This window comes from Bacillus sp. RO1 (genome assembly GCF_012524115.1).
In the GTDB taxonomy this organism is placed as follows: Bacteria; Bacillota; Bacilli; order Bacillales; family Bacillaceae_I; genus Sutcliffiella_A.
On the sequence record NZ_JAAZWB010000054.1, the window covers coordinates 1 to 57671 of the forward strand.

The following is a 57671-nucleotide window of genomic DNA, read 5'->3' on the forward strand; positions in this document are numbered from 1 at the left end:
ATCAAACTCTCCAATAAAGAGTCTGAGCTTTTGCTCAAAATTTGCTAGCTTGTGTTACTTAAAATCATTTTGTCGTGTTCCGTAGAACCGACGTTATGACGCTGTTGTTTTGTTTAGTTTTCAAAGAACTCTTTTGTGTTGCCGCCTTTCAAAAGCGACTTCATTAATATATCATTTATTTCGTTTTGAGTCAACATCTTTTTATTATCTTTTTTCGATAGTTATGTAAGACGCAACTCAATGTCGTTGCTGACTTGATTGATTATAGCATGGGTCGATTAGGAATGCAATTACTTTTTTAATATATTTTTATTTTCTTGTTTGAAACATAAAAAAAGGAAGGAAACCTAACAGATTTCCTTCTTTTTTTCTAATGAGACATATAGCAATGAGGTCATTTTAAAACTTCTTCTATATGAATATCTAATTCTTGATTTAAGGTGAGGAATTGATCGGAGTCGATTTCTCTCACCATTGGCCTAGACGGATGTTGCGGATCGATAAAGGCAACCTCTGCAATTTTATTATTAGAAAGCTTTATCTTGTCACCTATGCTGAAACTGCAAACATTTGATATGAGAGCTTGAACGATAGAAAGATCATATTTCCCAAAGGTTTCATGTTTCAGCTGTTCAACCACTTTAAATGGTGATTGTTTGCTGCGGTACTTCCTTGGTGACGTCATTGCATGAAAAACGTCTGCGACTGCAAGTATTTTTGTATAGGTGTGTATTTTGTCTTCTGATAGTCCAAAAGGATAGCCAGTTTTATCGTAGCGTTCATGATGCTGCAATACAGCAAGCTTTATTTCATCCTGAATCACTGGTTGTTTGCTTACCATCTGATAGCTGAAGATAGGGTGTTCTTTTATTTGCGCAAATTCCTCTTTTCTTAAGGCCGCAACATTTTTTAAGATTTTCTGATCGATGCGGGACATACCGCAATCCATTAAGAAGCCAGCTATGCCGACTTGAATGATATCTTTCTTTTTATAGCCAAGTGACTTCGCTATCGCGGAAGCAATGATGGCCACTGCTACAGAATGATGATAGATATAGTCTTCTTCGTTTGTGTAATGGTAGACGGTAAAAACTTCTTCTTGATATTGAAGGGATTTTTCGATTAAAGGGATAATTGTCTTGCGAACGGCACTATAATCAATTGGGGCACCTGATCCCCATGCCTCGTACATTTTTTTGTAAGATTGCGTTGCTTTTAAGTACATCTGTAAGAAGGAATCCTCTTTTGGTTTATCTTCAATCATGGTTAGCAATTGAGGGTTGAAAGGTTGCCCGTTTGAAAGGAATGCTTCTATTTCGACTTTTTCTACCAAAAAAGACTCTAAAATTTCAATGTGTTGATTTGTCAGAACGGTTCTCTTTGGCATAATCGGTTTTGATGTGAGTGCCTTTATTTCTTGTGCCAGAATACATCCTTCCACTAGCTGTTCGGTTTTCACTAACATGAACGCTCTCTCCTTATAAACAAAGAGGAACACATAAAAGTGCTCCTCTCTTAGAGTTGATCATTTACTCTTCTTATTCTTCGACCTCTTCTGTGGAAATTCCTTCTTCCATTTCTGTATCTTCCGTACCATCTTCTGGCTCATCTTCTTTGTCTACTCTTGCGACTGTTGTCACAAATTCGTTCTCTGCAAGACGAATGAGCTTCACTCCCTGGGTGTTTCGGCCCATTTGTGAGATTCCGTCGACGGACATACGGATTAGGACGCCACTTGCTGTGATCAGCATTAGGTCTTCCTCAGTGGTTACGGTTTTAACAGATACCAGCTCACCATTACGTTCGGTAATATTACATGTTTTAATCCCTTTTCCTCCACGGCTTTGGACACGGTACTCTTCCGCTGGAGTTCGTTTTCCATAACCGTTTTTGGTCACAACTAACACATCCAAGCCTTCATCAAGCAGTTCCATTCCTACTACTTCATCATTTTCGGCAATGGAGATTCCTTTTACGCCCGTTGCCGTTCTGCCCATGGAACGTACGTCTGTTTCATGGAAGCGTATGAGCATACCGTTTTTCGTTCCAATGATCATTTCTTTTGTGCCATCTGTTAATTTTACAGAAATTAATTCATCACTTTCTCGCAATCCAAGGGCAATTAGGCCACCCTTACGGATATTGGCAAATTGAGACAATGGAGAACGCTTGGATATTCCATGCTTTGTTGTAAAGAATAGATACCAGTCATCCACAAAGTCTTCCACCGGGATAATGGCGTTGACCCATTCTCCTTTTTCCACCTCAAGCAAGTTGATGATTGGAATGCCTTTTGCTGTACGGCTGAATTCTGGGATTTCGTACCCTTTTGCACGATACACTTTCCCTTTGTTTGTAAAGAATAATAGCGTATCGTGTGTGGACGTGGTCAAAAGATGTTCAACAAAGTCATTCTCGTTGGTTCCCATCCCTTGAATTCCACGACCTCCTCTTCGCTGGCTACGGTATGTGGAAAGAGGCAGACGTTTAATATAGCCATTATGTGTAAGGGTGATCACGACATTTTGACGTGGAATTAAATCCTCATCTTCAATATTTTCAAAACCGCCAACCATGATCTCCGTACGTCGAGTGTCGTTGAAGCGTTCTTTTACTTCTGTTAGTTCCTCACGGATAATCTCAAGTACTTTTTCTTCATCTGCAAGGATTGCTTTTAGTTCAGCAATAAGCTGCATGAGTCCTTGATACTCTTCTTCTATCTTTTCGCGCTCTAAGCCTGTTAGACGTTGTAGACGCATGTCTAGGATTGCTTGTGCTTGTTTCTCAGATAGAGAGAATTCAGTCATTAAGCCTTCACGGGCTATATCAGCCGTTTGGGAACTACGGATTAAGGTAATTACCGCATCTAAGTGGTCTAGGGCAATCCGTAGACCTTCTAAGATGTGTGCTCTTGCTTCCGCTTTACGAAGTTCAAATGCCGTACGACGCTTGATTACGACTTTTTGATGTTCTAGGTAGTGATACAGACATTGTTTCAGGTTTAATACTTTTGGTTCCCCATTTACTAGCGCAAGGAGGTTGATACCAAAGCTTGTTTGAAGGGAAGTCTGTTTATATAAGTTATTTAAAAGGACATTAGCATTCGCATCTTTTTTAACTTCCATGACGATACGCATTCCATTGCGGTCGGATTCATCACGCAAGTCAGATATGCCTTCTATTTTCTTATCACGAACAAGGTCCGCGATTTTTTCAATAAGTTTTGCTTTATTCACCTGGTATGGAAGTTCATGAACAAGGATGACTTCTCTGCCATTTGGTTTTGTTTCGATTTCGACTTTAGCACGAACAGTGATGGAGCCACGACCCGTTTCATAGGCCCTTCTAATACCACTTCTGCCTAAGATTTGTCCCGCTGTCGGGAAGTCTGGCCCTGGAATGATTTCCATCAACTCAGGAATGGTAATGTCAGGATCCTTACTTACAGCAAGTACTCCGTCAATGATCTCTCCCAGCTGATGAGGTGGGATATTGGTTGCCATCCCTACCGCGATACCAGAAGCACCGTTTACAAGCAAGTTTGGAAAACGTGCAGGCAGTACAATCGGCTCTCTTTCGGACCCATCATAGTTATCCTGGTAATCAATCGTGTCTTTATTGATATCGCGAAGTATCTCCATGGAGATCTTCGACATTCTTGCTTCCGTATAACGCATGGCAGCTGCTGCGTCACCATCGACAGATCCAAAGTTTCCGTGACCATCGATTAGCATGTATCGGAAGTTAAAGTCCTGTGCCATACGTACCATTGTGTCGTAAACCGCAGAATCACCATGTGGATGGTACTTACCTATTACTTCCCCTACGATACGGGCAGACTTTTTATAGGCTTTATCAGCTGTCATTCCTAAATCATTCATCGCATACAAGATACGTCGGTGTACAGGTTTCAAGCCGTCCCTTACATCCGGCAAGGCACGGGATACGATAACACTCATGGCATAGTCCAGGAAGGATGTTCTCATTTCCTGACTGATATTTATTTCTTTAACTGAGGACCTCTCAGACATAATAACGAACCTCCTTGCGAAATGTGAGTTCAAGACTACATTCGCTTTCGCTCTTCTCTATGTAAAAGACAGGATAGCATGACACGGCGCCAGTGAATTATCACTAAATTCTTGGTCTTTGTTAAAAACCGCTCTTGATTTTCACCAATGGCTTCGCTTTCCGCGGGGCGGCCTTGAGCCTCCTCGGGCTTTGCCCTGCGGGGTTTCAACATTGCCGCTATTCTCCCGCTGGAGTCTTCGCCGTTTGCTCCAATCACCAGCTAGAAACCATTAGAACTTTAGTCTTCATTTTTAGTGGCTCGGCATAGCTATCCCGCTTTTTTATGGATTCTTAGGTTAGATATCCAGATTTTTTACATAACGGGCATTATCCTGGATAAAGTTTCTTCGCGGTTCTACTTTATCGCCCATTAGAATCTCAAATGTTTCATCCGCTTCAATCGCGTCTTGCAGGCTTACCTGTAACAATGTTCTACTCATAGGATCCATTGTTGTTTCCCAAAGCTGCTCAGGGTTCATCTCCCCTAATCCTTTATAGCGCTGGATGCCGGCTTTTGGTTGATCAGACATGGTCGCAAGGACTTCTTCAAGCTGGCGTTCATTGTACGCATACTCAATCTTTTTACCCTGTTGAACCTTGTAAAGAGGCGGCTGGGCAATGTAGATGTACCCATGTTCGATAATCTGGCGCATGTAACGGTAGAAGAATGTCAGCAAAAGGGTTCTGATATGAGCACCGTCGACATCTGCATCCGTCATGATAACAATCTTATGGTAACGGGCACGCGAAATGTCAAAGTCTTCGCCGATTCCAGTACCAAGAGCTGTGATGATAGCACGTACCTCGTTATTGGATAAGATTTTATCCAAACGTGCTTTTTCTACATTGATGATCTTTCCACGCAAAGGCAGAATCGCTTGGAAGTGACGATCACGACCTTGTTTTGCCGATCCTCCCGCAGAATCTCCCTCTACCACATATAATTCGCTGATCGACGGATCTTTAGAGGAGCAGTCCGCCAACTTTCCAGGAAGACTGGATATTTCCAAGGCGCTCTTTCTTCTGGTGAGTTCTCTTGCTTTCTTGGCTGCCATTCTTGCTCTGGAAGCCATTAAACCTTTTTCCACAATTTTTCTGGCTGCAGAAGGGTTTTCAAGAAGGAAACCTTCAAATTTTTCCGTGAAAACAGAATCAGTAACCGTTCTTGCTTCACTGTTTCCTAATTTTGTTTTCGTCTGGCCTTCAAACTGTGGGTCTGGGTGTTTAATAGAAACGATAGCCGTCAAACCTTCTCGAACATCTTCCCCTGTTAGGTTGCTGTCCGCATCTTTGAAAATATTGTTCTTTCGTGCATAGTCATTGATTACTCTAGTCAATGCCGTCTTAAAGCCAGATTCATGGGTTCCACCCTCATAGGTGTTGATGTTGTTGGCAAAAGAGTACAAATTGCTTGTGTAGCTGTCATTGTACTGCAGTGCTACTTCTATAGAGATACCGTCCTTTTCTCCCTCTACAAACACAACTTCCTCATGAATGACTTCCTTTGTACGGTTTAGATGTTCTACATAAGAAGCGATACCACCCTCGTAGTGGTATTCATTCTTTTTCGATGCCTCTTCACGTTTATCTTCAATGGTGATGCGTATTCCTTTATTTAAGAACGCAAGCTCACGAAGACGGTGAGCAAGTGTATCGTAGTCATAAACTTTTGTTTCTGTAAAAATTTCTTCATCGGGAACAAAGTGAATGATCGTCCCTGTGATATCTGTTTCGCCGATCACTTTTAGATCTTCATTTGGTACCCCTTTGTTGTATTTTTGGTAATGGATATTCCCATCACGATGGACATAGATCTCAAGCTCGGAGGAAAGGGCATTAACAACGGATGCACCAACCCCGTGCAAACCTCCGGATACTTTGTAACCGCCACCGCCAAATTTTCCACCTGCATGAAGAACGGTCATAATTACTTCTACTGCCGGACGACCCATTTTTTCATGAATTCCGACTGGAATACCACGGCCATTATCTTTTACGGTGATGCTGTTGTCTTTTTCGACGATAACATTGATCTCAGAGCAATACCCTGCCAATGCTTCATCGATACTGTTATCGACAATCTCCCACACTAAATGATGCAGTCCTTTGGCACTGGTGGAACCGATGTACATACCTGGTCGCTTTCTAACGGCTTCAAGGCCTTCAAGCACCTGTATATTACTTTCATCATAGCTGTTTTCTTGCAATTCTTTTTGGTCCATCGTCATATCTATCACCTTCACTTTTTATTTCTACACAATAGACTGGCTGTCCTTTTGGGCAACAAACGCATCTATAATAGGCAGTTTCTCTAATAAAGGAACTCCTCCATCGAGGTATCCATTCTTTTTTTCAGGGTTGTTGAGGCTAGCGGAGAAAGGTATATGTTTTCTTCGGTAATCACGATTGATTTGATGTCATGTTTACTGATATTTTTAATGGATTTGTCTGCTACTTCCGGGAGAGTACTTTTCCAGTCAGATTGCAGAAGCCTGCGATCTAAAATAGCGATAATTTTAGAAGCGCGCACCATTACTTCTTCTCCAATATGCAAATACATGATCCTTCACCTCAATTTCGTTTCTTGATCGTACCGGAGACCACCTCATATGTAGCCGCTTGTTTCAGGGTATGATGGTCGATTCCATCTACACTTGTTGTTGTCACGAAGGTTTGAACCTTCCCCTGAATGGTGTTTAAAAGATGGGACTGTCTATAATCATCCAACTCAGATAATACGTCATCGAGGAGCAGTATTGGATATTCCCCTACTACCGAGTGAATGAGATCTATCTCTGCAAGCTTCAGCGACAGAGCTGTCGTACGCTGTTGTCCTTGTGATCCGAATGTCTGGACATCTTTTCCGTTCACTTGAAAGAGCAGGTCATCACGATGGGGACCAAATAGTGTCACGCCTCTTTCAATTTCTCTATCTTTTATTTTATCAAACTTTTCGTTATATGCTTCTATCATTTTCGACAAGTTTGTTGTTTCTGATACATAATCAATGGATGGTTTGTAGATAATAGTCAATTCTTCCAAATCACGGCTGATGCTTTTATGAATTGGCTGAGCCCAGCTTTGCAGCAATTGAACGAATTCCTGCCTCTTTTCCGTCACGCTCGCAGCCAATTCTATAAGCTGCTCTGTTAATACAAATAGCATAGTTTCGTCTTTTTGCTTTCTCGTCTGTAACTGCTTCAAGTAATGATTGCGCTGTTGAAGTACTTTTTGATACCTCGACAGATCATGCATATACCGTGGTGATACTTGCCCAAGTTCCATATCTATAAAACGTCGTCTCACCTGAGGACTACCTTTTACAAGGGTTAAATCCTCAGGTGCAAACATGACGATATTCATATTTCCGATATACTGACTTAATTTGGTTTGTTCGATATGATTGATCTTTGCTTTTTTCCCTTTTTTACTTATGACCAGTTGCAGCGGCAACTCTCCATTCCGTTTATGTATCCTGCCTTCTATTTTACCATATTCTTCGTCCCATCTGATAAGATCTTTATCATTGGACGTCCTATGTGATTTTGCCATTGCCAATACATAGATAGATTCCATCACATTTGTCTTTCCTTGTGCGTTTTCTCCTAATATGACATTCACACCATTTTCAAATACGGCATGCAAGCTTTCATAATTGCGATAGTGTCTTAAGGTCAATTCTTCAATATACAATCTATATCACCAACTCATCCGGAAACAACGACATATTTTCCATGACCATCTATTTCGATTACATCTTGTACTTTCAGCTTTCTTCCTCTTCTATCTTCAAGCTCTCCGTTCACTTTCACTTCGTATTCTGAAAGAAACCATTTTGCCATCCCGCCTGATTGAATGACGTCGGCCAGCTTTAAGAATTGTCCAAGTGTAATCATTTCTGTTGAAATTTGAATTTCTGTCATTAGTTCGCGCTCACTTTCTTATTAGGGATAAGTATTTCTTATACTATTCCCTTATTGTCTACTTCCTATTGTACTAGAACTTCTCCATATAGAAAAGAAAGCCACTAGGAATGGTCACTAGCAGCTTTCTAAGACTATATTCATTAGTACGTTCTCACTGGCAGGATCAGTTGAAGCATGGAATCATCATGTAATGTTTTGATGACAAACGGCCTCATCGCACCGGTGAAATTTATTAGTATCTCGTTTCCTTCAAGCGCTTTTAAAGCATCCATCATATATTTTGCGCTAAAAGAAATTTTGAGTTCTTCTCCCTCAATGGAGTTGCTTTGTACTTGTTCCACTACTTTTCCGACTTCTGGAGAATTAGAGGATACTTCAAGTGTATCAGACTCTAAAGTGGCAAGCTTTACTACATTGTTTCGTCCCTCTCTTGCAAGTAAGCTCGCACGATCAATCGCCTGAAGGAACTCTTTCGTTGTTACCGTGATATCTGTTTTACTTTCAGCAGGAATTAATCGGGAAGTATCCGGATAGTTTCCATCAAGCAGACGGGAGAAGAAAAGAATATTTTTTGCTTTGAAAAGTACTTGGTTCTCCGTCATGACGATATCAAGCAATTCGTTTGTATCATCTAAGATTTTATTTAATTCATTCAAACTCTTACCAGGAATGACTACATTGCACGTAATGTCATTTTCCGCTTCTACCTTTGCTTTGCGTAAAGCCAAGCGATGGCTATCTGTTGCAATACAGGTAAGCTCGTGATTTTCAAGCTTCCAGTTTACACCTGTCAAGATAGGGCGTGTTTCTGAGGTGGACACTGCAAAGACAGTTTGTCGAATAATGTTTTTTAGTAGATCAGTTGGAACACGAAATACGTTTTGTTCCTCTACTTGTGGCAAATGCGGATATTCAGCAGCATCTTGTCCATTTAGGTTAAATTCCGATTTTCCAGAACGAATGGTTGTTACATATTGGTTTTGGACCTCGATTTCGACGGTATCCATTGGAAGTTTTTTAATAATTTCACTAAAGAATCGGGCTTGCAGTACAACACTTCCAGCAGTTTTCACTTCGACATTTTCCGATCCATCTTCTTCACAAGGAATGAAGGATTCAATGGAGATATCAGAATCACTTCCAGTAAGGGTAACTCCTTCTTCTGTAGCGACAATCTTTATTCCAGTCAGAATTGGAATGGTTGTTCGGGAAGAGACCGCTTTTAGTACATCTTGAACGCTTTGAACTAACTTGTCGCGTTGGATAATAAATTTCATTGTAATCCTCCTTAATGGGCAGGTCTATTTATATATTTTATTAATAAAAAACTAGTAGAAGTAATAGTAGGGGCTGTGATTATGTGGATAACTCGCATTTTTGTTACGAAGAGTAGATATCCACATGTGAATAACCTGTGTTTAACCAAGTACCACTTATGCACAGTTTCCACTATTGTTCTATTAAACATCGCAGAAGATCTCCGCACTTGGCTTCGCTTTCCGCAGGGCAGTGCTTGAGCCTCCTCACTTCGTTGCGGGGTCTCAACCTACCGCTACCTCCCGCCGGAGTCTTCGCCCTGTGCTCCAATCTACTGCTAAGGTTAACTATTAACTTTTAAGGGAGTTGGCAATTGATTGTATTTGTTTTTGCAATGTTGTATCTGTTTTTACGAGATTAGAGATCTTTTCATGGGCATGAATAACGGTCGTATGATCTCGCCCTCCGAATTCTTCTCCAATTTTCGGCAAGGAATAATCTGTGAGTTCCCTTGATAGGTACATGGCAATTTGTCGAGGGAAAGCCACCGATTTCGTTCGTTTCTTTGCTTTGAAATCTTCTAATTTGACATTGTATTCTTCTCCAACGGTTCGTTGTATGTCATGAATGGTCACTACTCTAGGCTTAGAGCTTGGAATGATATCTTTAAGTGCTTCTGCTGCCAAGTCAGCATTAATATCCTTATTGATCAGGGAGGAATAGGCAACCACTCGGATAAGTGCTCCCTCAAGTTCGCGGATATTAGAATCAATTTGATTAGCGATGTAGAGCATCACTTCATTTGGGATATCTAACCCTTCTGCTTTTGCTTTCTTACGCAAGATAGCGATACGGGTTTCTAAATCTGGTGGTGTGATATCTGTAATCAAGCCCCACTCAAAACGGGATCTCAGGCGGTCTTCCAATGTCGGAATTTCTTTTGGAGGCCGGTCACTAGAGATGACAATCTGTTTGCTTTCTTCGTGCAATGTATTGAATGTATGGAAAAATTCCTCTTGCGTTTGTTCTTTTCCGGCAAGGAATTGAATATCATCAATAAGCAACACATCGACATTTCGATATTTATTGCGAAAATCGACAGCCTTGTTGTCACGAATAGAATTAATGAATTCATTGGTGAATTTCTCAGATGATAAATAGACCACCTTTGCAGCAGGATTATGCTCAATAACATAATGGCCGATGGCATGCATTAAGTGGGTTTTTCCTAATCCTACTCCCCCGTAAATAAAAAGAGGATTATAGGCTTTAGCTGGAGCTTCAGCTACTGCCAAAGAGGCAGCATGGGCAAACCTGTTTCCAGAACCGATGACGAATGTGTCGAATGTGTATTTTGGATTCAGCATATTTTGAGGAATTTCGATCATATCATCGTCTTTTTTCACTTTTGCAGGAGGAGTATTTATCTCTATCTCTTCATCTGCTTGGTTTTGAGGAATAATAAATTTAATGGATAATTCTTCACCAGTGATTTCAGAGATGGTTTCTCCGATCAGACCGGAATACCTGGATTCGAGCCAGTCACGTGCAAATTCATTTGGTGCAGTGATTACGAGATTATCTCCCTGCAAAGAATGAGCTTTTGTGCTCTTCAACCATGTTTCAAAGCTGGGCTTACTTATTTTTTTCTCTATCTGATTTAATGCTTTGACCCATAGATCAGAAATATTTTTCATCATGAATCCCCCTTTCGTTTGTGTCTGGCACCTTATTGACAATAGAAAAAGGTGCTTATCTGTACAAGTTTTGTTCAACAAACACTCTGCTAGAAAAACACCCGTTGTATGTTTATTCATTCATATACTGTGAAAAAGATATTATATAGTAGAAAAGTAGTTTTCGACAAAAAACCGCACCTGTGGACAAATACTTACACACACCCTTGGATAACTATCCACACCTTATCCACAATCTGTGGAAAACTATTTTCTGTTAATCATTTATTAAGAGTGAAAACACAATAATAATATCAAAAAAAACCTTATGTTGCAATTGCTTTTTGTGATTATCCACAACTACCACAAATTGTGGAGAAAAGTTTTCCACAACACAAGATACTGTGTAAACCTTGTCGATAAGTGTTGTGGATGACGAAAAATAGCGAAAAAAGTTATTCACAGGTTGAAAAAAGTTAGATGCATAAAAGGGGTCAGACCCTTTATTGCGATTTTAAAATTAGTGTGGAAGGTTGAGTGTTTGTTTTCGAGAGGTTCCAGATCCCGACATTGAAATAGCTTAGCAAGATTAAAGTTTGTTTTCGGGGTCAGGCACCTATGGCACCTTTTGTTTGATTTTTGTTGTTGGTTTGATGAAATGAATTGGGTTGTTAGTTTTTACTATATAAAAAGAAAGGGTTGCTTTGTCGGGCTGGGGAATTTATACTTACATTTGGGAAGTTGACATTCCGATGGTATATTCTCTATAATTATTAAGACTGTCTGTAAAGAAATTTTATATTATAGGAAAGCAAGACTTTCCAGTAGTGTTGAAAAACGGCTTATAAATGTCTATCGATCATATAGAGGTGTTTTTCCACTTAGATTTTGAAGTATCCTCAGGGAGGTGTCATAGTAATGAAAAGAACGTTTCAACCAAATAATCGTAAACGTAGTAAAGTACACGGTTTCCGTGAGCGTATGAGTTCTGCAAATGGACGTAAAGTTCTTGCACGTCGTCGTCGCAAAGGAAGAAAAGTATTATCAGCATAAGACCACTGACTGTCAGTGGTCTTTTTTACTATTTCGGGCATATTCCTGTTATTTTTTCATGATATTTGAGAAAGAATGTTGAAATAGGACCGAATTAGAGGATTTGTGTAAGGCAGGAGGAGACACATTGAGGAAAGAACAAAGAATCAAAAAAAATAAAGAGTTCCAACATGTGTTCCAAAAAGGAAAGTCGATGGCTAATCGGCAATTTGTCATATATGCTGTGCAAAAAGAGGACCAGCCCTTATTCCGGATTGGTTTATCTGTCAGCAAGAAAATTGGAAACGCTGTAACAAGGAATCGAATAAAGCGGCTAGTCAGACAAGCCATTCACGAAATGAAAGAGCAGCTACCTGGTGGCGTGGACATCGTCGTGATCGCCCGAAAACCAGCTGCGGACATGTCATTTGAAGAAGTAAAGAAAAGCCTACAACACGTAATAAGAAAACTCCCGACACTTTCTGCTAAGAAATAAACTATAAGATAACTATAAAAATTCTATTAAGTTTATAGCTTTTGATTGTAGCAAAAGGCGAAGACTCCTGAGGGATATTGCGCTAGGTGGAGACCCCGCAGGCGTAGCCGAGGAGGCTCACGTCAGCCCCTAGGAAAGCGAAGCCGTTTGCGGAAATCAAAAGCGGTGTTAATGGGACTTAAAAAAATGTGTTGGAAGTGTGACATATATTCAATTTGTCAGATAAAAATGATAGGATGTAAAAGGAATCATTTTTTTGTGTAAAAAGGAGGAAAAAGAGGTTGAAAAATCGAATATGGCTACTAACGGCCCTAATCGGACTTGTAGTCTTACTATCAGGCTGTACAGAAATCAACCAGCCAATCACCAATGAAAGCGAAGGCTTCTGGAATGAGTTTGTGGTTTATCCATTATCTTGGTTGATTACGTATTTTGCTGAACTAATGAACAATGACTACGGTCTATCCATTATTATTGTAACGTTATTAATCCGATTTGCTATCTTACCGTTGATGATTAAACAAACAAAGAATGCAAAAGCGATGCAAGCTTTACAACCGGAAATGAAAGCACTTCGTGAAAAATATAGTTCCAAAGATCAAAAAACACAACAGAAATTACAACAAGAGACAATGGGTCTTTTCCAAAAGCATGGTGTAAACCCGCTTGCTGGATGTTTCCCGTTATTGGTTCAAATGCCGATCCTTATTGGATTTTTCCATGCGATTACTCGTACGACGGAAATTGCAAACCATAACTTCTTATGGTTTGACTTGGGAGATCCAGACCCATTCTTCATCCTACCTGTTGTTGCTGGAATCACGACATTCATCCAGCAAAAAATCATGATGGCTGGTATGGACAACAACCCGCAGATGGTGATGATGCTTTGGATCATGCCAATTATGATCGTTGTTTTTGCGATCAATTTCCCTGCTGCACTATCCCTATACTGGGTAGTGGGTAACATCTTTATGATTGTTCAAACTTACTTTATTAAAGGACCAGAGCTGAGAAAAGCAAAAGAAACAGCTGCTGGAACTGCAGGAGGAACGAAAAAGTGAAAGAAATAACTGCAACTGGTCCAACAGTCGAGGAAGCTGTCCAATCTGCTTTAGCTCAACTAAACACATCAAAAGACCGTGCAGAAATTACAATCGTTGACGAAGGCAAGAAAGGTCTCTTCGGATTGTTTGGCTCTAAACCTAGTGTTGTAACCGTCAAATTGAAGCAGGACCCAATCGAAGAATCAACGAATTTCTTGAAAAAAGTTCTTACTGAAATGAACATTGTCGCAGAGCTCGATGTCAAAGTAGAAGGTAGAAATATCTTCATCAGCATCAGTGGCGAGAAAACCGCACTAATTATCGGGAAAAGGGGACAAACCCTTAATTCCCTTCAATATTTGACGCAAATTGTCGCAAACCGCTTTTCCAATCAGTATCTAAATGTCGTCATAGATGCAGAAGGATACCGCGAGAAACGCCGGGAAACCCTGGAGCAGCTTGCAGAACGGCTTGCACAAAAAGCAATGAAAACAAAACAGGATGTACATCTTGAGCCGATGCCTTCTTTTGAACGCAAAGTGATGCACTCGATTATCTCTGCCTACCCGGAAGTAGAAACCTACTCCGTAGGAAAAGAACCGAACCGATCCCTTGTCATCACAGCAAAAAAGAACAAAGTCGCAAAAAGATAATCCAACCATAAAACGGCTGACCCTACAATTAAGGGACAGCCGTTTTTTTGATTAAGAAATTATAAATTAATTAAATAGCGGAATAGTTCAAGTAGTGCATCAACGTTGTGATGAAGACGTCACTGGCAAGGAAAAAGTAGAAGAGAGGTCCTCATGGATGGGATGAAGACCTGAGTGACGAGGAAAAAGTAGAAGAGAGGTCCTCATGGACGGGATGAAGACGTCAGTCACGAAGAAAAAGGAGAAAAGAGGTCCTCATGGACGGGATGAAGACCTGAGTGGCAAGGAAAAAGGAGAAGAGAGGTCCTCATGGACGTAATGAAGACCTGAGTGACGAGGAAAAAGGAGAAGAGGGTGTCCTCATCACCGGGATGAAGACCTGAGTGCCAAGGGAAAAACGATGAGCGACGTCTTCAACGGAAAGAATTAACTATAGAAACAGCAAGTCCTAAAATCTATGGAGTTGTTTTAGCTAATACAAACTTCGGCAAAACTGATGAAATAACTGTGCGAGATTTGTTTATTGTTATTCACATGTGGATAAGTTAAAATGATTGATGACAAATGAAGCGTTCGGGAAATTTTTGTGGATAACTGTCGAACAGGAATACTTTAAAAGACACAAAAATTATGCTAACCTTAGTAAGTTAAAGGACGAACAATTTTACATTGATATAGAAGATACAAAAAGAAAAAGAAATGAGGTGAATGATATGTATGAGTTTGACACGATTGCAGCTATTTCGACGCCAATGGGCGAAGGTGCGATTGCCATTGTCCGCCTGAGCGGTGATGAAGCGTTCCGAATCATTGATGAAATTTTTGTCACCCCGTCATCCAAGAAAATGAAAGACGTTGCCTCTCATACCATTCACTACGGACATATCGTAGATCCAAAAACGGAAAAGACAATAGAAGAAGTAATGGTGTCAGTTATGCGAGGACCTAAAACTTTTACAAGGGAAGATGTAGTGGAAATTAACTGCCATGGCGGGCTTGTTTCCGTTAATAAACTCCTTCAACTTGTATTAAGCAGAGGAGCGAGGCTTGCAGAACCTGGAGAATTTACTAAACGTGCCTTTTTAAACGGGCGAATTGATCTTTCGCAGGCAGAAGCAGTGATGGACTTGATCCGTGCCAAAACAGATCGTGCAATGAATGTGGCTTTAGGTCAGATGGAAGGTCGATTATCCAAACTAATTCAGAAACTTCGTCAAGAAATCTTAGAAACACTGGCGCATGTCGAAGTAAATATCGACTATCCAGAATATGATGATGTAGAAGAAATGACTCATCAGTTATTGCTCGAAAAGTCGACATATGTAAAAGAAGAATTGGAAAAGCTGTTACAAACTTCCCAACAGGGTAAGATATTAAGAGAAGGTCTTTCCACTGTTATTATCGGACGGCCGAATGTCGGGAAGTCATCTTTGCTTAACAGTCTTGTACATGAAAATAAGGCGATTGTAACAGATATTCCTGGGACCACACGCGATGTCATTGAGGAATATGTAAGTGTCCGTGGTGTACCATTACGCCTGGTGGATACTGCCGGGATTCGGGAAACAGAAGATATAGTTGAACGCATTGGTGTGGAGAGATCAAGAGAAGTTTTGAAAAAGGCTGATCTGATCTTGCTTGTTTTAAATAATAATGATGACCTGACAGATGAGGACAAGCAGTTATTTGAAGCGGTAAAAGGCATGGATGTCATTGTTATTGTAAATAAAACCGATCTACCTACGAAAATTGATGTAGAGCAAGTGAGAGAACTTGCTGAAAAACACACCGTCATTTCAACCTCTTTAAAAGAGGAACAAGGAATCGACGAACTAGAAGAGGCCATTTCTTCAATGTTCTTCCAGGGTGACTTAGAAGCAGGTGATATGACATATGTCTCAAACTCTCGTCATATCGGTCTCATCACCCAAGCCCAACAAGCATTGGAAGATGCGATAGTTGGGATGGAAAGTGGTGTGCCAATAGACATTGTTCAAATAGATTTAACTAGAACGTGGGAAATACTTGGTGAAATTATCGGCGATGCAGTACATGAAAGCCTAATTGATCAATTGTTCTCCCAATTTTGTTTAGGGAAATAGTGGCTACTATCGTAATTTTTTGTGAAAAGAGCCTAGAATAGGAGGGAACACACATGGAATATCATGCAGGTTCCTATGATGTAATTGTAATTGGAGCCGGTCATGCTGGTGTAGAAGCAGGATTGGCAGCAGCTCGTCAGGGAGCGAAAACGTTAATGGTGACCATCAACCTGGATATGGTTGCTTTTATGCCATGTAATCCATCAGTCGGCGGTCCTGCTAAAGGAATCGTTGTGCGTGAAATTGATGCGCTTGGTGGAGAAATGGGAAGAAATATCGATAAGACGCATATTCAAATGCGTATGTTGAATACGGGTAAAGGTCCTGCGGTACGCGCATTGCGTGCACAGGCTGATAAGTTCCTTTACCAGCATGAAATGAAAAAAACCATCGAAAATGAAGAAAATATTACCTTGCTACAAGGAATGGTGGAAAAGTTAATCGTCGAGGACGGAGTTTGTAAGGGTGTAATCACTCAAACAGGTGCCATTTATGAGTCCAAGACAGTCGTTATCACCACAGGGACATTCCTACGCGGAAAAATTATACTGGGAGAACTACAATATTTAAGCGGTCCAAATAACCAACAACCTTCTATCACGCTTTCAGAGCATTTGGAGGAACTTGGGTTTGATTTGGTACGTTTTAAAACAGGAACCCCTCCTCGTGTAAATAGTGCTTCCATTGACTACAGCAAGACGGAAATCCAGCCAGGCGATGATGTGCCGCGCGCGTTTTCCTATGAAACAACGGAATACATTACAGATCAGCTACCTTGCTGGTTAACGTATACTAGTGCCGAAACACACCAACTAATCGATGACAACCTTCACCGTTCTCCGATGTACTCTGGGATGATCAAAGGGACCGGGCCAAGGTATTGCCCGTCTATTGAGGATAAAGTGGTGCGTTTCAACGATAAGCCTAGACACCAAATTTTCTTAGAACCAGAAGGAAGAAATACGCAAGAAGTTTATGTGCAGGGACTTTCCACAAGTCTTCCGGAAGATGTGCAGCGTAAGATTCTTTCCACTATTCCAGGTCTAGAAAATGTCCGCATGATGCGAGCGGGGTATGCCATTGAATACGATGCCATCGTCCCAACGCAATTATGGCCGACACTTGAAACAAAAAGAGTTCAAAACCTTTATACAGCAGGGCAAATTAACGGGACCTCGGGGTATGAGGAAGCGGCCGGGCAAGGGATCATGGCAGGTATCAATGCCGGAAGACGTGCGCTAGGTGAGGAAGATCTAATCTTAAGCCGTTCCGATGCTTATATCGGGGTACTGATTGACGACTTGGTGACAAAAGGAACGAATGAACCATATCGCTTGCTTACTTCCCGTGCGGAATATCGTTTGCTTTTGCGTCATGACAATGCAGACCTGCGTTTAACGGAAATCGGTCATAAAATCGGGCTTATTTCCCCGGAACGATTTGCAAAATTTGAAGCGAAAAAACAAGAAATTGAAGCAGAAAAAGAACGTCTGCAATCTATCATCATTAAACCGAATGAACAGGTTCAGACCATCATCAGAGAAGCTGGCGGAAGCGAGCTGAAAGATGGCATCAGGGCAGCAGACCTTTTGAAGCGTCCTGAAATGACTTATGAACATATTTACCAGATGGTACCTGCAGACAAGGAGATTGCTCCTGATGTAGCAGAACAAGTGGAAATCCAGGTGAAATATGAAGGATATATTCAAAAATCCCTTCAACAAGTGGACCGCCTGAAGAAAATGGAAAATAAGAAAATACCAGAAAACATCGATTATGATGACATCCACGGACTTGCGAACGAAGCAAGGCAGAAGCTAAAAGAAGTGCGTCCTTTATCCGTTGCCCAGGCTTCCAGAATTTCAGGGGTGAATCCAGCGGACGTTTCCATCTTACTTGTTTATTTGGAACAAGGTCGTATCGCCAAAGTATCCAACGAGTAAATCCAACGATAGAAAGGATACGAACACATGAATAAAGAACAATTCATTTCCCTGTTGGAGGAGAAGGGGATCTCCCTTTCTCCTCAACAGCTTTCTCAATTTGATACATACTACAAGCTGCTGGTGGAATGGAATGAAAAGATGAATCTTACTGCCATCACGGATGAAGAAGAGGTTTATCTTAAACATTTCTATGATTCCATTACCGCATCTTTCTATGTTGATCTAAATCAAGAGTTATCTCTATGTGATGTGGGGGCAGGTGCTGGTTTCCCAAGCATTCCTCTGAAAATATGTTTTCCAAATCTAAAGGTTACCATCGTGGACTCGCTTAATAAGCGAATAACTTTTTTACAGAACCTTGCAAGTGAGCTAGGTTTGAAGAATGTTCATTTTGTTCATGACAGGGCTGAAACTTTCGGAAAAAATACTGACTATCGCGAGAAATTTGACCTGGTTACAGCAAGAGCTGTAGCACGTTTATCTGTGTTAAGCGAACTATGCCTGCCATTAGTTAAAGAAGGCGGTATGTTTGTGCCAATGAAAGCTGCCGCTGCAAGCGAGGAGCTTGAAAAAGGGAAAAAAGCCCTGCAAATATTAGGTGGGAAGCTAGAAAAAGTACATTCCTTCTCCTTACCGTTAGAGGAAAGTGAAAGAAATATTCTGATCATCAATAAGATTAAATCTACACCTAAGAAGTACCCACGCAAACCAGGTACACCTAATAAACAACCATTAGAATAAAATGTTATAGTGCATATTAAACCTCGTTTCATGTGAAACATTTTGATCGGAAAAACAGGACTTATTAGCGTGAAAAGCGAATTACGTTAATAGGGATTCTATCCATAAGGTGGTGGAACTATGAAGTCTCCGTTCTCTCGTTTTTTTGGAATTGGCGAAAAAGAAGAACAGGAAATAGTAGAAAAGACTGATCATGAAAAAATTATGCAGGTAGCTGTAAAGGACATTGTTCCGAATAGATACCAACCACGTACTGTTTTTGTAGATGAAAGAATAGAAGAGTTATCTCTTACCATTCGGACGCATGGAATTATTCAACCTATTGTCGTCCGACAATTTGATGAGGGGAAATATGAAATCATTGCTGGAGAACGCCGATGGAGAGCGGTTCAGAAGCTAGGTTGGGAGACAATACCTGCGATTGTGAAAGAATTTAACGACGCAGAAACAGCCTCTGTAGCCCTTATCGAAAACCTTCAACGTGAAGAGTTATCAGCCATTGAGGAAGCAATCGCTTATTCCAAGCTGCTGGAATTGCACAGTTTGACACAAGAAGCGTTAGCCCAGCGTTTAGGTAAAGGGCAATCTACCGTGGCAAATAAGCTACGCCTTTTAAAGCTACCTTCTGAAATTCAAGATGCCCTGCTTCAGAAAAAAATTACCGAGCGTCATGCTCGTGCCCTTATTCCGTTAAAGCTACCGGAAAAACAAGTGGCCGTTCTTGCTGAAATTCTAGAAAAGCAACTAAATGTAAAGCAAACAGAAGAACGCGTTGTAAAACTGCTAGAAGCTGCTAATCCAAAACCAAAAGCTAAGCGAAAAGCCTTCAGTAAAGATATGCGTATTGCGATGAACACGATCCGCCAGTCACTTACGATGGTAAACGACAGCGGAATTAAGCTGGATTCGCAAGAAGAAGAAACCGATGAATATTACCAATTCACGATCCGCATACCGAAAAAGTAATACATCTATCAGGATGGCCCTCGCCGTTATTTATCAAAAACCTAGCAATCTAGTAATATCACTAGGCGCTACGACACGATAAGTAATAAGCGAAGCCATCTTTTTCTTGTCTTTACATTCAATTATTTCCCGAGAAACATTCTTCGACAAATTCCCACAACCCCACTCCCCTAATAATTATTCTCAAAAACAAGTTAAATTTCTGTCAATTCATGATAAAATATATGAGATACTTAAAGTCCTGTTTAATTGAATCACCAACAATAAAGTAGTCTCTAGCTGTTGATTGGAGCAAATGGCGAAGACTCCAGCGGGAGAGTAGCGGCAATGTTGAGACCCCGCAACGAAGTGAGGAGGCTCAAGGTCGCCCCGCGGAAAGCGAAGCCATTTGCGGAAATTACCAGCGGTGTTTTAAAGACCAACAAATAAAAAGTATGTTCTTTTCTGAAGGCAGGTGACAGCATGGGCAGAATTATTGCTATTGCTAACCAAAAAGGTGGAGTTGGAAAAACGACTACATCTGTTAATTTAGGTGCTTGTTTAGCCTACATTGGTAAAAGAGTGCTTTTAGTAGATGTGGACCCACAAGGAAACGCCACTAGTGGAGTGGGAATAGAAAAAGCAGAAGTCCATCAATGTATTTATGATATTTTAGTAGAAGATGTGGAAGCAAAAAAGGCAATTCTATCAACAAAGGTAGAGAACCTTTCCATCATCCCCGCAACGATACAACTCGCAGGTGCTGAAATTGAGTTAGTTCCCACTATTTCAAGAGAAGTACGTTTAAAGAGAGCATTAGATGATGTGAAGCATCTTTTTGACTACATAATCATCGATTGTCCCCCATCTTTGGGCTTATTAACCATCAATGCTTTAACAGCTTCTGATGCAGTTGTGATTCCGGTACAATGCGAATATTATGCACTCGAAGGATTAAGTCAGCTATTAAATACGGTAAGGTTAGTTCAGAAACATTTAAATAAAGAACTTATGATTGATGGTGTCTTGCTGACGATGCTCGATGCCAGAACAAATTTGGGTATTCAAGTGATTGAAGAAGTGAAGAAGTATTTCCAAGATAAAGTGTACAGAACCATCATTCCTCGTAATGTTCGTTTGAGTGAAGCGCCAAGCCATGGAGAGCCCATCATTATTTATGATCCAAAGTCACGTGGAGCGGAAGTTTACTTAGATCTAGCAAAGGAAGTGGTGACACATGGGTAAAGGATTAGGTAAAGGCATAAATGCGCTGTTTCCTTCTATGGAAGCTTCCAAAGAAGAAGCTGTTCAAGAAATAAGTATCAAAGAAGTGCGACCAAACCCCTACCAGCCGCGTAAATACTTTGAGCCTGAAGCAATTGAAGAATTGAAAGAATCCATCCTGCAACACGGAATTCTTCAGCCGATTATTGTTCGTAAAAGCATTAAGGGGTACGAAATTGTCGTTGGGGAACGCCGTTTTCGTGCCGCAAAAGAGGCGAAGCTGTCCAAAGTTCCTGTAGTAGTCCGTACGTTATCAGAGCAACAAATGATGGAACTTGCGCTTCTGGAGAATTTGCAACGTGAGGATCTTACACCTATTGAAGAGGCTGCAGCCTATCAATCTTTAATGGTTAAGCTGGAGTTGACACAAGAACAGTTAGCAAGCAGACTTGGGAAAAGCAGACCACATATCGCAAACCATATTCGTCTATTATCTCTTCCTAAATCTGTCCATGAGCTGATGAATGATGGAAAACTTTCCATGGGACACGGCCGTGCACTATTAGGTCTCAAAAGGAAAGAAAAATTAAAAGCGGTCATTGACAAAGTGTTGCAAGAGCACTTAAATGTGCGTCAGTTGGAACAGTTGATTCAGCAGTTGAATGAAAGTGTTCCACGTGAAACGAAAAAGGACACAGAGGAAAAGGATATTTTCCTTAAGGATCAAGAATCAGTGTTACGAGAGCGTTTTGGAACGTCTGTCTTTATAAAGCGTTCTAAAAACAAGGGGAAAATTGAAATTGAATTCTTCTCTGATGATGACCTGAACAGATTATTAGAATTGTTAGCTCAGACAGAAGAATAAAAAGCAGATCACTTCAAAGGTGGTTTGCTTTTTTGGATAGGCGTTACTTTAATAGAAATGGGGCTTTAGAGTGGTTTTATTAGGAACCATTGTAAATGGTATATGTATTGTTCTCGGTACATTAATAGGGAAAATCTTCACCCGCATCCCGGAAAATACGAAAGAAACAGTAATGAAAATCATTGGTCTTGCCGTATTTTTACTTGGAGCACAGATGGGTTTTAAGAGTAATGAATTTCTAATTGTCATTATTAGTCTAGTAGTAGGTGCTGTAATTGGAGAATGGATTAATTTGGACCGAAAGCTGAACAATGTCGGCAATTGGCTGGAACGTAAGATGGGGTCAAAACAGCAGGGCTCCGTATCAAAGGGTTTTGTCACGGCAACGCTCATCTTTGTTATCGGAGCAATGTCGGTTGTCGGTTCTTTAGATAGTGGACTTAGAGGCGATCATCAAGTACTGTACACAAAATCCATCATTGACGGCTTCACTAGTATTGTTCTGACGACGACTTTAGGGATTGGGGTACTGTTTTCTGCTATCCCAGTCATGATCTATCAAGGTAGTATTGCTTTGTTTGCTACTCAAATTGACCTGTTTGTCCCACCAGATTTACTGGAGTTGCTCATATTTGAGATCACCGCTACTGGCGGGGTCATGATTATGGCAATTGGAATGAATATCATAGGTGTGACCGCTATCCGAGTGGCCAATCTACTTCCAGGAATTTTAGTAGCAGCTGTACTTGTGCTTATACAATACTTTTTTAGCATGTAAACTATTTTTTCTAACAAGGTCGACTTTTAAAGGGTCGGCCTTTTTTCTATTCTTGGCTTTGAATGAATGGTGGTTCAGAGTCCCTCACAGCAGATGCAAGGATATTCTTATGCTCGATAGACCGATCTAATTCTTGGATAGATTGCGCTATGACGGTCGCCATTTTCATAACCAAGCTCAATCTCGTATTCTGTAAAACAAAAAATTCCATAAATCCACTAACATTAACAATTCCTGTAATATGAATATCCCCAACTGGCGGCAAGTCTTTCTTTACTCCAGCCCCCGGCATCACTGGACCTTCCCCTATGGTAATTTGTCCGACACTCTTCAACCTCCCAAGACAGGCATCGATCGCAATGATAAAAGGTGTAAGATGCTTTGCTTGGATATGTGCAAGCTTCTCTTCTAGGTTAACGGCATGAATAGGATCATCTAATGTGCCATATACATGAACATGGTCAAGCTTTATATCATGGAGCTTTGTACCGACTAGTGGTCCCAAGGAATCTCCGGTTGACCGGTCTGTGCCAATGCATACAATGACGATGGGGCGGTACACCAGGCTCGTTGGAAGGTTGGATTGTAAAGTAAGTGCAAGTTCCTTATAAGCATTTACTTCATCATTAGCAATACGAATATTGCCTCCCTTCTTCTCAAAAAAATTAGATTTAAGATTCATAGGTTCCACTCCTTCTTAATAGTAGTAACAGTATACGACTATTGATGGGAAACTATACGTCCACTTTTTTATTTTCGGATATTTTAGGGGGTTACATGTATGTGGAAAAGCGGGTTTCGCTGGATGTTTTTAATATTGGGTACAGTAATTGGTGCAGGGTATGCATCCGGCAGGGAACTCTGGCAATTTTTCGGTTCGGAAAGCGGACTAGCCATTCTTTTATTTACTTTGTTTTTTATCATTTCGTGCTATGTCATCCTGCAAATCAGCAGCAAGGAGCAGACGGAGCATTTCTCCCCCGTATTACGAAAACTTGTCGGGGCGAGGGCATCTTATTTTTACAATATCGTAATGGTCGTTTACTTATTCACCACCACAGTCGTAATGCTGGCAGGTGGTGGGGCGGCGTTACAGGTCTTTTCCATTCCTTATTGGGGAGGGATTGCGATCATATGCTTCTTATTAATTTTGTTGTTTGTTTACGACGTCAAAGGAATGATAACGGTGAACGTCGTGATTATCCCAATAATTGTTTTGACCTTAGCCTATGTGCTGATAGATGCGGTATTTCATAGCCCGGATGTTATCCCTACTTCCGTACTTAAACAAAGCAATTGGCCCGCTGGATTTACCTTTACAGCATTGAATATCCTTCCACTTGTTGCTGTTTTATCTGCGATCGGAAAAGAAGTGAAAGGTAAAGGGGAAATTATCATCGCAAGTGTAGGAAGTGGGGTCATTTTGGGAGTCATCTCGCTTTTTTATAATCAAACTCTTATTCTCGTACAAAGTAAGCTGGGTCTATTTGAAATCCCGCTCTTTGCTATCATTCAGAGTTATCCTTTTTATATGTTGTTCTTTATGACCATCTTACTCTGGGTGGCGATCTATACTACGGCGGCCTCCGGGTTGCTCGGATTAGTCACGAGATTTCGAAATGTCGTGCCAATTCCACTTTGGCTCATGTGTTTATTATTCATTTTATTAATGGTTCCCTTCACTGCAGTGGGCTTTTCCGTCCTCGTAGCAATACTTTACCCACTATTCGGCTTAATCAATCTCTATCTGCTCGTTTGTATTCTGCTTTATCCAATCAAAAACCGTGAAAGCTCATAAGTGAACGCTGTGTATGTTTTAGTAAAATAGCAATTTGTGGGGATTCTAGATGTAAACAAATTTATATTGAGGTAGAGCGATTATGGAATGGACAAACCGAGTACTAGTACAAATGAAAAATTCCTTACTAAATGAAGATCTCTGGGTTTCAATCGGAGAAGGATTTCTCAAGATCATTTTGATTATCCTTGTTGCAGCCATGATAATCAAAATAGGAAAAAAAATCATTCAAAACTTTGTGAAACTAAGAGAAAAAGGGCCAATACGCATATCGGAACGAAGAGAGAACACCCTCCTGAAGCTTTTACAAAACGTGTTAACTTATGTGGTCTATTTTATTGCCTTCATTATGATTCTTGAAATTGTTCATATTGATGTTAGAGCACTTTTAGCCGGGGCGGGAATCGTTGGACTTGCTGTTGGCTTTGGAGCGCAAAACCTGGTGAAAGATATCATTACAGGTTTTTTTATTATATTTGAAGACCAATTTTCTGTCGGTGATTATATTCGAACCGGCACATTTGAAGGGTATGTGGAAGAGATTGGCCTTCGGACCACGAAAATAAAAAGTTGGACAGGGGAATTGCATATATTGCCCAATGGCAGTATTGTAGAATTAACGAATTTCTCCATTCATAACAGTGTTGCCATAGTGGATGTTAGCATCGCATATGAAGGGAAAATAGATGAAGCGGAGCGAGTGATTCAAGAATTACTTGCAGAAATGCCGGCAAGATATGTGGAAATGACAAAAGCACCAGAGCTGCTTGGAATTCAAACGTTGGGCAATTCCGAGGTTGTACTCAGGATCACATGTGAAACAGTGCCAATGAAGCATTGGTTTATCGGGCGTTCAATCAGAAAGGAAGTCAAAAACCGTTTAGACGAAGCAGGGATAGAAATTCCATTTCCGCGCCTGGTCCTCTATAACCGGGAACTAAAGCAAGATGGGCATGCTTCCAAGTAGATAAATAGGGAGTGTAGAAACATGACAGATAAAGAATTCGGTTTAAATGATGTAGTAGAAATGAAAAAAGCACACCCATGCGGGACAAACCGATGGAAAGTAGTGCGAATGGGAATGGACATCCGCATTAAATGCGAAGGATGCGACCACACCGTCCTCATGCCACGAAAAGAATTTACAAGGAAAATTAAGAAGATATTGGTTAGAAATGAAGAATAGCCTTTACCTTAGGATTGGAATTGTGATTAGCGGAAAACTAGAAAACAGTTTATTTGACACACACAGAAAACTTGCAAGAATTGACCTCGAAAATGGGTATTTTAATGATAATATTACTTCTAAAAAAACATTCGGACAATTCTAAGGATGGTTTGGACATTTAGTCCCAAAAAAAGACGTATGTTCGGACAATTATTGCTTCATTTGGCCAACAATTAACGAGTTTCGGTCATTTGGAAATTTTGTTCGGTCAACTTATTCAAAACTTTGGACAAAAATGTGGAATCTTCGGCCAACTTCGCTGAAACTTTGGACAAAAACCTGAAAACTTCGGACATTTGCAATCAGCAACGTACAAATCCCCCTTCTAGATTAATAAACCACCAACTTCTGTGGTGTGATGACATAGAGCAACTGGAATTCAAATAAACTTGTCTTTTCCTCCCATTCTATCTATAATTGTGGGAGGTTTAAATATGTGTTAACGGAAGTTAGGAGTGGATAAAATGGCTTTAACAGCAGGTATCGTTGGTCTTCCAAACGTAGGGAAATCAACGCTTTTTAATGCAATCACACAAGCGGGGGCAGAATCTGCCAACTACCCGTTCTGTACCATAGATCCGAACGTAGGTATCGTAGATGTTCCAGATGAGCGTCTTCAAAAATTAACAGAACTTGTAAATCCGAAGAAAACAGTACCAACACACTTCGAGTTTACCGACATTGCCGGTATCGTTAAAGGCGCAAGCAAAGGAGAAGGACTTGGAAACAAATTCTTATCCCACATCCGTCAAGTAGACGCAATTTGTCATGTTGTTCGTTGCTTCGCTGACGACAATATCACCCACGTTTCAGGTGGAGTGAACCCGATCAATGACATCGAAACCATCAACCTTGAGCTAATTTTGGCTGATTTAGAATCTGTCGATAAGCGTCTAGAGCGTGTTGCAAAATTAGCGAAGCAAAAAGATAAAGAAGCGGTATATGAGCATGAAGTACTTGTACTAGTAAAAGAAGCGCTTGAAAACGAGCTTCCGGCACGTACGGTAGAAGTGACAGACGAGCAGGTAAAATACCTAAAGGGTATGCACCTATTAACAAGCAAGCCTGTCCTTTATGTAGCAAACGTTGGAGAAGAAGATGTAGCGGACACTTCCGATAACGAATACGTGCAACAGGTTCGTGAATTTGCAGCTAAAGACAATGCAGAAGTAATTACGGTTTGTGCGAAAATCGAGTCTGAAATTGTGGAACTAGATGCAGATGAAAAAGCGATGTTCCTTGAGGAGCTTGGCATTAAAGAATCCGGCCTAGATCAATTGATTCGTGCAGCATATAACTTGCTTGGACTTGCTACTTACTTTACTGCAGGAGTACAAGAAGTTCGTGCATGGACATTCCGAACAGGCATGAAAGCACCGCAATGCGCGGGAGTCATTCATACCGACTTTGAACGTGGATTCATCCGTGCAGAAACGGTATCCTATGAAGATTTACTAGCAGCAGGCTCTCACTCAGCTGCCAAAGAAGCAGGAAAAGTCCGCCTAGAAGGAAAAGAATACATTGTAAAAGACGGAGACGTTATTCACTTCCGCTTTAACGTATAAGATTTGTTACGATGAGAGGGGGATTTTCCCTCTCTTTTTTATTTATGATTAATGCAGAAACCGAGTCGTTTGTAGTGGAAGGTGCGCAGACTTCTGCGGGAGGAAGGGACAGGGAAGACCCGCAAGCGTTGTGAGGAGGCTTCCGGACCGCCCGCGAAAAGCGAAGTGCCTGCAACAAAGATCAACTATATTATCAAACAACTAGGACATGTTGCAAAAATCCGGCCCCTCTGGTATAATCTTAATTTGTGAGTAATGATTATTTATAATTGATTGCTCCTTGCCCACCAAGGGCCGCTTAGACCAAAAGGAGGTGACTGTGATGAACAAGTACGAAATCATGTATATCATCCGTCCAAACATTGAGGAAGACGCTAAAAAAGCTCTTACAGAACGTTTCAATACGATCCTAACTGACAACGGTGCAGATCTTTCTGAAGCAAAAGAGTGGGGCAAACGCCGCTTAGCTTACGAAATCAATGATTTCCGTGACGGCTACTATATGCTAGTAAACGTAGCTGCTGAGCCAGCTGCAGTTCAAGAGTTTGATCGTCTTGCTAAAATCAGCGAAGACATCATCCGTCATATCGTTGTGAAAAAAGAAGAAAAATAATAGTTGTCCTCTTTATGGACGTCGTCTCAAGGAGGAGTGGTTCTGATGTTAAATCGCGTAGTATTGGTCGGTCGTTTGACCAAAGATCCTGAATTGCGCTATACCCCAAGTGGAGTGGCGGTTGCTACTTTTACATTGGCAGTCAATCGTACGTTCCAGAATCAGCAGGGCGAACGCGAAGCTGATTTTATTAACTGTGTTGTCTGGAGAAAGCAAGCTGAAAACGCAGCAAACTTCCTGAAAAAAGGAAGCCTCGCTGGTGTGGATGGCCGTGTGCAGACACGCAATTATGAAGGCCAAGATGGAAAACGTGTATACGTAACGGAAATAGTGGCAGAAAGTGTTCAGTTCCTGGAGCCTAAAGGATCCGGTGGTGCTGGAAATGCTTCTCGACCTAATCCAAATCAAAATCAAGGCTATGGTTCATCACCTAACTTTGGGTATGATCAGAACCAACAGCGCAGCAATAACAACAACCAAGGTTATACTCGTGTTGATGACGACCCATTTAAGAATGATGGCCAACCGATTGATATATCCGATGACGATTTGCCGTTCTAATTCTAGAAGGAATCGTTTTATAAAAATGGCTCTATAAGCCGAAAAATCCAAAAAAGAAGAGGTGAATAAAATGGCAGGAGGACGCAGAGGTGGACGTAACAAACGTCGTAAGGTTTGTTATTTCACAGCTAACGGTATCACTCACATCGACTACAAAGACATCGATGTATTGAAAAAGTTCGTTTCTGAGCGTGGTAAAATTTTACCTCGTCGTGTAACAGGAACTAGCGCAAAATACCAACGTAAATTAACGATTGCAATCAAACGCGCTCGTCAAATGGCATTACTACCATACGTATCTGGTGAGTAATAGAGCCGAATAAATAAAAGGAAGGCAGTGAGAGAATATCTTGCTGCCTTCCTTTTTGCTAGTAAAACATTAATTATAATTAAAATTCTACCCTGTTGTCCGAAGTGCAGGGTGTGAGACTCCTGCGGGGGATAACGGTAGCTTGAGACCCCACAGGCAAAGCCGAGGAGGCTCAAACATCGTCCCGCGGAAAGCGAACACCCGGAACGGAGGATAACAGGGAGTTTAAGCTATCATCAACATAACATTTGATTGTAATAGAATCTTAAGGATAAACTATACATATTGTAACTAAGCGTTCTTGGAGGTTTATACTTATGAAGGAAACAAAACATATAACAGAAGGTGCAGCATTGCTCGGTATATACGTCCTGCTCCTTCTCATGACACTCTTCATCCCTCTCTTAGGCCTAATCGCCTTTCTCGCACTCGTAGTTCCATTTGTAATCTATACAGCAAGAAACGGGTGGAAGGCAGGAATTTGGCTCATTGTGGTCGCCGGAGTGCTTAGTGTTCTGATTGGATCGCCGGTTGCTTTAACATTCAGCATTCCAGCTAGTACCGTCGGGTTGGCAATGGGCCATCTTATCCAAAAGAATGCCAGTCGCTATGCCATTTTAGGCGCTTCTACAGGGGTATTTTTGCTGAATTATATTTTGGCATATGTGGTGGCAATCGTCCTTTTTAATATTGATTTTATAGAAGTCCTGCAAGAGATGATCAAGGAGTCCATGCGGGCATCAGAAGCAATTGCTACCTCCCTTGGTCAAGAGAATGCAAAGGAATCCTTGGAAGTGTTTGAGAATGCCTTAGGCTATATGGGCTACCTATTACCCACCATGTTGGTATTGACCTCCTTTGTTCATGCATTTTTCTCGCAGCTAATAACAGTATTTATTTTAAAAAGACTGAAGATGAAGGTTAGTCCCTTCCCGCCATTTCGGGAATTGGTGCTTCCAAAGAGCCTGTTGTGGTACTACTTGATTGTCCTCATTTTATCGCTTATGGCCCCAAAAGAAGGGACAACTTTATTTATGGTAGTACTTAATCTTTCCTTCATTTTAATGCTATTAATGACGGTTCAAGGGTTCTCATTCATTTTCTTCTTTTGTTATATAAAGAAAATCTCAAAAGCGATACCGATTACGTTGGTCATTTTATCCTTCCTAATCACTCCTTTGGTCTATATAATAAGAATGATAGGAATAATAGATATCGGTTTTCAATTAAGAGAAAGAATACAGAGAAATAATCAAGGAAAATAAAGAGCTAAACTATTAATTAGGAGCTGAACAAACATGCCTAATTATTTCGAAAAACTGAATCTGCGTTATCCCGTCTATTTATTGTTTATCATCGCACTGATACAACTCGGGATAATTGTGTTTTTCCAATGGCAAATAGGGATTGTCAGCTTTCTGCTTCTGGGCTTGGTTGTATATCTTTACATCAAAGTGGAACAAAAGGCTAAAAAAGAAATGGAAACGTACATCTCCACCCTTTCATACCGGTTAAAAAAGGTCGGAGAAGAAGCGTTAATGGAGATGCCGATTGGTATCATGCTGTATAATGACGATTATCAAATTGAATGGACAAATCCTTTTCTCGCTTCCTGTTTTCATGAGGAAACCCTCGTAGGCAGGTCGTTATATGATGTCGGGGAAAACTTGATTCCTCTTTTAAAGCAGGATATTGAAACGGAAACGATTGCTTTACATGATCGGAAATATAAAGTGGTCATCAAGAAAGCGGAACGGCTCATTTACTTTTTTGACATTACGGAACAGACTCATATTGAAAAATTATATGAAGACGAGCGAACGGTGCTTGGTATCATTTTCTTAGACAATTATGATGAAGTGACACAGGGAATGGATGATCAGACGAAAAGCGCGATAAACAGCCAGGTGACCTCCATCATCAACAAATGGTCTACAGAAAACGGTGTATTCTTAAAAAGAACATCCATGGAGCGTTTTATTGTGGTTTTAAATGAGCATATCCTAGTGCAATTGGAAAAGAACAAGTTTTCCATTTTGGACGAAGTCCGTGAACAGACATCCAAGCAAAGCATGCCACTTACATTAAGCGTTGGTATTGGTACAGGAGTCCCTTCTCTACCTGAGCTTGGTCACCTCGCCCAATCAAGTTTGGACCTTGCTTTGGGCCGCGGGGGCGATCAGGTAGCCATCAAGCAGACCAACGGAAAGGTCCGCTTCTATGGCGGAAAAACAAATCCAATGGAAAAGCGGACACGAGTCCGTGCACGCGTCATTTCCCATGCATTGAAGGAACTGATTCATGAAAGTGATAAAGTAATCATCATGGGTCATCGCTACCCGGATATGGACGCGCTTGGAGCGGCCATTGGAATTGCCAAAGTGGCAGAACTCAATCATAAGGATGCGTATATTGTTTTAAATCAGCAGGAAATCGATGCAGGAATACACCGTTTGTTGGAGGAATTGAAAGTCCATAGTGAGCTATGGGAAAAGTTCATCTCTCCAGAAGATGCTCTCGAAATAGCGACGAACGACACATTATTGGTCGTTGTAGATACACATAAGCCTTCTCTAGTAATCGAGGAAAAGTTGTTAAATAAAATTGATAATGTGGTTGTAATTGATCACCACAGACGTGGAGAGGACTTTATTGAGGATCCGTTGCTTGTTTATATGGAGCCTTATGCCTCCTCCACAGCGGAGCTTGTTACAGAGCTCCTACAATACCAGCCAAAACGCATCAAAATCACAATGCTTGAAGCGACCGCCCTGTTAGCTGGTATAATAGTAGATACGAAAAGCTTCACGGTCCGTACAGGTTCGCGTACATTTGATGCAGCATCTTACTTGCGTTCACAAGGAGCAGATACAATCCTTGTGCAAAAACTGTTAAAAGAAAATCTAGACCGTTTCGTAAAACGTGCCAAATTAATAGAGAGTGCTTATCTGTATCAAGAAGGCATTGTTATTGCCAAAGGTGTACCTGAAGAATCGTTCGACCAGGTGATGATTGCCCAGGCTGCAGACACACTACTTGCGATGAGCGACATCAATACTTCCTTTGTCATCGCCCATCGGAACGGGGACCAGGTAAGCATCAGTGCAAGATCGCTTGGGGATGTCAACGTACAGGTTGTCATGGAGAATCTGGGTGGCGGTGGACATCTGACAAATGCAGCCACACAAATGAATATGACCATTGATGAAGCAGAAGAAAAACTGAAACAAGCATTAATAGAGTACTTAGAAGGAGGTTCCAAGGAATGAGGGTAATATTTTTAAAAGATGTAAAAGGTAAAGGCAAAAAAGGCGAAGTGAAAAACGTGGCAGATGGTTATGCCCATAATTTTCTACTAAAACAAGGGTTGGCGATGGAGGCTTCTAATGGTAACCTTAAATCATTGGAAGCTCAAAAGAACAAAGAAGCCAAAGAAGCAGAACAAGAGCTAGAAAACGCGAAGAAACTTAAAGAGACGTTGGAAAAGCTTACGCTTGAGTTCCAAACAAAAGCAGGTGAAGGCGGCCGTTTATTCGGCAGCATCACGACGAAACAAATCGCAGAAGAGCTTCAAAAGAAGCATAAAATAAAGATCGACAAGCGCAAAATGGAGCTAAATGATGCTATTCGCGCTTTAGGCTATACAAACGTACCTGTAAAGCTGCATACAGACGTTACAGCGACCTTGAAGGTGCATGTAACAGAACAGAAGTAAGAAAAGTGCTCGGCAATCTCGCCGAGTTTTCTTTATGAGAGGCTATAAAGGTTTCGTTTTCTGGGAGGAGGAACAAGGATGAGCGATATTTTTGAAGATAGAATACCACCGCAAAATATAGAAGCGGAACAGGCCGTCATCGGGGCCATTTTTCTAGAACCGTCTGCCCTGACATTGGCGTCCGAGCTTGTCATGCCAGATGACTTTTACCGCGCAGCCCATCAAAAGATATATGACTGCATGCTGAATCTTTCCGACCGGGGCGAACCGGTCGATCTCGTCACAGTCACATCCGAGCTTGCAAACTTGAAGCTTTTAGAAGAAGTTGGAGGGGTATCTTACCTTAGTGATATAGCAGGTTCGGTGCCAACTGCAGCCAATATAGAGTATTACGCAAAGATTGTAGAAGAAAAGTCCATTCTTCGCCGACTTATCCGTACCGCGACCAACATCGCCCAAGAAGGCTACAGCAGGGAAGATGAAGTGGCGGGCTTATTGAACGAAGCGGAAAAACAGATCCTAGAAGTTTCTCAACGGAAAAACTCCGGTGTGTTCCAAAACATCAAGGATGTACTCGTTAAAACCTATGATAATATTGAAACCCTCCACAACCGTAAAGGGGAAGTCACAGGGATTGAGACAGGCTTTACAGAATTGGACAGAATGACGGCGGGTTTCCAACGAAACGATTTAATCATCATCGCAGCCCGTCCTTCCGTTGGTAAAACGGCATTCGCCTTGAATATTGCGCAAAACGTAGCTACAAAAGCTCGAGAAAATGTCGCGATTTTCAGTTTGGAGATGGGTGCTGAGCAGCTGGTCATGAGGATGCTTTGTGCAGAAGGTAACATCAATGCGCAGAACCTAAGGACAGGCCAATTGACTGCTGAGGATTGGAGCAAGCTGACAATGGCAATGGGAAGCTTGTCCAATGCCGGTATCTACATTGATGATACGCCAGGTATCCGTGTCAGTGAAATACGTTCCAAATGCCGTCGTCTAAGACAAGAGAGCGGCCTTGGAATGATTCTGATTGACTACCTGCAATTAATCCAAGGTAGCGGGCGTGGCGGCGGAGAAAACCGTCAGCAGGAAGTTTCCGAGATTTCCCGTTCCCTAAAAGCATTAGCGAGGGAACTAGAGGTCCCTGTTATCGCCTTGTCTCAGCTCTCACGTGGCGTGGAGCAGCGTCAAGACAAGCGTCCAATGATGTCCGATATCCGTGAATCCGGAAGTATCGAGCAGGATGCCGATATCGTTGGTTTCCTATATCGTGATGACTATTATGACAAAGAAAGTGAAAACAAGAACATCATCGAGATCATTCTGGCTAAACAACGTAACGGTCCTGTTGGGACGGTCTCCTTGGCTTTCGTAAAAGAATATAATAAATTTGTTAATTTGGAGCGGCGATTTGATGATGAATCCGTCCCTCCAGGGGCATAATAAAAGGCATCTACGTCATGTAGGTGCCTTTTTAAACTTAATGGACCATTATTAGAAGTTTTACGTCTTAATTACGAACAAATATAATATTAAATTTCTGTAACGTTCGTGTTTAGGTTGACTTTCTAGTGAGCAGCTGATAAACTTACTTTGGTTCAATAAGAATAAAAAGTTACATATTTAGTGGAGGTGTACGGACTATGGCATCAGTAGTCGTAGTAGGAACACAATGGGGAGACGAAGGAAAAGGGAAAATTACCGATTTTCTTTCTGAGAATGCCGAGCTGATTGCACGTTACCAAGGTGGTAACAACGCAGGACACACAATTAAATTTAACGGTGAAACTTATAAATTACATCTAATACCTTCTGGAATTTTTTATAACGACAAGATCTGCGTCATTGGTAACGGAATGGTTGTAGATCCGAAAGCATTAATCAAAGAGTTAAAATATTTACATGACCGCGGTGTGAGCACAGATAACCTGCGCATCTCAGACCGTGCACACGTTATTCTTCCTTACCACTTGAAGTTGGACGAAGTGGAAGAAGAACGCAAAGGGGCTAACAAAATCGGTACAACGAAAAAAGGTATCGGACCAGCTTACATGGACAAAGCTGCTCGTGTTGGTATTCGTATTGCCGACTTGCTTGACCGCGAACTTTTTGAAGCGAAGCTTGCACACAACTTAGCGGAAAAGAACCGTTTGTTAGAAAGAATGTACGAAACAGAAGGCTTCCAATTAGAAGATATTCTTGATGAGTACTACGAATACGGACAGCAATTCGCAAAATACGTAACAGATACTTCCGTTGTATTAAACGATGCGCTTGATGATGGCCGCCGCGTCCTTTTTGAAGGAGCTCAAGGGGTTATGCTGGATATTGACCAAGGAACATACCCATTCGTAACATCTTCTAACCCTGTAGCGGGTGGTGTTACCATCGGTTCTGGAGTTGGTCCATCAAAAATAGATCACGTTGTTGGGGTAGCAAAAGCATATACGACACGTGTTGGAGACGGTCCATTCCCAACAGAACTAGACAATGAGATCGGTCACCAAATTCGTGAAGTAGGTAGAGAGTACGGAACTACTACAGGCCGCCCACGCCGCGTTGGTTGGTTTGACAGTGTAGTTGTACGCCATGCACGCCGCGTAAGTGGTATGACGGACCTTTCCTTAAACTCTATCGACGTATTAACAGGTATTGAAACGCTAAAAATTTGCGTAGCTTACAAATACAAAGGCGAAGTGATGGAAGCATTCCCTGCAAGCTTGAAAGTACTTGCTGAATGTGAGCCAGTATATGAAGAAATGCCAGGATGGACAGAAGACATCACAGGCGTTAGAAGCTTAAGTGAGCTTCCAGAGAACGCTCGACACTACATTGAGCGCGTATCCCAGCTGACAGGCATTCCATTGTCTATCTTCTCTGTAGGCCCAGATCGCTCACAGACGAACGTGGTACGAAGTGTGTATGCGAAGTAATTGATTATTGTTTGGAGCCCTCCTTAGTGGGGGCTTTTTACTCTTTATATGGCTTGATGCTTGTTGAGCTAAATGATTTCTAGGCTTGATAGGGTTATGATGACACTTTCATAGGGAAAATTCATGTCAAAGTGTCTTCAATAAGTGTATGAAGAGACTTAAGACAAAAATATCTCCCCCAAAGTGTCTTCATGCCCCAGATGAAGTCATTATTAGCGGAGTTTACGGCTCCAAAGTGTCTTCATTACATTTAGTGAGCTCTTTTTTATAGACGACAATTAGTAAATTTTATAGAAGTTAATATTTTTTAAAAAAAGTTATTGCAAGATATGTTAATAGTATGCTATTATTAAAAACGTCGCCAAAAGAGATTTAAAGTTACATAAGGCGAAGTTATCAATAGGTGCCATTAGCTCAGTCGGTAGAGCATCTGACTTTTAATCAGAGGGTCGAAGGTTCGAGTCCTTCATGGCACACCATTTTCTTTCAAAAAGTAAGGCCCATTGGTCAAGCGGTTAAGACACCGCCCTTTCACGGCGGTAACACGGGTTCGAATCCCGTATGGGTCACCATTTTTAGTTTTAGGTCCCGTGGTGTAGCGGTTAACATGCCTGCCTGTCACGCAGGAGATCGCCGGTTCGATCCCGGTCGGGACCGCCATTTACATATTTAAAGTTATGTTAGGCTCGGTAGCTCAGTTGGTAGAGCACGATCGAGTAAGCTTCGAAGCATTGCTACAGCGCACAAATTTTTGAACTTTAAAATTTGGGTGATGATGCGAGTGCATTTCATATTGTTAAGACAACCAAATATACGGCTCGGTAGCTCAGTTGGTAGAGCAATGGACTGAAAATCCATGTGTCGGCGGTTCGATTCCGTCCCGAGCCATCTCAAAGCAGTACGTTCATTTCGTTAATGAACGTGCTGCTTTTTTGCAGTAAAGAATTGCTTATTGAGGAGTGTAATTTACTCCAGAAGATTTTTGTAAGCCCAAACCGGCAGCAATCTCCCGTCAAGTGTCTAATAGAAACCCTCTATAAGCCCAAACCCGGCAGCAACCCCCCATCAGCTGTCTAATAAAAGCCCAAAAAACCCATCAAAAGCCCAACAAAACGCTCCACCACCACAACGCACAACACGCCTTGTTACTCCACTGTAACAAAACAGGGTAAATTCTCCTCTACTTCCAGACCAAACGTCAAAACTATGTAAAATTACCCATGTTTTATTCCTAAATAAGGAAAAACCCCTATAAATCGCCTAAATATGACAACAATAATACAGTTATATTACATCTTTTGTTCTAGTATTCTATTTGTTTATGAACCTATGGTATGGTAAAGTAGTCGGAAATTTTAAATGGGTATCAATAGTCCTAATACGAGAAAACTAGGTTACCTAAATAAAACTGTTTACAGAACGGGGAAGAAATCAGGGGGTAAGAAAGACCATGATGAACCGATTAAAGCGTATATATAGTACATACACCGAAAAACAAAATAGTAAACATAAATCTCAAAAAAATTGCCTTTCTACTTTTACAAAGAGAGTGTTGGTAACAACTATTGCTGCTTCTACTATCACACTTGGCGCAGTTGCTGTTCATGCTAGTGAGAATTCTCTGCTAGGAACGGTATATCACGTGTATTTAAATGGTGAGCGTGTGGGTGCAGTCGATGATAAGGCGCAGCTAGATAAGGCGTTAGAAGCTAAAGTAGAGTCTGTTCAGAAAGATCATAAGGACCTAGAGCTTTCAGTAGGGAAACAAGTATCCGTTATTCCTGAGAAAGTATTTAGACCTTCTGCTCAGAATAAAGAGACAATCGAAACAGTAGTAGAACAAGTAGAAGTTAAAGCTAGCGCTTCTGCACTGACGATTAATGGAGAAGAAGTGGTACTTGTAAAAGACAAGGAAGAAGCGGAAAAGGTTGTTGAGTTGTTAAAGTTAGAGTTTGTTTCCGAAGAAGACTTGAAAGCTTTAGAAAAACGACAAGAGAACCAAGAGTCCAAGCTTCCTGAGCTGAAAGAAAACGAGTCTCGTGTCTTAGACGTAACGATTTCTGAAAAAGTTTCATTTAGTGATAAAAATGTAGATCCTAAACATGTTGTTTCTGTAAAAGAAGCAGTGAAATTGATTAAAAAAGGCAAAAAGCAAGCGGAGAAGTATGAAGTACAAGCAGGAGATTCTTTAGGAGATATCGCGGAGAAACATGAGCTTTCTTCAGAAGAACTTCTGGAGATGAATCCTGATATCGCAATGGATACTTTACTAAAAGTCGGTAAGGTGCTAAATGTTTCAGCGAAAAAACCTTATCTGAATATACAAGTAAAAGAAGAAGCTTCTAAAAATGAAGAAATTCCTTACGAGCAGGAAGTGGTGGAAGATAAAGAGCTTCCTAAGGGAGAATCGAAAGTGAAGCAACAAGGTGAAAACGGACAGAAAAACGTTCGCACCATTACTACGAAAGAAAACGGTATGACTATCAAGACGGAAGTAACTCATGAAGAAACATTGAAGGAACCTGTGAAGCATATTGTTGTAAAAGGAACGAAAGTGATTCCTTCCCGTGGCAGCGGATCACTTGCATGGCCAGCGGTTGGCGGTTATATTTCCAGTAAAATGGGTCACCGTTGGGGTAAAATGCATAAAGGTATCGACATTGCTCGCCCAAGCGACCGTACTATTAAAGCAGCGGACAATGGAGTAATCGAATCAGCTGGCTGGGACGGCGGTTACGGGAACAAAGTGGTCATCAACCACCAAAATGGGATGAAGACAACATATGCCCACCTTGATTCCATTAGCGTTTCAGTTGGACAAACTGTTTCTCGCGGTGCAAAGATTGGTGTCATGGGTACGACAGGTCAATCTACAGGAGTTCATTTACACTTTGAAGTCTACCAAGATGGCAAGTTAAAAGATCCAATGCAGTATCTAAATAACTAAACACATACATGGAACCTCTAGCAACTTGATAAGTGAGCTAGAGGTTTTTATGTTTATTATGTACTTTTTGGGGCTTTCTCTTAATAGATGCGCTCCCTCGCTGTACATGGTAAAGTAAGTAGTAGAATGTTTTTTTATCATTACGGTTAGTTGTCAATTTATCACATGCAAAATGGCAACAATCTTCGGAAAAGAGCCATACTAAAGGATAAGAATAGATAGATGCTGAGAAGGAGCGAAATCATATGGAAAAGAAAATACTTGTAGTAGACGACGAAAAACCAATCGCAGATATATTGAAGTTCAATCTTCAAAAAGAGGGATACGAGGTGTATTGTGCCTATGATGGTGAAGAGGCGGTCAATAAGGTAGAGGAAGTGCGCCCTGACTTGATCCTTTTAGATATTATGTTGCCACAGCGTGACGGGATGGAAGTTTGCAGGGAAGTACGTAAGAAGTATGAAATGCCGATTATCATGCTGACTGCAAAGGATTCGGAGATAGATAAGGTGCTTGGATTAGAACTTGGGGCGGATGACTATGTTACAAAGCCCTTCAGCACCCGTGAACTAATTGCGAGGGTAAAGGCTAATTTGCGACGTCACCAACAGAAAGCTGCGGATACAGAAGAACCATCGGAGATTGCCATTGGTTCCCTTGTGATCCACCCTGATGCTTACATGGTAACCAAAAGGGGAGATATGATCGAGCTGACGCACCGCGAGTTTGAATTGTTACATTATCTAGCTAAACATATCGGCCAGGTAATGACACGTGAGCATCTCCTTCAGACCGTTTGGGGCTATGATTATTATGGAGATGTACGTACAGTGGACGTAACGGTTCGTCGCCTGCGTGAAAAAATTGAAGATAACCCAAGTCACCCGACATGGATAGTGACAAGAAGAGGAGTTGGCTATTACCTGCGACAAACGGAGCAGGAATAATTTAGATGAAAAAGGTAGGTTTTTTTCGTTCCATCCATTTAAAATTTGTACTGATTTACGTATTGCTCATCCTTATTGCGATGCAGATTATTGGCGTCTATTTTGTAAGCAAACTGGAGAGTCAACTCACGAGTAATTTTAATGAATCATTAGAAGAGAGAATTCATTTACTTGCTTATAGCATTGAGCAAGAAATTAAAAAACAGCGTGATGATACAACACCAACTATTGAAGAGGATATCAGGACGGTGTTGCAGGACGTCACGATGGAAGATATAGAAGAGATTCGCATAACCAATAATCAAAGCAAGGTCCTTGGAACATCAAATCCCTACAAGCAGTCAAGTGTAGGGAAAAGAACGACTGAGTTGCTGGTGAAACGTGCATTGGTAGTCGGACAGTTTTCAAGAAAGACGGTCATTGATCCGCAAACTCAGAATCGTATGAGGCTAATTGCAGCACCTGTCAAATCGAACAATCAAGATATTATCGGTGCCATTTACCTGGAAGCGTCCATGGAAAAGGTCTATGCCCAAATGCGTCAAATCAATAGTATCTTTGCAACCGGGACGACCATTGCGCTTGCCGTAACAGCAGTTCTTGGTGTGCTGCTTGCCCAAACCATTACAAGGCCGATGTCTGATATGAGAAAACAAGCGCTTGAAATGGCAAGAGGTAACTTCTCGAGGAAAGTTAATATTTATGGTAATGACGAAATTGGTCAATTAGCTTTGTCCTTTAATAACCTGACGAAGAAGCTTCAGGAAGCACAGGCAACTACGGAAGGGGAGAGAAGGAAATTGAGCTCTGTCTTGTCCCATATGACGGATGGAGTTCTTGCGACAGACAGGAAAGGCAGGATAATTTTAATCAATGAACCTGCCCTTGGGATGTTGAACGTTTCACGTGAAACAGTACTGAATAAACCAATAGTAGAAGTTCTTGGAATTGAAGAAACGCACTCCTTTGATCATCTAGTATCTGAACAAGAATCACTCATTCTGGACTTCAGTACGGTAAAAGAGCGTTATATCTTGCGTGCGACTAACTCTATCATTCAAAAAGAAACAGGATTCATCAATGGTTTAATAACCGTCTTACACGATATTACCGAGCAAGAGAAAATAGATCTTGAACGAAGAGAGTTTGTAGCAAATGTGTCCCATGAGCTCAGAACGCCATTGACCACGATGAGAAGCTATTTAGAAGCGTTGGCAGACGGCGCGTGGCAGGATGATGAAATCGCTCCAAGGTTTCTAGATGTTACACAAACGGAGACGGAGCGAATGATCCGATTGGTGAATGATCTGTTACAACTATCCAAAATGGATTCAAGAGACTATAACTTTTATAAAAACGCCGTCGATTTTGTGGAGTTTTTCAATAAAATTATTGATCGTTTCGAAATGTCTAAGTCTCAAAAAGTAGATTTCGTCAGAAGTATGCCAAACCAAGAAATTTTTGTCTCCATTGATACAGATAAAATAACGCAGGTGTTAGATAATATCATTTCCAATGCGATGAAGTATTCGCCTGAAGGTGGGACGATCACGTTTACTGTGGATATTGAAGAGGCCGCCAATCAAATTTTGGTGAGTATCAGTGACCAAGGGGTAGGAATACCGAAATCGGATATTAATAAGATTTTTGAACGTTTTTACCGAGTAGATAAAGCAAGAACAAGGATGCTTGGGGGAACCGGTCTGGGCTTAGCGATAGCAAAAGAAATGATTCAAGCACATGATGGAGACATCTGGGCCTCTAGTGTGGAAGGGAAAGGCACGACTATTTACTTTACACTTCCAATTTCAGAGGAAGAACAAGAAGGTGACTGGGAATGAAATATGAAAATATTAAATCGCTTGTATTAACCATTCTTGTCCTGACAAGCTTGATTCTCACCTGGAATTTATGGACCTATCAACCCGATTTTGATTATTTAGACAAACGGGATAGTACCATTAGTGAAGTGGCAATTAATGAAAAGCAGGAAATAGGACAGCTTATACAGCCTAGCAAACTGCTATATCATTTTGATGGCGTCCATCATGGAACAGAGGAACTGGGAGATCTTAATTTATTTATGGAAGAACTAAGAAGATGGAGCCTTTTTGATATACAGGTAGCAACGAGTTATTCCGAAGAAGATTTCTTTTCTTTCATGCATGGCAGTGGAAAAATGGAGGTTGTGTTTCCTACAACCATCCCATTACAAACTTTTAGATATATAACTGGTTTTAGTGATAATGAAATCCCCCCGAGTATTTCTATCAACCGGATCCTGATTGATTTTTCAGGAGAAACGGTTGGAAGTGAACCAATTATTTACTTGGTCCATTATGATGACCAGAAAGTGTATCAAGCAAGGGTCCGTAATCTGTCTACCAATGAGTTGTCTCGAACGTTCTATCAGACGGCAAAAATCTTACCGACATTTATTTATGAAGAAGTGGATAAAAATCAGTATGTATTTTTCCCGGAACAATCACCAAAAGTACGAACAGGTTACTACTACGCTAAACAATTAAATCCAGAAGATTTCAAGAATGCCTTATTCAGCAATCCGAGTATCGTGACTCGAGATCAAGTAACAGATGGGATAGTGTACCGTGATGATTCCAGTCTGATGAGTGTATCTCGTCCAAGTAACAACCTGCATTACGTTAATCCAGGAAATACAGGGCTCGGGAATTCCCTGGACTTTAATGTAATCGAACGGGGAATTGAATTTGTGAATGAGCATAGCGGTTGGACAGGACAACCGGAGCGCTTCAAACTTGATAATTGGACAAGCAGCACCATAGAGCATAACGTTGTTTACAGAATGTTTATTGGGGATTATCCAATCTACTATTTTGCAGAAAAAGGTGTTGCGGATATCTCACAGTCATGGAGAAATAATGAGATCTATGAATACGTTAGGCCTGTTTTTGAATTTCTCTCATGGAAATCGATAGCGACAAACATCCCGTCTGGAAGGGATGTTAAGCGGGAGCTCGACAATTTCAATGATCTAAGAAATATTCAGGACATACGTGTCGGATATGAATTGAGAAGAGAATCCGATGTTTATATCATCGAGCCTATTTGGGTGTACAAGGAAAATAATGCTTGGAACAAATTAAACTTTACCGCTAGCGATGATTTGGAAGGAGGAATATAAAATGGATTGGAGAAGAACCAAAACCATTTTCATCATCACCTTCCTCATCCTGAATATATTCCTTGTTTTTCAAATTCTTGAAAAAAGGGAGAGCAATCAGCTAGAAATCTTGGCGGAAGCTTCAATGGAAGAGCAGTTCAAGGTAGATGAAATATCCTATGGCCAATTGCCAAAGGCGCCAGACAAAGCGAGTTATATAAGTGGAAACAGCTATGTATTTACAGAAGAGGATACAAAGAAATTGACGGAAAAAGGGCAAAAGGCGGAGATTGTAGACGACATCAACCTTATTGCAACATGGGAAGAGCCCATCCCTTTACCTGAGATGAATATGATTACGAGATTAGAGACCATCTTTAAAGAAGATTTACTGTTTGGGGAGAAATATGAGTTCTGGGGTTTTAATCCACAAAACAGGAGCCTTGTTTTCTTCCAACAGTATGATGGGAAAAATATTTATAGCAATGATAGTGCGATGGTGATAGCTTATCTCAACGAATTGAACGAGTTAATATCTTATGAACAAACCTATATTGTGGATACGGAAAAGATGGACGTAGAACAGGATGTCATTTCCGTCCTAGATGCTTTATATAATCTATATAACACAGGGGATTTAAAGCCGGGGAGCGAAGTTGGAAATGTCAAGCTTGGATATTATACCCTTGTAGACTATACGAATTCCCATGTGCTAATTCCGACGTGGCATATTGTAGTTAATGAAGAAGAGGATTTTTACGTTAACGCGTTTGAAGGATCTGTTATAAAAAAAGATAAACGAACATTGGAGTGAAGTGACATGAGCCTGCATTTTAGCGTGCTTGCTAGCGGCAGCACAGGAAATGCAATTTATGTCGCAACAGAGGAGCATTCTTTATTAATCGATGCTGGTTTGAGCGGCAAAAAAATGCAAGAACTGTTTAACGGGATAGGCAAAAAAATAGAAGACCTATCTGGAATTCTGGTTACACATGAGCATAGCGATCACATTAAGGGGCTTGGTGTACTTGCAAGAAAGTACAAGCTCCCGATCTATGCCAATGAAAAGACATGGAAGGCGATGGACGGACTGGTTGGCGTCATCCCGATAGAGCAAAAATTCAATTTTGAAATTGAACAGGTGAAATCATTCGGTGGACTTGATGTTCAGTCTTTTGGAGTTTCCCACGATGCGGCAGAGCCGATGTTCTATTCCTTCCATGATGGCGATAAAAAGGTCGTGGTCATCACCGACACAGGCTATGTCAGCGATAGGATGAAAGGCATCATTTCAAATGCTGACGCCTATGTTTTTGAGAGTAATCATGACGTGCAGATGCTGCAGATGGGACACTATCCATGGAGCATAAAACGCCGCATCCTAAGTGATGTCGGCCACGTTTCCAATGAGGATGCGGCCCTTGCCATGGCAGATGTCATGGGAGACAAAACGAAGCGTATTTATTTGGCGCATTTAAGTAAAGATAATAACATGAAAGATTTAGCGAGGATGTCTGTCCAGCAAACTCTTGCCACACGAGGAGTCATCGTGGGAGAACAAGTAGAGCTGTATGACACAGACCCGAACAAACCAACCGCGCTTGCTTTCGTGTAAAAATCTTAGGCTTAAGCGCCTTTCTTTTTGCCTTTTTTACACGGAGCAGCAGACAAACGTTGGTTGTGACGTGAAAGAAAGGAAGGACAACATGGGATATTACGACAAACAAGATCCATCGGATTACTCTAAACAAAAAGGAAACAGAGGGAAGTATTTTCTCCCTGGTATTGTAGCATTGTCTCTTGGTGTTTTATTACTAGTTGTAGCGTTCCCTGGGCTAACAGGACGTGTGATGCCAGAGGGGAATGAAAGGCAAGCGGTAGAGGAGCGAGAACAGCTCCCAGAACAGCCTGAATCTGGAGGGACGGCAGCAGAAATCCGCAATGTCTCCGTTAATGTAACCTCAGGTGTCACCGAAGCGGTCGATAATGTCGCAGAAGCGGTCGTCGGTGTTATCAACTTGCAAAACGCCTCCTTTTGGAACGATACAGAAGTTGAAACAGACGAGGAAGGAGAAGCGGGAACAGGCTCTGGTGTTATATATAAAAAAGAGAACGGAAAAGCCTATGTGGTAACGAACTATCACGTTATTGAAGGGGCAACCCAGGTGGAGCTGAGCTTAATTGACGGGACAAGGGTACCAGCAGAGGTACTCGGAGAAGACCCCCTCACAGACCTTGCCGTGTTGTCCATGGCAGATGAAATGGTCACAAAAGTGGCAGACTTCGGCAACTCCGACAGCGTCCGCACAGGCGAACCTGTTATCGCGATAGGAAACCCTCTCGGTTTGCAATTTTCCGGTTCGGTTACACAAGGAATCATCTCGGGGACAGACCGAAGCATTCCGGTGGATGTTAACAGGGACGGCACACCAGATTGGCATGCGGACGTTATGCAGACGGATGCAGCCATCAACCCCGGGAACAGCGGAGGAGCTTTGATTAACATCCAAGGAAAAGTCATCGGTATCAACTCGATGAAAATTGCCCAATCTGCAGTGGAAGGGATCGGCTTGGCCATTCCGGTTAATTCGGCGATACCAATCATCAATGATTTGGAGCAATACGGTCAGGTAAAACGTCCATATTTTGGTGTTAGCATTGGCTCTTTATCGGATGTATCCAGCTATCACTGGCAGCAGACGTTGAAGCTTCCGAAAGATGTTAGTGCAGGCGTATATATTACGGGAGTAGCACCTAATTCACCTGCAGCGAATGCTGGATTGAAGGAATATGATGTGATTGTGGAGCTCGACGGGGAACAAGTGCGAGATGTAATTGAGCTGCGAAAGCACCTTTATAATGAAAAGCAGGTAGGAGATAAGATGGAGGTAACATTTTATCGAGGCCAGGATCAGAAAACAACGTCAGTCGATTTGACTGAGGATACTACCGGCGAATAGCAGAAATGGGGAGGGATTATAGAAATCTCTCCTCTTTCTGTTTCCACACATGTGGATAAATGGTATTCTAGTGAAGCTAATGAAGGAATGGAAAGGATTGTGGATAAAATGAAATGCTGTTTAGAGCATATTGAATTAGCGATGGAAATGTACATAGATGAGCACGAAGAAGCACCAATACTAGAGATGTTACCGGAAGAAGAGAAGTTATCAACAACCTGTGAATTTTGTAAAGAAGCTGCAATATATATGGTGGGGAACTGATATTCGCCCACTAAATGTGGATAGAAATTGTTGATATGTGGATAACTTTTGTGGATAAACTGTTTGCAAGGTGGTATGACATGTGAATATCTCAATAATCACAATTGGAAAACTGAAAGAGAAGTATCTGAAACAAGGAATAAATGAGTATTTGAAGCGTTTGAGTGCCTACGCAAAAATTGAAATTGTGGAGCTTCCGGACGAAAAAGCACCAGAGCAACTAAGCGACGCTGAGATGGAACAAGTGAAAAATAAAGAAGGCGAACGAATTCTAGGAAAGATCTCCGATGACACGCATGTGATTGCGTTAGCAATTGAAGGAAAACAGCGTTCTTCTGAAGAGTTGGCGAAGGAAATGGACAAGCTTGCGACTTATGGGAAAAGTAAAGTGGCGTTTGTGATTGGTGGATCATTGGGTTTGAGTGGGGATGTTATGAAGAGAGCGAATGATACGCTTTCTTTTTCACGGATGACGTTTCCGCACCAGTTGATGAAGTTGATATTGTTGGAGCAGGTTTATCGGGGGTTTAGGATAAATCGTGGTGAACCGTATCACAAGTGATGGTAAACAAAAAAATTGAGTTTACTGTGCATATAGAAAAGATTAAACAATTTAAGTTGAAAAAGGGGGATAAGTAATTTTAAGCTTATTTAAAACAAAAAAACAATTTACTTCTGAAATTAGATGTCTTATACTACTGCCAACAATCGGCATAGCCAACTTTTAAACTTATATAAACACTTTTAAGCCTTATTCCATGCGGAGTAGGGCCATTTTTATTTTTTAAAATAATTAGGAGGTCATGGAGAATGGCGGAGAAGCAAGCAACAAAAGGAATTATTGAATTAAAGCAAGAGGAATTGTCGGCAATCCAAGAGCAGATTGATGATAACGCACGTCAGTATAAAGCATATTGGGAAGAACGAAACATTTTTTTAGAGGCTGGCGAAGTTATGAAGGTACAGGAGTTAGAGGGAAAATATTATCATTTGCGTGATAATGTTGCTAAACAGTTAGACCGTAAACGCATTGAAATTAATATGGAAATCGAAGAATTACAAGCTGAAGCGTTTAGACTTAAAAAAGGTATGTCCACAGATGTAAAGATTTTAGACCGCCAAAAGCAAGAATTGCAGGCATTGAAAAAAGAGTACCAAGACAAATTGGCAGATAAGCAGCAGTCCATCTCAGATACCGAGTTTATTTTACAACAAGAAGAACAACGCATTATAGAGTTAGAGGGGGGCGAGTAATGGACATTAGACAAGCTAAAAGGGAGTACCACCGAAAATGGCTTGAGAAGAACAGAGAACACCGCAACGCCTACCAAAGAAAATACTACCGCGAGAATAAAGACAAGTTCAAACGGTATCATGAGAAGTTTTACAGTAAACACGCAAAGGGGCAAGAACAATGAAAAATGATGAAATTGTCATTGAAATAGTTGAGAGTGAGCCTGTTTTAGAAATCATTACAGAACGGGAACAACAAGCAGAGAAAGCCTATGAGGGCATGATTAAAAATCTTTTAGTAGGGAGATGGAAATAATGATATTTGAAGAACGAGTGAACGCATTTTTAAACGTTACAGGGGATATCGAGCAACTAGAAACACTTTTATTTGAACGGTCGGCGGAATTATTACAACTTAGAGCATTCATAAAAGAAAAAGGACTTGATGCAGAATATAAAGCACGTATAGCAGAAGCAAAAGCAGTTGAACGACAAGTGAAATAAGGTAATACAGAGTAATCAGCAGAAATGCAAAGGTGAAATAAAAGTTAAAAAGTAATTTTTATAACAAATAAACGAGGTGGGACGCATTACTCCCCCCTCATTTTTCAAACGATACCCCATGAAATAGGGTCTTGAGGTGAAAACATGGAAAAGAAGGTATGCGGGGCAAAAACAAGGAAAGGATCACCATGCCAAAAAGCACCGTTGAAAAATGGTCGTTGTCGGCTTCATGGTGGTAAAAGTACAGGACCGAAAGATAAGGAAAAACACCGCCAAAGACTAAAAGGTAATAAAAATGCAATCGTCACAGGCGAGTATGAAACAATTTCTTTTGATACTTTGCTAGATGATGAAAAAGAACTTTATAACATGATACCAGAGGACATTGATAGGCAAGTAAAGGGACGGTATAAAATACTTGAAATAAGAACTCGCCGACTTATGCAACGTTACTCCCAAGAACTTGAAAAGAATAAGCCTGATTTTAGAATGATAAACCGTTTAGAAGAAGCACTGACACGGATTGACGCAAGGGCTAATGAACTTATTAGAGAAATGCGTGAGCTGTCTACAAATGAAACAAACGAGGACAACGGGTCATTAGGTGCTTTAGTTGATATACTCGTAGAAGTAAGGAACAAACGTTTAGGCTCATAAAAGGCTCGTACTGATACGTTTTAAGGGTTGCTGGTATAAATCATTACCTTGTTTGTTAAAACACGAGAGAAGGCGAAATAAAAAGGCATTTTTACAGGAACGAAAGTTTTCGTTCTTTTTTTGTTGCTTTAATTAAAAAAATAGAGTGTTTCCCTATATATTAATTGAATAGAAAAAAAGGAGATGTGATGAAATGAACAAGCGAATGGAAAGAGATAAAAAGCGATTAGTAAAAAATTTATTACATGGAGCTACAATTATAGAGGGGAAAGTTAGATTAATACAGAATTTTATTTTTCCAGATATACCAAACAAAATTATGGAAGAGATTGATAAAATGGTATTAGAAAGGGAAAAAGAAAGGCATGAAAATAAAGATAAAAGTTAATAAATCGAATTGATGAATTTAGTAATGAGCCAATATAAAAATTCTATCAAGGATTAAATGTAAAAGAAAAAATATTCGTCAATATTATTAAAATGTGTATTGCAAAATAGTAACGCCCCCACATGTCGAGGAGGGCGTTTGTTTTTTATTTAAGATAAGATGAGCTCCTTGTTATTATTAGAATTCATCTTGGTAATAGAATGAAGCATTTTTTGTGCAACTGCTTCAACAACAGGAACAGCTACTGAATTTCCAAATTGCCTATAGGCTTGTGTATCAGATACAGGAATAATAAAGTCATCTGGGAAACCTTGTAGTCTAGCACATTCTCTTGGAGTTAGTTTTCTAGGATTTTTTAAAGCTCCTTGGTCAATTAAAATCTCACTACCATCTTTATAATACCTAGCACTAATAGTATTAGTGTATGGACTATCTGCATTAAATAATGAAAAGCCAAAACCATTACCTTTCTTTTTGTGTTCTTCTTTTCTTCTTAGGTGTCCTTGATAAAGACGGTCTGAAATCGTGTATTTTTCGTCCACATTAGATTCTAGTATATCACCAACTCTAGTAGGTTCGTACGTAGGTTCTGGAAACTTAAAGGTTACTTCATTTCCCCCGATTGGATTATAAAAACCTACAATGTAAATTCTTTCTCGATTTTGAGGCACTCCAAAATCAGCAGCACGTAGAACTTTATAATAAACAGTATAATCTAATTCCTCTTCTAAGACCTGTACTATGGTTTTTAATGTACGTCCTTTGTCGTGACCTTTTAATTGCTTTACGTTCTCCAATAAAAATGCTTTTGGACGTTTCTCTTTTATGATACGTGCAATATCAAAAAATAACGTTCCACGAGTATCTTCAAATCCTTTTTTTAATCCTGCTTGGGAAAAGGGTTGACAAGGGAATCCAGCTAAAAGAATGTCGTGGTCTGGTATATCTTTTTCATCAATTAAAGTAATATCGCCAACTGGAGTTTCTCCAAAGTTAGCTTTATAAGTTTTAACTGCGAATTTATCCCATTCGGAAGCAAATACAGACCTTCCTCCTTGTTTTTGGAATGCTAATCGAATACCACCTATTCCTGCGAATAAATCAATCATAGTAAATTTCGGATTATTAATATTCTCAAATGCAGGTTTTTCTGGGAAATTCATTACTGCGTTATATTCAATTGGTGATGGCTCCGACTCCCCATTTTCCCACCTTCGAATAGTCCTGTCACCATGTTTCCCCATGCCAAGTGAATCAGCAAGCTCTTTTTGTGTCATACCTAACCTTTTGCGTTTATTTTTAATCATGATAGAAAGTTCCATAAGTATCCTCCGTGACAATTAAAGGACTTATTGTCCTGTTTATAACACAATTATACCAATCGTATGTTCGCTTGTCTATTGTTTATTGCTAGATTTTATAAAATAGGTCAAAATAGAAGAAATAGGTATAAAGGGGGATTTGTTTTGAGTATTGAAGCTTTTAAAAAGTATGTTCAAAAAAAGAGAACAAGTATAATGACAAAACCAAAAAAGTTGGTTGAAGAAGTTTTTGAACAGGCACCATTTTTCCATGAAGACCAAGCCTATTTTTTAGAGCATTGTACGGAGATTTTATATTATGTAAGAAATGCTTGTTGGAAAAAATATATGGAAGCCGAGCGGGAATTAACTTCAAATACAAGTGAATACTTAATATCATCAGATAGTGAATTTATGAATACTTTAAACATGCATAGTGGTGACCCTAAAAAAATCATTACTGACTTCTTAGAAAATTATAGTGAGCATTTATTTGAGTTATCTAAAAGTCATACAAATTCGCGTCGTTCCAGAGCAGGTAAAGAGTTTGAGGCTATTATTGAAATTTTATTGTTACGCAATGGAGTAGTATTCGATAACCAAGGTGTAATAGGGTCAAAACTATTTAAATCAGATAGATTAGGGAAACTTGTTGATTGTGTGGTTCCAGGAGTAGCTGAATATGGCGAAGAAAGGCGAAGATGTGCATTAGTTTCTATGAAAACTTCACTAAGAGAAAGATGGCAGGAAGTAATAGAAGAAATGACACGTACTGGAGCGCATGAAATGTTTCTAGTAACATTGGATGCAGGGATAACAAGTAATACTATTGAGACTTTAGCATCCCATAATATTACTTTAGTGGTACCGGATGATAATAAAGCAGATATATATAATGAATATAATAATGTTTATGGACTTACTAAGTTTTTAATTGAAATGACTGATATAAGTAATAGTTGGAAACAGAGAGATGATTTATCAACTGTCTTTTATGAAAAAAGATTGTTAGCGATAGAAACAAGGCTACAAAGTGTAAATAATGACTATGAACGAAAAATATTTGAGAAGTATAAAGTACATTGTGAACAACAAATCAATAAAGGTTGATTTTTGCATATTAAAGAGCAAGTTAAAAATAAACTTGAAACGGAAAACAATAATAATTTGATTTTATTTAAGGCAAAGGCTAGAAATAGTCCTTGTCTTTTTTTGCACCAATGTTCAAGATTGTTAAAAGTTGTATAGGATAAAAAAGATTGAAGTACCTTCTATTGGTGTTTAAATTGGTTGTTTTATAAAGTTTTATACATAGGACTTTACAACGATAACGAGAGGTCTTACACTTGTTTTACAAAAGTTGGAAGGTGGTTAGAGGTTTGGAAAAGGTTTTTGGTTATGTTCGTGTTTCCACTGAAACGCAAGCTGAAAAAGGTTATGGAAAAGATGTTCAAGAAAATGCAATCAAAGAATACTGCAAAGCAAAAGGACTAAAACTCGTTGAAACTTTCAGGGATTTGGGGGTTAGTGGAGCTTTAATTGAACGAGATGGACTTACAGAGTTGCTAGCTGCTCTTTCTGATAGTGAAGTGAAAAAGGTTGTTGTAATGAATACAAGTCGTTTGTGGCGTGAAGATACTGCAAAGGTTTTAATCAAGCGTGATTTACAGAAGATTAACGCAAACATAGTTAGCATCGAGCAAAAGGACTACAACATTTATAGTAAAGAGCCTAACGATTTCTTAGTAAACGGCATGATGGAATTACTTGACCAATACGACCGCCTAAGCATAAACAAGAAGCTAGCCAAGGGAAGGCGTCAAAAGGCTCGTAGTGGTATAAAGGCTTGCGGTAATGCCCCAATAGGTTACAAGTGGAAGCATGAAGGAGTCGATAAGCCATTAGTAGTAACTGATGAAGAAAAAGCACCAATTGTAAATACCATTTTCAAAAGTTACTTAGAATTGAAGTCAATCGGTAAGGTTCAAAAGAACTTGCAAGAGAAGGGCTACAAGACGCAACAAGGAAAAGATTTTTCAACTATGGCGATCCGTAATATTCTGACTAACAGATTTTATCTAGGTGAGGTTAAGCATTCAGACTTAAACGTAAAAGGTCAACATGAGCCATTAATTAATAAAATTACTTTCGGAAAAGTTCAATCTCAACTAAAAAGAAACAATCGAAAGGGGGCGTAAATAGTGAAATTCGACATTGAGAAATTAAGGGAGCTTCCTAGAAAATCTTCAAAGGACTACTTAGAGCTAATGCATCTAGCTCTTAAAATGAACGATAAGGAGTGGTTTGAAGATTTGGCAAAAGAAAAGGAGCGAATTGAAAAACTAGAAGTGGAAATAAAGACCGAGTTAGGTTGGAAAGGTGATAATTAAATGGAGTTAAACAATTATCTTAGTTTGTTTGATGACTATATAGTAGCGCCAGGATTCAACAGGTCTGATATATCAAAATGGTTTAGCATGAATAAGCATAAAGACAATAATAGAGGTGTTTATGCAATTCTAAATTATAAACTTGAAATATTATATATTGGTTCTTCAATTGACCTAAGGAATAGAGTACCGCACCACCTGTATCAAGATAAACTGACAGGGTACTTTCAAGATGTATTATTAGTTGGAATCAAATATGTTGCTGAAGGTGATGTTACTGGTTTGGAGAGGGACTACATTAGAAAACTTAAACCAAAACTAAACAAGTATCGATATAATTTTAGAAGTTAGAATTTAATCTCTATTATCAGAAAAATCAATTATTTCTCGTATATCTTCTATATTTAAAGCATCAGCTATCTTCTCAATATGTTGAAAGTTGATGTTTTTTCTTTTTTGATTTGCTAGTTCACTCAATGCCGCATGACGTATGTCAGTAAGTCGGGATAACTCTCTTAGCGATAGATTTTTATTTTCTAAAATGTTATGGATTTTAACTATTACTTTTTTTGCCATATAACCCCTCTTTAAATAAGCCATTGACTAATAGCAAAAATCTACCATATAATAAATTTCGTTGTGGTACGCTAATGCGTAACATTTAAAAATAAAGAGTAGTATGAAAGGGAGTTAGTAATGGGAAATAAGAAATCTAATAGCATATCTCCAAAACAAGGATGCCTTCTTATTTGTTTAATCATTCTTTGTTTGGGCGTTTGGATTGCCGTTTTTTCTGTTATGTTCGAGGATGATAGGCAGACAGTAGTTAAAGAAGAAAATAAATTAAAAAATGAAGATGTGAAAGAAAAATCACCTAAAGGTGATGTACAATCCCAAGTTGAAAAAGTAATTTCAGGTATCCTTGGAAAGAAAACCAACTATGGTGACCAAAGGATTTTAGAATTACAAGTTAATGACCACTATGGTACAAGCGATGAGGAAGATAAAATTATTATTGCTACTATACTTGGCAATGAAAATTTAACAACTAATCTTACGAGAAAAGGAATGTTATTAGACTCTGTAAAATTATTTAAGGAGTTATTCGCATTAGAAAATTCACAAGAAGTGACTCTAATATGGCAGTATCCATTAGTTGATGTTAGTGGAAATACAAAAAATGAAACAGTCTTAAAGATTTCACTTGATAGAGAAAGTGCGTCAAATATTAATTGGGACTCATTCGATAATGAAAATTTAAAAATTGTTGCAAATGAATATTGGGAGCACTCTTCTATACAAAATTAATAACTAGAAATATTTAGGGAGACCGAGCAAGTTAAACTGCTTGGTCTTTTTTTGTGTGAAAATATATGCCGACTTAAAAAAATTGACCAATTTAATATAAGTTACTATGTGGATGAAAACATTTGTGTAACTTACGAGATTGGTTGCTAAGCAATTTAACAATATGTCACCACAATTACCCTTTGATTTAAACTATCGTTGGAAAACGAAGGGCTCTCGTGGTAATAACAAGTAGTTACATGTGCAGTGCTTTTATAAAGGATTTTCTTAAAGGGTCTCTTGTAATTAAGTACTTAATCTATCAACCAATCACCACTATAAACTTATCAAACTTAAAATACTTATCACCTTAAAACAAAAATTAAGGAGATGGTCGAAATGCAAGTAAAAGTGTCATTAGACAAAATAAAGTTGGAATACTCGGATATACCAGTATCCTTCTTGAAATTATTAGAGGACGAGGGAAAGATTGCAGATATAAAAAGTGTAGAAGGTTTTCGTTATCACCAATGCCTAAAGGTTCAAAAAACAAATGGGGCATATATTAAGCTTTATTATCAACCAAAGAATGAAACATGGAAACCAGTTGGTAAGCTTCATATAGAAACCCATCCCAAAAATATAGAAGCATTCTCTACTTTTTTAACTACATTAAAAGAAATTAGTAAGGGTGTTTATTTTATTGCTACAGATGTGGCATTTGATATTCCCGTTCCACTTAACAATATATTCGTTACTTCTAATACAGGAAGGAAGATGAACTTATTTAATGGTACAAGATATTTTGGTGGAAAGGGTCAACGGGGAAAAAATGGTTTCTGCCGAATATATGACAAAAAACAAGAATTGCTAAACAGAGGTTTAATTAATGATGAATTAACTAGAGTGGAAATAGTTTATAAATCTAGCGGGAAAATTGAGTTGAAGGAGCTTGTTCAACATCCTCCATCTTTTAATAAGTTTTACTCTGGGTGGATAATTAATACAAATATTAGAATACCACCGATTTATAAAGCTATGATTATTTGCTTGCAAAACGGTGACATGACGATAAATGAGTTTTCTAGGCATTATAGAAGGGTTTTGAAAAGACAGTTGAATGGTCAGGCAGGTATAAACTTTGACGAACTATTAAGAAATGTTTGGATCGAACAGGTATCGAATATTAGTAGGTTCGTGTTGTAATAGCTAGTTTTAAGGTCGTATACTAATCGCTATTCACTAACTTAAAAGATTTTACAAACTATAGAGGTGAATGAAATGAATGAAAATTATAGCTCAAGTTTAATAAAACAGAACGAATCGGAACTTAAAAAAGTAGAAGCAATTAAGACTCTTGCAGAGTTAATAAAAAAATATGCGGGCGCTGACGCATTATCAAAGGGTAGTAATAATAGTAAATCGTCTTGCTAGGGGGTTTTATCAATGGGAGAAAGAGAAAGGGCAGCAATTTATATAAGAGTTTCAACAGAGGAGCAAAAGCAAGGACACTCACTTGAAGCACAAGAGAGTATTCTTAAAGAGTTTGCTGAAAGAAAGGGGTACGAAATATACGATGTATATAGCGATGGAGGATACTCGGGCAAAAACTTTGATAGACCTGAAATACAAAGGCTATTTAATGATTTAACTAACAATAGAATAGATGTAATTTTAGTTTGGAAAGTTGACCGTCTCTCACGCAACAATACGGATGTAGTATCACTTATAGATAATGAATTAACTCCAAGAAATAAAAAATTGATAATTACATCTATTGACATGGACTCATCCTCACCAACAGGGCATATGTTTATTTCCTTACTTAGTACATTTGCTCGGTATGAAAGAGCAACGATTATAGACCGTGTAAATGCAGGAATGCAAAAAAGAGCAGAAAAGGGTTACTGGAATGGTGGTTCAATCCTAGGTTATGATTCCGTCGATAAGCGGTTAATTATTAACGAGCAAGAGAGTGCAATTGTAAGGGAAATATTTAAACTTAGGGCTGACGGAAAAGGATATAAATTTATAGCAAATACATTAAATAATAGGGGAATAAAAACTAAGAAAGGTAAAAGTTTCAGTATCCCAGCAATTAAGCTTATTGTTAATAATCATATATATATTGGTAAGATGGTATGGAAGAAACATCAAGAATGGAGTACAAAGAGAAGAGCGGGGAAAGCAGAGCCTATAATTGTTGACGGTGTTCACGAAGCTATCATTGAACAAGAATTATGGACAAAGGTTCAAGAGATAAACGAGTTCCAAAAGAAATCATTTACTTCTAATAGAAACTTTAAAGGTAACTTCTTTCTAACAGGTTTATTAAAATGTCCTAAATGTGGTGCTGGAACGGTAATGAGTAAATCTAAAAAGAAAAATAGTGATGAGTACCATCTTTATTATATGTGCCAAGCATATCATAATAAGGGGAAATCCGTATGCGGTACGAATTTAATAAAGAAAGAAGAAGTTGAACAAAAAGTATTAAACGAAATATCATTTTTAGTGAATAACGATGAAATTTTTAATGAATTGATAAACGAGCTTAATAGTGATAATGATAAAGCGAATGAAATATTTTTATCTGATTTAAAGGCTTTGAATAGACAACTTAAAAAGGCTTATGATAAACGGTCAAAGCTAGATAATGACTATTTTGAAGGCAATCTAGAAATTGGAACTTACAATCGCTTAATGAGTGATTTACAACAAGAGATTGAGATGTTAGAAAGAAATATCAGAAAAGCAGAAAGCGAAAAAAATAGAAATGAATCAGCGATAGATAAGGAAGAAATAATTTATACTCTAAAAAATTTCAATAGATTTTTTGAGATAGTAAACGATGAGGAAAAAAAGTTACTTGTTAGGTCATTAATTAAAGAAATACACATGGAAGAGAACCGGAAGGACATTAAAAAGATAACCTTCTGGTTTTCTTCTGCTCAAAGTTTACCATCTAATAAAGTGAGCAGAACCGTACCATAAGTAAATGAGGTTTTACTAAAAAAACAACCTTTTTAGTTACAATTGCTGTATTAAATGTGTAGGCAAGTTATTATAAACACAATTATTAAGCCTGATTCCCAAATTTACAGGGGATCAGGCTTTTTGATTTTTGAGAAAATGTATTTGGTTGTCCAGACGAATAAATTTATTTGCAACATACAGTACTAAAATAAAATAAGATTTCCGTTATTTATATTCTTTATCATATAAATAAACTCCTTATTATATTCATTCACTTTTTCCCTGTCTACTATTAGGAAGGTAAGGATTATACTTAGGCGCTATTTAAAATTTATAATACCTTTAATCACCATTATTCATTTAGCGAAATTTTATTGTCACACCATCCGTTAGCATACTGGCCATATGTTTAGCTAATAACTTCGGTTCAATTTCTAATCCAGTATTAACCCAATCAATGATAACTGATAAGTGTGCCCCTGCAATGAAGTTTACCAAGTATGATTTATCATTTATGATTTCAATATTTTTCTTTTGAAATGGCTCAAAACTCTCCCTTACTGATGTTTTTATGGTTTCTAACATTTTCCAACGAAAATTTGAAATCCCATTATTACTTAATAATATTTTATAAACCTCTTCGAAATTTTTTACATGTTCAAGTGATGCAAGGATAGGAGGATAAACAATATCTGCAAATGAATGGAATGGCACATTTTTTATATGGATATTTTGTATTAACCCTTCAAGTGTTTCGCTTTCAATCCTTTCTACTAAATCTTTTTTATCCTTATAGTGATAATAGAATGTTGCTCTATTAATATCTGCACGATCAACAATATCTTGTACGGTTACATGTTCGATTCCTTTAATAGTGGAAGCTTCCAATAATGCACGTTTTATTTCATTTCTTGTTTTTTTTATACGACGATCCATAATATCTACCTCGATAATTTATCTTTTAATTGTATGATTAAAATTATATAAAGGTTTTATACTATTTTCAGTTTAAATTAAGCAATTATCAGCAAAAGTTTTAAACAAATATTTGTTTTTTGTTTAAAACTATACAAATAGAAAGAATCTATTGGTTGTTGTGCAATATTAACTGAATTAAAATTATAAACGCTTACACAATAATGAAGGTGAAATTTTTACTTCTCGATAAAATGAAAAATCCTATATAGGAGG

General features: G+C 39.6%; 57 protein-coding genes and 4 tRNA genes. 49 read left to right on the plus strand and 12 right to left on the minus strand.

Translation table 11 applies throughout. The annotated features are described in order from the left end of the window. Positions 1 to 394 precede the first annotated feature (394 nt). From HC179_RS06550 to dnaA, 8 genes are all read right to left on the minus strand, one after another. On the minus strand, positions 395 to 1465 hold the full coding sequence (locus HC179_RS06550; protein ID WP_168863614.1) for an HD-GYP domain-containing protein: 1071 nt from the start codon (positions 1463 to 1465) through the stop codon (positions 395 to 397). A gap of 73 nt (positions 1466 to 1538) precedes the next feature. After that, entirely contained in the window at positions 1539 to 4031 is a 2493-nt protein-coding gene (gene gyrA / locus HC179_RS06555; protein WP_168863615.1) for a DNA gyrase subunit A, read from the minus strand. Between the two features lie 336 nt (positions 4032 to 4367). Then, entirely contained in the window at positions 4368 to 6293 is a 1926-nt protein-coding gene (gene gyrB, locus HC179_RS06560) for a DNA topoisomerase (ATP-hydrolyzing) subunit B (protein ID WP_168863667.1), read from the minus strand. Positions 6294 to 6382: 89 nt separating this feature from the next. Beyond that, positions 6383 to 6631, minus strand: a complete 249-nt coding sequence (gene remB / locus HC179_RS06565) for an extracellular matrix regulator RemB (RefSeq protein WP_168863616.1) — start codon at positions 6629 to 6631, stop codon at positions 6383 to 6385. Between the two features lie 11 nt (positions 6632 to 6642). Then, entirely contained in the window at positions 6643 to 7764 is a 1122-nt protein-coding gene (gene recF / locus HC179_RS06570) for a DNA replication/repair protein RecF (protein WP_168863617.1), read from the minus strand. 14 nt (positions 7765 to 7778) lie between these two features. Beyond that, entirely contained in the window at positions 7779 to 7994 is a 216-nt protein-coding gene (gene yaaA / locus HC179_RS06575) for a S4 domain-containing protein YaaA (RefSeq protein ID WP_168863618.1), read from the minus strand. A 143-nt stretch (positions 7995 to 8137) separates the two neighbouring features. Continuing rightward, positions 8138 to 9274 carry a DNA polymerase III subunit beta gene (gene dnaN, locus HC179_RS06580; protein ID WP_168863619.1) on the minus strand — a complete coding sequence of 379 codons (1137 nt, stop codon included), beginning with the start codon at positions 9272 to 9274 and terminating at the stop codon, positions 8138 to 8140. Positions 9275 to 9604: 330 nt separating this feature from the next. Next, positions 9605 to 10951 carry a chromosomal replication initiator protein DnaA gene (dnaA, locus tag HC179_RS06585; protein ID WP_168863668.1) on the minus strand — a complete coding sequence of 449 codons (1347 nt, stop codon included), beginning with the start codon at positions 10949 to 10951 and terminating at the stop codon, positions 9605 to 9607. 897 nt (positions 10952 to 11848) lie between these two features. Between dnaA and rpmH the strand changes: the two genes are divergently transcribed. From rpmH to HC179_RS06640, 11 genes are all read left to right on the plus strand, one after another. Beyond that, a complete protein-coding gene (rpmH, locus tag HC179_RS06590; protein WP_010197888.1) occupies positions 11849 to 11983 on the plus strand; it encodes a 50S ribosomal protein L34 in 135 nt (44 codons plus the stop codon). Positions 11984 to 12110: 127 nt separating this feature from the next. After that, on the plus strand, positions 12111 to 12458 hold the full coding sequence (gene rnpA / locus HC179_RS06595) for a ribonuclease P protein component (RefSeq protein WP_168863620.1): 348 nt from the start codon (positions 12111 to 12113) through the stop codon (positions 12456 to 12458). 281 nt (positions 12459 to 12739) lie between these two features. Then, positions 12740 to 13522 carry a YidC family membrane integrase SpoIIIJ gene (spoIIIJ, locus tag HC179_RS06600; protein ID WP_148987006.1) on the plus strand — a complete coding sequence of 261 codons (783 nt, stop codon included), beginning with the start codon at positions 12740 to 12742 and terminating at the stop codon, positions 13520 to 13522. After that, on the plus strand, positions 13519 to 14157 hold the full coding sequence (jag, locus tag HC179_RS06605) for an RNA-binding cell elongation regulator Jag/EloR (RefSeq protein ID WP_148987007.1): 639 nt from the start codon (positions 13519 to 13521) through the stop codon (positions 14155 to 14157). Before spoIIIJ ends, jag begins: the two co-directional genes overlap by 4 nt. Positions 14158 to 14870: 713 nt before the next feature. Next, positions 14871 to 16259 carry a tRNA uridine-5-carboxymethylaminomethyl(34) synthesis GTPase MnmE gene (gene mnmE, locus HC179_RS06610; RefSeq protein WP_168863669.1) on the plus strand — a complete coding sequence of 463 codons (1389 nt, stop codon included), beginning with the start codon at positions 14871 to 14873 and terminating at the stop codon, positions 16257 to 16259. Positions 16260 to 16312: 53 nt separating this feature from the next. Next, positions 16313 to 18202: a tRNA uridine-5-carboxymethylaminomethyl(34) synthesis enzyme MnmG gene (gene mnmG / locus HC179_RS06615; protein ID WP_168863621.1), complete on the plus strand. Its 1890-nt coding sequence runs from the start codon at positions 16313 to 16315 to the stop codon at positions 18200 to 18202. 27 nt (positions 18203 to 18229) lie between these two features. Continuing rightward, positions 18230 to 18946, plus strand: coding sequence for a 16S rRNA (guanine(527)-N(7))-methyltransferase RsmG (gene rsmG / locus HC179_RS06620; RefSeq protein ID WP_168863622.1), 717 nt, complete (start codon positions 18230 to 18232; stop codon positions 18944 to 18946). 120 nt (positions 18947 to 19066) lie between these two features. Then, positions 19067 to 19912 (plus strand): nucleoid occlusion protein, encoded by an 846-nt coding sequence (gene noc, locus HC179_RS06625; protein ID WP_168863623.1) that lies wholly within the window; start codon positions 19067 to 19069, stop codon positions 19910 to 19912. 462 nt (positions 19913 to 20374) lie between these two features. Beyond that, on the plus strand, positions 20375 to 21136 hold the full coding sequence (locus tag HC179_RS06630) for a ParA family protein (protein WP_060665635.1): 762 nt from the start codon (positions 20375 to 20377) through the stop codon (positions 21134 to 21136). Continuing rightward, a complete protein-coding gene (locus tag HC179_RS06635) occupies positions 21129 to 21980 on the plus strand; it encodes a ParB/RepB/Spo0J family partition protein (protein ID WP_168863624.1) in 852 nt (283 codons plus the stop codon). The genes HC179_RS06630 and HC179_RS06635 overlap by 8 nt, the downstream gene beginning before the upstream one ends. Positions 21981 to 22050: 70 nt before the next feature. Beyond that, on the plus strand, positions 22051 to 22758 hold the full coding sequence (locus HC179_RS06640; RefSeq protein WP_168863625.1) for a DUF554 family protein: 708 nt from the start codon (positions 22051 to 22053) through the stop codon (positions 22756 to 22758). Positions 22759 to 22804: 46 nt separating this feature from the next. On the opposite strand, the gene yyaC is transcribed toward HC179_RS06640, so the two are convergent. Beyond that, the gene (gene yyaC, locus HC179_RS06645) at positions 22805 to 23440 is read right to left on the minus strand and encodes a spore protease YyaC (protein ID WP_168863626.1); all 636 of its coding nucleotides are present in this window, start codon (positions 23438 to 23440) and stop codon (positions 22805 to 22807) included. Between the two features lie 99 nt (positions 23441 to 23539). Between yyaC and HC179_RS06650 the strand changes: the two genes are divergently transcribed. The 31 genes from HC179_RS06650 (at position 23540) to HC179_RS06795 (ending at position 48526) form a co-directional block, all read left to right on the plus strand. Then, on the plus strand, positions 23540 to 24556 hold the full coding sequence (locus HC179_RS06650; RefSeq protein WP_168863627.1) for a YkvI family membrane protein: 1017 nt from the start codon (positions 23540 to 23542) through the stop codon (positions 24554 to 24556). Positions 24557 to 24638: 82 nt separating this feature from the next. After that, positions 24639 to 25523, plus strand: coding sequence for a mechanosensitive ion channel family protein (locus HC179_RS06655; protein WP_168863628.1), 885 nt, complete (start codon positions 24639 to 24641; stop codon positions 25521 to 25523). 21 nt (positions 25524 to 25544) lie between these two features. Then, positions 25545 to 25742, plus strand: a complete 198-nt coding sequence (locus tag HC179_RS06660; RefSeq protein WP_168863629.1) for a DUF951 domain-containing protein — start codon at positions 25545 to 25547, stop codon at positions 25740 to 25742. 506 nt (positions 25743 to 26248) lie between these two features. Then, positions 26249 to 27349: a redox-regulated ATPase YchF gene (gene ychF / locus HC179_RS06665; protein ID WP_168863630.1), complete on the plus strand. Its 1101-nt coding sequence runs from the start codon at positions 26249 to 26251 to the stop codon at positions 27347 to 27349. A gap of 322 nt (positions 27350 to 27671) precedes the next feature. Beyond that, positions 27672 to 27962, plus strand: coding sequence for a 30S ribosomal protein S6 (gene rpsF / locus HC179_RS06670; RefSeq protein ID WP_060665643.1), 291 nt, complete (start codon positions 27672 to 27674; stop codon positions 27960 to 27962). Positions 27963 to 28007: 45 nt separating this feature from the next. Next, entirely contained in the window at positions 28008 to 28523 is a 516-nt protein-coding gene (ssb, locus tag HC179_RS06675) for a single-stranded DNA-binding protein (RefSeq protein WP_168863631.1), read from the plus strand. Between the two features lie 70 nt (positions 28524 to 28593). Continuing rightward, positions 28594 to 28833, plus strand: coding sequence for a 30S ribosomal protein S18 (rpsR, locus tag HC179_RS06680; protein ID WP_060665645.1), 240 nt, complete (start codon positions 28594 to 28596; stop codon positions 28831 to 28833). 317 nt (positions 28834 to 29150) lie between these two features. Continuing rightward, positions 29151 to 30098, plus strand: coding sequence for a YybS family protein (locus tag HC179_RS06685; protein WP_168863632.1), 948 nt, complete (start codon positions 29151 to 29153; stop codon positions 30096 to 30098). A 33-nt stretch (positions 30099 to 30131) separates the two neighbouring features. Continuing rightward, positions 30132 to 32102 carry a DHH family phosphoesterase gene (locus tag HC179_RS06690; RefSeq protein WP_168863633.1) on the plus strand — a complete coding sequence of 657 codons (1971 nt, stop codon included), beginning with the start codon at positions 30132 to 30134 and terminating at the stop codon, positions 32100 to 32102. Then, positions 32099 to 32548, plus strand: coding sequence for a 50S ribosomal protein L9 (rplI, locus tag HC179_RS06695; protein WP_168863634.1), 450 nt, complete (start codon positions 32099 to 32101; stop codon positions 32546 to 32548). The genes HC179_RS06690 and rplI overlap by 4 nt, the downstream gene beginning before the upstream one ends. A gap of 78 nt (positions 32549 to 32626) precedes the next feature. Beyond that, the gene (gene dnaB / locus HC179_RS06700; protein ID WP_060665649.1) at positions 32627 to 33994 is read left to right on the plus strand and encodes a replicative DNA helicase; all 1368 of its coding nucleotides are present in this window, start codon (positions 32627 to 32629) and stop codon (positions 33992 to 33994) included. Between the two features lie 200 nt (positions 33995 to 34194). Further along, positions 34195 to 35484 carry an adenylosuccinate synthase gene (locus tag HC179_RS06705; RefSeq protein ID WP_168863635.1) on the plus strand — a complete coding sequence of 430 codons (1290 nt, stop codon included), beginning with the start codon at positions 34195 to 34197 and terminating at the stop codon, positions 35482 to 35484. A gap of 403 nt (positions 35485 to 35887) precedes the next feature. After that, a tRNA-Lys gene (locus HC179_RS06710) sits at positions 35888 to 35963 on the plus strand. 18 nt (positions 35964 to 35981) lie between these two features. Further along, positions 35982 to 36056 (plus strand) — tRNA-Glu (locus HC179_RS06715). Positions 36057 to 36068: 12 nt separating this feature from the next. Further along, positions 36069 to 36144, plus strand: a tRNA-Asp gene (locus tag HC179_RS06720). Positions 36145 to 36299: 155 nt separating this feature from the next. Then, positions 36300 to 36372 (plus strand) — tRNA-Phe (locus HC179_RS06725). Positions 36373 to 36934: 562 nt separating this feature from the next. Continuing rightward, complete coding sequence (locus HC179_RS06730; protein ID WP_168863636.1) at positions 36935 to 38431, plus strand: peptidoglycan DD-metalloendopeptidase family protein; 1497 nt, start codon at positions 36935 to 36937, stop codon at positions 38429 to 38431. A 245-nt stretch (positions 38432 to 38676) separates the two neighbouring features. Then, positions 38677 to 39378 carry a response regulator YycF gene (gene yycF / locus HC179_RS06735; RefSeq protein WP_010197838.1) on the plus strand — a complete coding sequence of 234 codons (702 nt, stop codon included), beginning with the start codon at positions 38677 to 38679 and terminating at the stop codon, positions 39376 to 39378. 5 nt (positions 39379 to 39383) lie between these two features. Continuing rightward, positions 39384 to 41219 carry a cell wall metabolism sensor histidine kinase WalK gene (walK, locus tag HC179_RS06740; RefSeq protein ID WP_168863637.1) on the plus strand — a complete coding sequence of 612 codons (1836 nt, stop codon included), beginning with the start codon at positions 39384 to 39386 and terminating at the stop codon, positions 41217 to 41219. Further along, positions 41216 to 42541 carry a YycH family regulatory protein gene (locus HC179_RS06745; RefSeq protein ID WP_168863638.1) on the plus strand — a complete coding sequence of 442 codons (1326 nt, stop codon included), beginning with the start codon at positions 41216 to 41218 and terminating at the stop codon, positions 42539 to 42541. Before walK ends, HC179_RS06745 begins: the two co-directional genes overlap by 4 nt. 1 nt (position 42542) lies before the next feature. Then, entirely contained in the window at positions 42543 to 43334 is a 792-nt protein-coding gene (locus HC179_RS06750) for a two-component system regulatory protein YycI (RefSeq protein WP_168863639.1), read from the plus strand. Positions 43335 to 43340: 6 nt separating this feature from the next. Then, a complete protein-coding gene (locus HC179_RS06755) occupies positions 43341 to 44135 on the plus strand; it encodes an MBL fold metallo-hydrolase (RefSeq protein WP_168863640.1) in 795 nt (264 codons plus the stop codon). 91 nt (positions 44136 to 44226) lie between these two features. Next, entirely contained in the window at positions 44227 to 45480 is a 1254-nt protein-coding gene (locus tag HC179_RS06760) for a S1C family serine protease (RefSeq protein ID WP_168863641.1), read from the plus strand. Between the two features lie 108 nt (positions 45481 to 45588). Next, positions 45589 to 45744 carry a CxxH/CxxC protein gene (locus HC179_RS06765; protein ID WP_065240321.1) on the plus strand — a complete coding sequence of 52 codons (156 nt, stop codon included), beginning with the start codon at positions 45589 to 45591 and terminating at the stop codon, positions 45742 to 45744. Positions 45745 to 45826: 82 nt separating this feature from the next. Then, positions 45827 to 46306, plus strand: coding sequence for a 23S rRNA (pseudouridine(1915)-N(3))-methyltransferase RlmH (rlmH, locus tag HC179_RS06770; RefSeq protein ID WP_168863642.1), 480 nt, complete (start codon positions 45827 to 45829; stop codon positions 46304 to 46306). Between the two features lie 248 nt (positions 46307 to 46554). Then, positions 46555 to 46998 carry a hypothetical protein gene (locus HC179_RS06775; RefSeq protein WP_168863643.1) on the plus strand — a complete coding sequence of 148 codons (444 nt, stop codon included), beginning with the start codon at positions 46555 to 46557 and terminating at the stop codon, positions 46996 to 46998. Beyond that, complete coding sequence (locus tag HC179_RS06780) at positions 46998 to 47162, plus strand: hypothetical protein (RefSeq protein WP_168863644.1); 165 nt, start codon at positions 46998 to 47000, stop codon at positions 47160 to 47162. The genes HC179_RS06775 and HC179_RS06780 overlap by 1 nt, the downstream gene beginning before the upstream one ends. Further along, positions 47159 to 47293, plus strand: a complete 135-nt coding sequence (locus HC179_RS21175) for a hypothetical protein (RefSeq protein WP_277351309.1) — start codon at positions 47159 to 47161, stop codon at positions 47291 to 47293. The genes HC179_RS06780 and HC179_RS21175 overlap by 4 nt, the downstream gene beginning before the upstream one ends. Next, a complete protein-coding gene (locus tag HC179_RS06785; protein ID WP_168863645.1) occupies positions 47293 to 47481 on the plus strand; it encodes a hypothetical protein in 189 nt (62 codons plus the stop codon). The genes HC179_RS21175 and HC179_RS06785 overlap by 1 nt, the downstream gene beginning before the upstream one ends. Before the next feature lie 144 nt (positions 47482 to 47625). After that, entirely contained in the window at positions 47626 to 48138 is a 513-nt protein-coding gene (locus HC179_RS06790; protein ID WP_168863646.1) for an HGGxSTG domain-containing protein, read from the plus strand. Positions 48139 to 48331: 193 nt separating this feature from the next. Then, positions 48332 to 48526 (plus strand): hypothetical protein, encoded by a 195-nt coding sequence (locus tag HC179_RS06795; RefSeq protein ID WP_168863647.1) that lies wholly within the window; start codon positions 48332 to 48334, stop codon positions 48524 to 48526. Between the two features lie 149 nt (positions 48527 to 48675). Here the strand turns inward: HC179_RS06795 and HC179_RS06800 are convergent, their stop codons facing one another. After that, a complete protein-coding gene (locus HC179_RS06800) occupies positions 48676 to 49848 on the minus strand; it encodes a DNA cytosine methyltransferase (protein ID WP_168863648.1) in 1173 nt (390 codons plus the stop codon). Positions 49849 to 49992: 144 nt separating this feature from the next. Between HC179_RS06800 and HC179_RS06805 the strand changes: the two genes are divergently transcribed. The 4 genes from HC179_RS06805 (at position 49993) to HC179_RS06820 (ending at position 52568) form a co-directional block, all read left to right on the plus strand. Then, a complete protein-coding gene (locus HC179_RS06805) occupies positions 49993 to 50937 on the plus strand; it encodes a type II restriction endonuclease (RefSeq protein WP_168863649.1) in 945 nt (314 codons plus the stop codon). Between the two features lie 269 nt (positions 50938 to 51206). Further along, entirely contained in the window at positions 51207 to 52025 is an 819-nt protein-coding gene (locus HC179_RS06810; protein ID WP_168863650.1) for a recombinase family protein, read from the plus strand. 3 nt (positions 52026 to 52028) lie between these two features. After that, positions 52029 to 52217 (plus strand): hypothetical protein, encoded by a 189-nt coding sequence (locus HC179_RS06815; RefSeq protein WP_168863613.1) that lies wholly within the window; start codon positions 52029 to 52031, stop codon positions 52215 to 52217. Further along, positions 52218 to 52568, plus strand: coding sequence for a GIY-YIG nuclease family protein (locus HC179_RS06820; protein WP_168863651.1), 351 nt, complete (start codon positions 52218 to 52220; stop codon positions 52566 to 52568). A 3-nt stretch (positions 52569 to 52571) separates the two neighbouring features. On the opposite strand, the gene HC179_RS06825 is transcribed toward HC179_RS06820, so the two are convergent. Continuing rightward, entirely contained in the window at positions 52572 to 52793 is a 222-nt protein-coding gene (locus tag HC179_RS06825) for a helix-turn-helix domain-containing protein (protein ID WP_168863652.1), read from the minus strand. Between the two features lie 120 nt (positions 52794 to 52913). Here HC179_RS06825 and HC179_RS06830 point away from each other — a divergent pair, with 120 nt between their 5' ends. From HC179_RS06830 to HC179_RS06840, 3 genes are all read left to right on the plus strand, one after another. Then, positions 52914 to 53525 carry a hypothetical protein gene (locus HC179_RS06830; RefSeq protein ID WP_168863653.1) on the plus strand — a complete coding sequence of 204 codons (612 nt, stop codon included), beginning with the start codon at positions 52914 to 52916 and terminating at the stop codon, positions 53523 to 53525. 378 nt (positions 53526 to 53903) lie between these two features. Then, complete coding sequence (locus HC179_RS06835) at positions 53904 to 54710, plus strand: hypothetical protein (protein ID WP_168863654.1); 807 nt, start codon at positions 53904 to 53906, stop codon at positions 54708 to 54710. 240 nt (positions 54711 to 54950) lie between these two features. After that, positions 54951 to 56498, plus strand: a complete 1548-nt coding sequence (locus HC179_RS06840) for a recombinase family protein (RefSeq protein WP_168863655.1) — start codon at positions 54951 to 54953, stop codon at positions 56496 to 56498. A 342-nt stretch (positions 56499 to 56840) separates the two neighbouring features. Here HC179_RS06840 and HC179_RS06845 read toward each other — a convergent pair whose 3' ends face one another. Further along, positions 56841 to 57416 (minus strand): TetR/AcrR family transcriptional regulator, encoded by a 576-nt coding sequence (locus tag HC179_RS06845; protein ID WP_168863656.1) that lies wholly within the window; start codon positions 57414 to 57416, stop codon positions 56841 to 56843. Between the last annotated feature and the right edge of the window lie 255 nt (positions 57417 to 57671).

Excerpts from the sequence above, each read along its gene's own strand:
- HC179_RS06800 (WP_168863648.1), bottom strand. The coding sequence starts at position 49,848 with ATGGAACTTTCTATCATGATTAAAAATAAACGCAAAAGGTTAGGTATG.
- HC179_RS06690 (WP_168863633.1), top strand. The coding sequence starts at position 30,132 with ATGCCTAATTATTTCGAAAAACTGAATCTGCGTTATCCCGTCTATTTA.
- yyaC (WP_168863626.1), bottom strand. The coding sequence starts at position 23,440 with ATGAATCTTAAATCTAATTTTTTTGAGAAGAAGGGAGGCAATATTCGT.
- rpsR (WP_060665645.1), top strand. The coding sequence starts at position 28,594 with ATGGCAGGAGGACGCAGAGGTGGACGTAACAAACGTCGTAAGGTTTGT.
- dnaB (WP_060665649.1), top strand. The coding sequence starts at position 32,627 with ATGAGCGATATTTTTGAAGATAGAATACCACCGCAAAATATAGAAGCG.
- HC179_RS06790 (WP_168863646.1), top strand. The coding sequence starts at position 47,626 with ATGGAAAAGAAGGTATGCGGGGCAAAAACAAGGAAAGGATCACCATGC.
- HC179_RS06630 (WP_060665635.1), top strand. The coding sequence starts at position 20,375 with ATGGGCAGAATTATTGCTATTGCTAACCAAAAAGGTGGAGTTGGAAAA.
- remB (WP_168863616.1), bottom strand. The coding sequence starts at position 6,631 with ATGTATTTGCATATTGGAGAAGAAGTAATGGTGCGCGCTTCTAAAATT.
- HC179_RS06755 (WP_168863640.1), top strand. The coding sequence starts at position 43,341 with ATGAGCCTGCATTTTAGCGTGCTTGCTAGCGGCAGCACAGGAAATGCA.
- gyrA (WP_168863615.1), bottom strand. The coding sequence starts at position 4,031 with ATGTCTGAGAGGTCCTCAGTTAAAGAAATAAATATCAGTCAGGAAATG.
- HC179_RS06660 (WP_168863629.1), top strand. The coding sequence starts at position 25,545 with ATGACAGATAAAGAATTCGGTTTAAATGATGTAGTAGAAATGAAAAAA.
- HC179_RS06780 (WP_168863644.1), top strand. The coding sequence starts at position 46,998 with ATGGACATTAGACAAGCTAAAAGGGAGTACCACCGAAAATGGCTTGAG.
- HC179_RS06635 (WP_168863624.1), top strand. The coding sequence starts at position 21,129 with ATGGGTAAAGGATTAGGTAAAGGCATAAATGCGCTGTTTCCTTCTATG.
- HC179_RS06765 (WP_065240321.1), top strand. The coding sequence starts at position 45,589 with ATGAAATGCTGTTTAGAGCATATTGAATTAGCGATGGAAATGTACATA.
- ychF (WP_168863630.1), top strand. The coding sequence starts at position 26,249 with ATGGCTTTAACAGCAGGTATCGTTGGTCTTCCAAACGTAGGGAAATCA.
- rpmH (WP_010197888.1), top strand. The coding sequence starts at position 11,849 with ATGAAAAGAACGTTTCAACCAAATAATCGTAAACGTAGTAAAGTACAC.
- HC179_RS06830 (WP_168863653.1), top strand. The coding sequence starts at position 52,914 with ATGGGAAATAAGAAATCTAATAGCATATCTCCAAAACAAGGATGCCTT.
- rpsF (WP_060665643.1), top strand. The coding sequence starts at position 27,672 with ATGAACAAGTACGAAATCATGTATATCATCCGTCCAAACATTGAGGAA.
- rplI (WP_168863634.1), top strand. The coding sequence starts at position 32,099 with ATGAGGGTAATATTTTTAAAAGATGTAAAAGGTAAAGGCAAAAAAGGC.
- rsmG (WP_168863622.1), top strand. The coding sequence starts at position 18,230 with ATGAATAAAGAACAATTCATTTCCCTGTTGGAGGAGAAGGGGATCTCC.
- dnaN (WP_168863619.1), bottom strand. The coding sequence starts at position 9,274 with ATGAAATTTATTATCCAACGCGACAAGTTAGTTCAAAGCGTTCAAGAT.
- HC179_RS06750 (WP_168863639.1), top strand. The coding sequence starts at position 42,543 with ATGGATTGGAGAAGAACCAAAACCATTTTCATCATCACCTTCCTCATC.
- HC179_RS06845 (WP_168863656.1), bottom strand. The coding sequence starts at position 57,416 with ATGGATCGTCGTATAAAAAAAACAAGAAATGAAATAAAACGTGCATTA.
- HC179_RS06745 (WP_168863638.1), top strand. The coding sequence starts at position 41,216 with ATGAAATATGAAAATATTAAATCGCTTGTATTAACCATTCTTGTCCTG.
- HC179_RS06795 (WP_168863647.1), top strand. The coding sequence starts at position 48,332 with ATGAACAAGCGAATGGAAAGAGATAAAAAGCGATTAGTAAAAAATTTA.
- HC179_RS06825 (WP_168863652.1), bottom strand. The coding sequence starts at position 52,793 with ATGGCAAAAAAAGTAATAGTTAAAATCCATAACATTTTAGAAAATAAA.
- walK (WP_168863637.1), top strand. The coding sequence starts at position 39,384 with ATGAAAAAGGTAGGTTTTTTTCGTTCCATCCATTTAAAATTTGTACTG.
- HC179_RS06835 (WP_168863654.1), top strand. The coding sequence starts at position 53,904 with ATGCAAGTAAAAGTGTCATTAGACAAAATAAAGTTGGAATACTCGGAT.
- ssb (WP_168863631.1), top strand. The coding sequence starts at position 28,008 with ATGTTAAATCGCGTAGTATTGGTCGGTCGTTTGACCAAAGATCCTGAA.
- HC179_RS21175 (WP_277351309.1), top strand. The coding sequence starts at position 47,159 with ATGAAAAATGATGAAATTGTCATTGAAATAGTTGAGAGTGAGCCTGTT.
- yycF (WP_010197838.1), top strand. The coding sequence starts at position 38,677 with ATGGAAAAGAAAATACTTGTAGTAGACGACGAAAAACCAATCGCAGAT.
- yaaA (WP_168863618.1), bottom strand. The coding sequence starts at position 7,994 with ATGACAGAAATTCAAATTTCAACAGAAATGATTACACTTGGACAATTC.
- HC179_RS06820 (WP_168863651.1), top strand. The coding sequence starts at position 52,218 with ATGGAGTTAAACAATTATCTTAGTTTGTTTGATGACTATATAGTAGCG.
- HC179_RS06760 (WP_168863641.1), top strand. The coding sequence starts at position 44,227 with ATGGGATATTACGACAAACAAGATCCATCGGATTACTCTAAACAAAAA.
- gyrB (WP_168863667.1), bottom strand. The coding sequence starts at position 6,293 with ATGGACCAAAAAGAATTGCAAGAAAACAGCTATGATGAAAGTAATATA.
- noc (WP_168863623.1), top strand. The coding sequence starts at position 19,067 with ATGAAGTCTCCGTTCTCTCGTTTTTTTGGAATTGGCGAAAAAGAAGAA.
- HC179_RS06785 (WP_168863645.1), top strand. The coding sequence starts at position 47,293 with ATGATATTTGAAGAACGAGTGAACGCATTTTTAAACGTTACAGGGGAT.
- HC179_RS06550 (WP_168863614.1), bottom strand. The coding sequence starts at position 1,465 with ATGTTAGTGAAAACCGAACAGCTAGTGGAAGGATGTATTCTGGCACAA.
- HC179_RS06705 (WP_168863635.1), top strand. The coding sequence starts at position 34,195 with ATGGCATCAGTAGTCGTAGTAGGAACACAATGGGGAGACGAAGGAAAA.
- mnmE (WP_168863669.1), top strand. The coding sequence starts at position 14,871 with ATGTATGAGTTTGACACGATTGCAGCTATTTCGACGCCAATGGGCGAA.
- HC179_RS06840 (WP_168863655.1), top strand. The coding sequence starts at position 54,951 with ATGGGAGAAAGAGAAAGGGCAGCAATTTATATAAGAGTTTCAACAGAG.
- HC179_RS06685 (WP_168863632.1), top strand. The coding sequence starts at position 29,151 with ATGAAGGAAACAAAACATATAACAGAAGGTGCAGCATTGCTCGGTATA.
- HC179_RS06730 (WP_168863636.1), top strand. The coding sequence starts at position 36,935 with ATGATGAACCGATTAAAGCGTATATATAGTACATACACCGAAAAACAA.
- HC179_RS06650 (WP_168863627.1), top strand. The coding sequence starts at position 23,540 with ATGTGGAAAAGCGGGTTTCGCTGGATGTTTTTAATATTGGGTACAGTA.
- HC179_RS06775 (WP_168863643.1), top strand. The coding sequence starts at position 46,555 with ATGGCGGAGAAGCAAGCAACAAAAGGAATTATTGAATTAAAGCAAGAG.
- HC179_RS06655 (WP_168863628.1), top strand. The coding sequence starts at position 24,639 with ATGGAATGGACAAACCGAGTACTAGTACAAATGAAAAATTCCTTACTA.
- mnmG (WP_168863621.1), top strand. The coding sequence starts at position 16,313 with ATGGAATATCATGCAGGTTCCTATGATGTAATTGTAATTGGAGCCGGT.
- dnaA (WP_168863668.1), bottom strand. The coding sequence starts at position 10,951 with ATGAAAAATATTTCTGATCTATGGGTCAAAGCATTAAATCAGATAGAG.